Raw genomic sequence first — 57,671 nt, 5'->3', positions numbered from 1 at the left:
AGCGCTACGCCTACGCGGAGACCGGCCGAGCGCTGCGCGAGGGCCAGCTCGACGCGGGCTCCTGGGTGGTCGGCGAGGGGCATGGGTCGCTGCGGGAGCTGGAGGCCACCGACCCGCTCCATCTGATCCCTGTCTGCGAGAGCGAACTGCGTCGGATCACCGAGAAGTACCCCTTCTACACGCCGCACACGATCAAGGGCGGCACCTACTCCACGGTCAAGGACGATCTGCCGACCCTCGCCCTGTGGAATGTCGTCTCGGTGCCCGCCGATATGTCGGAAGAGCGCGGCTATGAACTGGCCCGCGCGCTCTACGAGAACGTGAGCTCCATCAACAAGGTCTACGAAGCGGGCTCCGACTACCTCGTCCTGAAGAACCTGGCGAAGAGCCCGGTCCCGCTGCACCCCGGCGTCATCCGCTACGCGGAGGAGAAGGGCGTGGAGATCCCCGACGAGCTCCGCCCCTGACCCGAGACGTGCTCCGGAACTCCAGAACTCCAAGACTCCGGAAACCGGGACTCCAGAAAGGGGTACGGAGATGAAACAGACCACCACGCTCCCGGAGGACGCGGACGCCGCGTCCCCCGAGCAGGAGCCCGACGGCCGGCCGCTGTGGCGCCAACTGGCCGCCGCCCGATGGGGGAACGGGGGGAACGACCGGGCCGCACGCGTCGTCGGCTACAGCATGCTCGCCATAGCCCTCGGCCTCGGCGGCTTCCAGATCTACACCGCCCTGAACCTGAGCCTGGGCTCGTATCGGCAGCGTGTGCTGCACCTGATGTTCGTCCTGGTGGTGGTCTTCCTGACCCGCCCGGCCGGCAAGGGCGCCTGGGCGAAGCGGGCGCCGATGGCCTTCGTCGATCTGCTGCTCGTGCTCGCCGCGGTGACCGTGAGCGCGTATCCGGTGCTGGACTACGAGGCGATCGTGACCCGCACCGGGGCGCCCGTCACCACCGATCTGGTCATGGGCGCCGTGACGATCCTGCTGCTGCTGGAGGCGTGCCGACGGGTGATCGGTACCTTCATGGCCGTGCTGGTGACCTGTTTCCTGGTCTACGCCTGGATCGGTCCGCTACTGCCCGGCCTGCTGTCGCACCGCGGCTACACCGTCCAGCGCATCATCTACCACAACTACCTTTTCCAGGAGGGCATTTACGGGCTGGCTCTCGGGGTCGCCGCCAGCTTCGTGTTCATGTTCATCTTCTTCGGCGCGGTACTGGAGAAGACCGGCGGCGGCAGCTTCTTCATCAACATCGCCTACGCCCTCACCGGCAAGTACCGCGGCGGTCCTGCCAAGGGCGCGGTGGTGGCCAGTGCCTTCATGGGCTCGGTCTCCGGCAGCGCGATCGCGAACACGGTCACCACCGGGGCCTTCACCATTCCGATGATGAAGAAGGTCGGCTACAAGCCGCACGACGCCGGCGGCGTGGAGGCGGCGGCCTCCACCGGCGGGCAGCTGCTTCCCCCGATCATGGGAGCCGGGGCCTTTGTGATGGCCGAGCTGGTCGGCGTCCCGTATACGGAGATCGTCAAGATCGCGATCATCCCCGCGCTGATGTACTTCGCGGTGATCTTCCTGTTCGTCGACATCCTCGCCAGACGGTACGGAATCATGGGCGTACCCGCCGAGAGCCTGCCCAGGCTGCGCGAGGTGATGGCCGGTGGCTGGCACTTCCTGGTGCCCTTCGTGCTGCTGATCTTCATGCTCATGCAGTACGCCGAGCCGCTCCTCGCGGGCCTGTACGCCACCGTCCTGCTGGCCGTGGTGGCCATGTTCCGCGCCAGCAGCCGGCTGAGCCTCAAGGACGTCGCGGAGGCCTTCGTGCTCGCGGCCCGCAACACGCTCTCCGTCTCGGTGGCCACCGCGGCCGCGGGCATCGTCGTCGGCATGGTGAGCCTGACCGGCCTCGGCCTGAAGTTCTCCAGCATGATGCTGAGTTGGGGCGGCGGCTACCTGCTGCCCACGATGCTGCTGATCGCCCTGGCCTCGCTGGTGCTCGGCATGGGCCTGCCGGTGACCGCTTCGTACATCGTGCTGATCGTGCTCGCAGGACCGGCACTCCTCGACCTCGGAGTACCGCTGGTCGTGGCACACATGATCGTCTACTGGTACAGCCAGGACTCCAACGTGACGCCGCCGGTGGCGCTTTCGGGCTTCGCGGCGGCCGGTATCGCCGGCTCCGACCCGATGCGGACCAGCGTGTCGGCCTGGAAGTTCTCCAAGGGGCTCTATCTGATCCCGTTGTTGATGGCCTACTCGCCGCTGCTGCTCAACGGATCGGTGACCGAGGTGATCCTCGCGGTGGTGACCGGGCTCATCGGCCTGCTGGCCTTCGCGGTGGCCATCGAAGGCTTCTGGCTGCGCAAGACCACGCTGGTCGAGCGGCTGGCGGCGTTCTCGGGTACGGCCCTGCTGCTCAGCCCGTACGCGGTGGGCGACGCGGTCGGCACGGTGCTGGTACTGGCGGTGGTGGTGGCCCAGCTGCGCGGCCACCGGCCACCCGCACCGGTGAGCGTCACATCGCTGAGTGGGCGAGCCGGATAAGACCGGTACGCATCCGCTGTTCGCCGAGTTCCGGCAGGAGCGCGGCGACGTGGTCGGCGGCCAGGGCGGCGAGCAGGGCGTGGGCGGTCTGGTCCGGGTCGGGTGCGCCGCTGAGCAGGATCGCCAGATGGCGGTGCCAGAACCGGTAGGCCCCGATCCGGTATCGGGCGCCGGGGGTGGCGGTCTCCGACATCCGTACCAGGGCCAGATGCTCCAGCAGGTAGTCGAAGTAGGCGTCGAGGAACGCGGTCAGGCGCTCGTCGGCCGGGGCGCCGGGGCCGAGTGGCGGCGGCCCGTGCAGGACCGCCTCCTGCAGTACGTGCTCGCGGGCGTCGAGGAGCGCGGCGGCCAGCCCGGACTTGTCGCCGAAGCGGCGGAACAGGGTGCCCTTGCCGACGCCGGCGGCCGCGGCTACCTGGTCCATGGACACCGCTTCCACGCCGTGCTCGGCGAACAGGCGGGCGGCCGCCTCCAGCACCGCGGCGCGGTTGCGGGCCGCGTCGGCGCGTTCCTTGGGCGGCGGCGTGCGGAGGAGTTCCAAGGGCGTTGCGGAACCGGACTGCAGTCCGTTACTGTCGTGAGTCACAACAGGACTGTAGTCCGATTCTCTTGGAGGTAGTGGCGTGACCGCACTCATCGCCCGCGACGAACTCAAGAAGGCCATCGACGCGGGCACCGTGACCGTCCTCGACGCGCTCGGCGGGGAGTACTACGCCCAGCAGCACCTGCCCGGCGCCATCGAGTTGGTACGGGCCGACGTCGACGCCAAGGCGCCGACGCTGCTCCCCGACCGCGACGCCGCGATCGTCACCTACTGCTCTAACCCGGCGTGCCCCAACAGCGGCCAGGTCGCCGACCGGCTCACCGCCCTCGGCTACACCGACGTCCGCAAGTACCGCGAGGGCATCCAGGACTGGGTCGAGGCCGGTCTCGCCGTCGAAACCGCCTGACCTCTTTCCGGTGTCGCCCCACCCCTTTGCCCAGGGCCGGGTGCCTCAGCTCGCGGGGTCCTCGGCCTTGGGCTGCCAGGGCGGTGTCTGGCCCCAGTGCCAGCGGGGGACGTCACCGGCGTCCACCGGGGGCGGGTTCTCGCCCGAGTAGATCAGGGCCATCCGCGTGCCCCACTCGATGTAGTAGAGGAAGACGCCACGGAACTCCGGATCGCTGGGCAGGCCGACCTCGTCGGCGGTGTCCAGGAGGAGGTCCACCCAGCGGCGGCGCTGTTCCTCGGTGATGCGGCGGCCCAGGTGCTTGGTGGCCATGTGCTGGTGGCCGCCGTGGTGTTCGGTGTACTGGGTGGGGCCGCCGAAGACCTCGGCGAGCCAGGTCGCCACATGCTGGGAGTGGTGGGCGTCCATGTCGGCGAAGACGGGGGCCAGGACCGGGTCCTTGCGTACATGGCCGTAGAAGGCTTCGGTGAGACGGTTCAGCGCCTCGGCGCCGCCCGCCCACTCGTAGATCGTGGGGGTACCGGGCTTGTCCGTCATCGGTGCTCCTGTCCCGCGGTCTTGGTCGTGTCGGCGTCCGGGCCCTGGGCGCGTACGCGTTGCACCTGGTCGAGCGAGTCTCGCAGGTCGGTCAGCCAGTCGTCGGCGTTTTTCTGGACCAGGCGTACGCACCAGGCGAGCGCGTCGCTGCGGCTGCGGGCGACGCCGCCCGCGATCAGGGTGTCCAGGACCTGGCGCTCGGGCTGGCGCAGCCGGGTCATCACGGGGGCGGCGACATGGGTGAACAGGGTCCGGCTGCCGCCGCACTCCACGCCCCAGGAGACCTTCTTGCCGAAGCGGTGCTCGGCCTCCCGGGCCACGGCGACCCGGTCCTCGCGGGTGCGTTCCCGGAACTCCTGGACGCGGCCCGCCACGGCCGCGTCCCGTTCGGCCGCCGAGACGGACTCGGCGAGCCGGGGTTCGGGGATGCGTCCGATGACGGTGATCTCCTCGCGGTCCGCCGTCACCTCCAGGACGCTCTCGTACAGATCTTCCGGCAGGCGGCCGACGAACCAGCCGCGGAGCTTCTCATGCTGTTCGGCTGTAATCATGTAATCAACATTGCACCCGGACCGGGGTGCAGCGCAAGAGGCGGTGGTCCCGGTCCCTGTCCCGGCCTGAGGTTCACCCCAGGACGAGCGCGGCCGCGATCGCCGGTCCGAAGGCGCCGCCCAGCTGGAAGCAGAGGACGAACATGCCGATCGCGGCCGGGCGTTGGGCGGCCGGTGCGGTGCCACCGGCGTAGACGGCGAGTACCGCGTTGCTGCCGGTGGCGGCGAAGACCGCGGCCGTGGCGGTCAGCAGCAGCACCGGTGCCGAGCTCGCGAAGGCGGCGACGGCGGGGGCCAGGGCGCCCACCGTGAGCAGGGTCGCGAAGACCGTACGCCGCCCCAGCCGACCCGCGCCCGCCGCGAACAGCAGGGACAGCGCCGACCCGGTGAGCAGGGCGATCAGCTGGCCGGTGCCAATGGCCGAAGTGGCCCAGCCCGTACGGTCGGTGATCAGACGCGGTACGGCGAACAGCAGGGTGAAGTACGAGGTCGCCAGGGTGAGGCCGGTCAGCGCCGAGACCACGAAGAGCGGGGAGCGCAGTACGGCGGCGGGGACGAAGCCCTCGGGGCGCAGCCTGAGGTGGCGGCCGAGCAGGGCGGCCGCGACCAGGGCGGCGCCCAGGGCCGCCAGCGGCGTGTGCGGGATCAGGATCAGCGCCGACGCGAGGGCTACCAGGAGTCCCGCGCCTCGGGTGTCGAAGGTCGGGGCGAGCGGCGGGGCGGCCTGCGCATACCGGGCCACCACCGGCACCGCGACCAGCGACACCGCGGAGACGGTGAGCGCCGCGTGCCAGGACACCGCGCCGCCGATCAGCGAACCGAGCAGCGGCCCGGCCGCGCCCAGGACGCCGAACCCGGAGGTGATCACGCCCATGCGGCGGGTCGACCCGGCCAGGTTCATCGCCACCGCCACCAGACCCGCGCCGCCGAGCGCCTGCCCGGCCCGTCCGGCGAGCGCCAGCGGCAGCCACGGCGCGCTGGCCACCAGCGCGGTACCCGCCACCACCAGAGCCGAGCTGACCCGCAGCGTCGACCGCACCCCGCGCTGCCTGAGCAGCCCGGCCAGCAGCGGCGTACCCACCGCCATCGCCCAGGCGAACGCGGTGACCAGCCAGGTCACGGCCGCCGTGGAGACGCCGAGCGAGCGCGCCATGTCCGGCAGGATCAGGACCGGCGCATTGGCCCCGGCGGCGAGCGGCGTGGCCAGCAACGCCAGCCAGAGCACGGGGACTTGGCGGGGCGGGGTGGTGGCGTCGGCGACGCGCTGAGGCGTGGACGTGGACGTGTACGTGGACGTGGACGCGGGCGTGGGCGTGGACGTGGGTGTGGTCATGGAAGGCGCCCCCATTGCTTCAGGATTAACAATCTCAACGTTGAGATAAAAGCAGTGGGAGTCGTTCAGCGTCAAGTGTCTTAATGTTGAGAGGTCTGGTGTTGAGAGGTCTGTGGTGAGCGGGAGAGCGCGATGAGCGATGCGGTGGACCAGATCGTCGGCCAGTGGGCCAGGGAGCGGCCGGACCTGGTCGACGCCCTGTGGCCGGTGGAGATGCTGGGCCGGATTCAGCGGGCGGCGCTGATCATCTCGAAGGAGGTCAAGGACTTCACAGCCGAACACGGACTGGAGATGGGCGAGTTCGACGTCATCACCACGCTGCGGCGGTGTGGCGCTCCGTACACGATGACCGCGGGAGCCCTGGTCAAGGCGTCCTTCGTCACCTCCGGGGCGATCACCAACCGGATCGACCGGATGGAGGCCAAGGGCCTTGTCGAGCGCGTACGGGACGGCGCCGACCGGCGCTCGGTGCGGATCCGGCTCACCGAGCACGGCCACCAGGTGATCGAGGTCCTGATGGGCGAGCATCTGCGCAACTACGCGCGGCTGGCCGAAATGCTGGACCGCGAGGAGGTCGACCAGGTCGCCGGGGTGCTGCGCAAGCTGCTTGAGGCGCACGGGGACACTTCGCTGAGCTGAGCGCCTGCTTTTGAACCCCGGCCGCTGTGCGCCTGGCGCCACCGCGGCGGGGTGTACCTGGCGCCACCCCGGTTCGGTGTCTGCACCCATGGGCGCTGACCTGGTCAAACCGTAGCTTCGATGGTGACGGCGCATCCGGCGCCACCAGGGAGCTGATGACGATGTACGGGACGGCCAAGCGTGAGCAGCAGCAGCGGCGGCGGGTCGCGGCGAACCGCAAGCAGCACCGCATCGACGCGATGCGGACCCCCGAGGCCCCCGCACTCGCCGCGCCGCGCAGGACCACCAGCGAGGCCCTCCGGCTCGTCTCCGTACGCAAGGTGCACGGCGCGGGTGCCGACCAGGTCACCGCGCTCGACGGTGTCACTCTGGGCCTTCAGCGCGGCAGCTTCACCGCGGTGATGGGCCCCTCCGGGTCCGGCAAGTCCACGCTGCTGCGCTGCGCCGCGGGGCTCAGCCGCCCCACCTCCGGCCTGGTCCAGCTGGACGGCGCTGAGCTCGGCGGCGCTGCCGAGCAGGAGTTGGCGCTCCTGCGCCGCGACCGTATCGGCTTCGTCTTCCAGACCCACAACCTGCTGCCGACGCTGACCGTCCTGCAGAACGTCACCCTGCCGCAGCGCCTCGCGGGCAGGAAGCCGGACCGCGCGCGGGCCGTCGAGATCCTGGAGCGGGTCGGCCTCGGCGAGCACCTGAACCGGATGCCCGCGCAACTCTCCGGCGGCCAGCAGCAGCGCGTCGCCATCGCCCGCGCCCTGATCACCCGCCCCAGCGTGATCCTCGCCGACGAGCCCACCGGCGCCCTCGACAGCGCGAGCGCCCGCGAGGTGCTGACCCTGCTCCGTACCGCGGTACGCGACCACGGCCAGACGGTCGTGATGGTCACCCACGACCCGGCCGCGGCCGCGTGTGCCGACTCTGTGGTCTTCCTGGCCGACGGCCGGGTCGTCGGCGAACTGCGCGACCCGAGCGCCGACGCCGTGGCCGAGCGGCTGGCCCACATCGGCGACGGCGACCGCGACGGTGACCGCGACAGCGGCCGCGACGGTGCCGCTACCGCTACCGCTACCGCTGCCGGTTCAGCCGACCCTGTCGGCCGGACCGACCTCCAGGAAAGTGGCCCGTTCGGCCGCCCCGCCCTTGGCGCGGCTTGACGACTCCAGGAGCTTGCCGGTGTCCGGGTCGATCACGAGCCGGGTCGTGGTGCGCTCGCCGGTGAACTCCGAGGGCGCCGGGGTGAATTCCACCGCAGTGCCCGTGCGGCCCTGGCTGTCCTTGACGGTGCCGATGAGCTCGACGCCCGCCCCGTCGGCCAGATCTGGAAGAGCGCCCCCGCACGTCCGGGCTCACCGGTGCGCCCGGGTGCCCGGCGCGCGAAGTAGCCGTGCAGGGCCGCCGAGTGCCGGAGCACCAGCGGCTCGAAGCCGGCAGGGTCGTGTGCGGCACTGGCCAGCAGCGTGGCGTCCTCGTCCACGTCCGTCGTGTCCGTGGTCACGGAACCTCCCTCGTGACTGCCGGTCGGCAGTCTCACCCCCTACTTGTCGCGAGGGGCGCGCCGCGTTCGCGACAAGTACTCCGGGACCTAATCCGCCGCCTCCGCGAGCCCCGTCTTCGCCCCCGCCCCGCACAGCGGCACCACCGCACTCCGTGAGCCCAGCGCGCCCCTGCGCACCGCAGCCCAGCAGGCCACCCCCGTCGACTCGACATAGAGTCCACGGGACGCCAGGTCCCGTTGGGCCGCGGCGATCGCGGGCTCCGGCACCGTCAGGAACCCGCCGCCGAACGCCCGTACCGCGGCCAGGATCTGGCGGGCCCGCGGCGGCCGGGCGATGGCGATCCCCTCGGCGTACGTCGGCCGTACGGGCGCCGGCGCGAGCAGATCGGATGCGCCCGCCTCCCACGCGGCCGCCAACGGAGCGACCGCCGCGGCCTGCACCGCGTACAGCGCGGGCACCCGGTCGATCAGACCCGCCGAGTGCAACTCCCGCAGCGCGAGCGCGGCCCCGAGCAGCAGGGTGCCGTTGCCGACGGGGACGACGAGCACCTCGGGCAGCCGCCCGCCCAGGTCCTCCCACAGTTCGTGGACGTACGTCTTGGTGCCGTGCAGGAAGTACGGGTTGTAGACGTGCGAGGCGTAGAACGTGCCCGGCGCGTCGGCCGCGGACCGGGCGGCGGCCGCGGCGGCCTCGCGGTCGCCCGCCACCACCTCGAGCCGCGCCCCGTGCGCCCGGATCTGCTCCAGCTTCTTCGGCGACGTACCGCTCGGCACGTACACCGTGCAGTCGAGGCCCGCGCGTGCGCAGTACGCGGCGATCGCCGTCCCCGCGTTGCCGCTGCTGTCCGCGATCACCCGCTCGGGGCCGAGCCGCAGCGCCAGTTCCGCGAGGAGCACCGCGCCGCGGTCCTTGAAGGAGAGCGTCGGCAGCAGGAAGTCCAGTTTGGCCGAGATGTGGTCGTTCAGTGTGACCAGTGGTGTACGTCCCTCGCCCAGGCTGGCCGTCGGGTGTCCCAGGGGCAGTGACTCGGCGTACCGCCAGAGCGAGTTGACGCGCCCCGTCAGGGACTTGAGTGGGGTCGGCGTGGGATGGAAGTCCAGGTCGAGCGGCCCGCGGCAGACCGGGCAGCACCAGGCGAGCGACCGGGTGGCGACCCGTGTGCCGTCGACCGGGCAGACGTAGTCGGGCAACGACGGCACCGAGGACAACGAAGAAGACGAGGGCGACGAAGAGGACGACGAAGACGAAGAAGACGAAGAAGACGAGGGCGGCGAGGGCTGTGACGTCATGGGCGCAGAGTAGCCAGCGCGTGTACGGGACTTTTGCCGCATGTGCTGACGAAGCGTCATGTCGCTCTTGTGGCCACCGTGTTACATCCGCGCATGACTCTTGTGGGATTCCTATGGATGGGTCAATCTTTCGCTGACGGCCGGGTCATGGACATGTTCAGTTGTCATGCCCCTGTCGTTGCACCGTCGTTGCGGCACTGCGCGATCCGAAACCCGCGCGCAGACATCGCAACCCCCCACCAGTGCACCATCAACGAGGAGGACCCCTCAGATGGCAGTCAAGCGTCCCGCTGGACGAAGATTCGCCCGCCTCGGTGCGACCGCTGTGGCGGCGCTCGCGATCGGAGCCGTCACCGCACTGCCCGCAGGCGCCGCGGGTCAGGACGCGGAAGGTGTGATCGCCAACGCCGGAGCCCCGAACCGGATAGCCGGCAGCTACATCGTCACCCTGGACGAGGACGCGGTCGACGCGTCGTCCAAGCAGGGCAAGGCGCTCGCCAAGAAGTACGGTGCCGAGATCGACGAGGTCTACGAGGCCGCACTGAACGGCTACGCCGTGGAGCTCACCGAGAAAGAGGCGAAGAAGTTCGCCGCGGACGGCGCGGTCGACTCGGTCGTACAGAACCAGCGGGTCTCGATCGACGCCACTCAGCCCAACCCGCCCTCCTGGGGCCTGGACCGGATCGACCAGGCGGACCTGCCGCTCGACAACAGCTACACCTACCCGGACTCGGCGGGTGAGGGCGTCACCGCCTACATCATCGACACCGGCATCCGGCACAGCCACAACGACTTCGGCGGTCGCGCCAGCTTCGGCTACGACTACTGGAACGAGGGCGGCAACGACGGCAACGGCCACGGCACCCACGTCGCCGGTACGGTCGCGGGCAGCGCTCACGGCGTCGCCAAGAAGGCCGACCTGGTCTCGGTGCGGGTCCTCGACAGCAACGGCTCGGGCAGCATCGCCAGCGTCGTCGGCGGTATCGACTGGGTGACCCAGAACGCCAAGAAGCCCGCGGTGGCCAACATGAGCCTCGGCGGCGGCGCCAACTCCACGCTGGACGACGCGGTCCGCAACTCCATCGCCTCCGGCGTCACCTACGCCGTGGCCGCGGGCAACTCCAACGCCAACGCCTCGGGCTATTCCCCGGCCCGCGTCGCCGAGGCGCTCACCGTCGGCTCCACCACCAGCAGCGACGCCCGCTCCTCGTTCTCCAACTACGGCTCCGTCGTGGACATCTTCGCGCCGGGCTCGTCCATCACCTCGGCGTGGAACACCGGCGACTCGGCGACCAACACCATCTCCGGTACGTCGATGGCCTCCCCGCACGTCGCGGGTGCCGCCGCGCTGGTGCTCGGCGAGAACCCCGGCTCGTCTCCCGCGCAGGTCGGCTCGGCGCTGGACTCCGCGGCCGCCACCGGCAAGGTCGGCAACCCCGGCTCCGGCTCGCCGAACAAGCTGCTCCAGGTCGGCGAGGGCGACCCAGGTGACCCGGGCGACCCGGGCGACGGCCGGTTCGAGAACACCACCGACTACGCGATCAGCGACAACCAGACCACCGAGTCCTCGGTCACCGTCAGCGGTGTCTCGGGCAACGCCCCGTCGGACCTGAAGGTCGAGGTCGACATCAAGCACACCTACATCGGTGACCTGCGCGTCGAGCTGGTCGCGCCGGACGGTGGCACCTTCCTGCTGAAGAACTACGGCACCGGCGGCAGCAGCAACGACATCAACACCACCTACACGGTCGACGCCTCGTCGAAGGCCGCCAACGGTGTGTGGAAGCTGCGGGTCCGTGACAACGCGTGGTGGGACACCGGCAAGATCGACGCCTGGGCGCTGCAGTTCTAGCCGCGGCTCCAGCACTCGGGTAGCACCGCACATCACCACCCCTCGTCCCCGCTGACGGCTCCGGCCGCCACGGGGACGAGGCCTCTCGGCGTACGATTCGCGCAGCCGTTCGCAAGATCCCGCCGAGGAGTACGGAACCCATGGCCACACCGCCGCCGCCCGAGGGGACACCGCCCCTGCCGCCATACGGGCAGCAGCCGTACGGCCAGCCCGCGCAGGGTCCGCAGCCGTACCCCCAGTCTCCGCAGCCGTACCCCCAGACTCCGCAGGGCCCTCAGCCGTACCCCCAGTCCCCGTACGGTCAGCCGCCGTACGGGCAGTCCCCGTACGGCGGCGGCTGGCCCGCGCCCTACCCGGGCCAGCAGCAGCACCACCACCAGCAGCCGCCGATGAACGGCCTGGCCATCACCTCGCTGGTGTTCGGTCTCCTGTGCTGCCTGCCGGTCATCGGCCTGGTCTTCGGCATCGTCGCGCTGTCGCAGATCAAGAAGAAGGGGGAGCGCGGCAAGGGCATGGCGATCGCGGGCATCACGCTCTCCTCGATCGGCACGCTGCTGTTCACGCTCACCCTCGTCACCGGTGGCGTGGACTCGTTCGTGGACGGGTTCCGGGAGGCCGGCAAGTACAGCGACACCGAGCTCGACAAGGGCGACTGTTTCAACACCCGTGACGGCCGCCTGGAGGGCGAGACGTACGGGGTCCAGGTCGTCCCGTGCGACACCCCGCACCACGGCGAGGTGTTCGGGACCGTCACGCTGACCGGCAGCAGCTATCCGGGCGAGGACCGGGCCCTGGACTTCGCCGAGACCCGGTGCCAGACGCTTCTGGACGACTACTACGGCGGCGGCGTCGACGCGCTGCCGGCGCGCGTCGACCTCTACTTCTACGCTCCGACCGCGCGCAGCTGGCGCGAGGGCGACCGCGATGTCTCCTGTCTCCTCGCCAACGTGGACGGCAGCAAGTCGAGCGGGTCGTTGCGGGGCACGGCGGACGAGGACTCGGGCGGCGGCTCCAGGGACGGCGACGACGACCCGGGCAGCGGCGTCGGCGCCGAGGTCTGACGATCCCGCTTTAAACGTAAATCATCACATCGGGTGATTCCTTGGCCTAAGGTTGCGGCCAACAACCGTCGGTTGCCAGGCTGTTGCTGTCTGTCAACCTGATGGGAGTGGCTTGTGACTTTCGGTGAGCAGCCTGCGTATCTGCGCGTCGCGGACGATCTCCGGAAGAAGATCGTCAGCGGTTCGCTGCCGCCGCACACCCGGCTCCCCTCGCAGGCCCGCATCCGCGCGGACTACGGCGTCTCGGACACCGTCGCCCTTGAGGCGCGGAAGGTCCTGATGGCCGAGGGTCTGGTCGAGGGCCGCTCCGGCTCCGGTACGTATGTCCGCGAGCGCCCCGTGCCGCGTCGGCTCGCCCGCTCCGGCTACCGCCCCACGGGCGTCTCCACTCCCTTTCGGCAGGAGCAGGCCGAGAGCGGCGCCCGCGGCACCTGGGAGTCGCGCAGCGAGCAGGTCGACGCCGGCGAAGAGGTCGCCGAGCGGCTCTCCGTCAAGCCGGGCGACCGCGTGATGTGCACCCGGTACGTCTTCAGGGACGCGGGCGAGTCCATGATGCTCTCGACCTCCTGGGAACCCCTGGCCATCACGGGGCGTACGCCGGTGATGCTCCCCGAGGAAGGACCGCTGGGCGGCTGCGGGGTCGCCGACCGGATGGCCGCGATCGACGTGATCGTGGACAACGTCGCGGAGGAGGTCGGCGCCCGCCCCGGCCTTGCGGAAGAGCTGCTCGCGCTCGGCGGCGTACCGGGCCATGTGGTGCTGGTCATCTCGCGCACGTACTACGCCTCCGGGCGGCCCGTCGAGACGGCCGACATCGTGGTCCCCGCGGACCGCTACCGCATCGCGTACCACCTGCCGGTGAAGTAGCCCGTGGCGTAACGGCGCCCCAGCGCCCCCCGTCGCACGCTCCCCCCTGCCCGCATCCGCCTCAAGTCCCTTCTCCCGGGGGCGCGTTCATCAGTGTGCGCCCCCTCGTTGGCCGGATGCGTACCTCTTCGTGCAAACACGTATCCGCTGAGTGAAGGTCGGGCGTAGGCTCGGGCATATGCGTAGTGCGGTTTCCTTATCGGGTGGGGAAGAGTGCGGGCGGCCGGCAGCGGGAGGGGTGCGATGAACGACGGCGGGGTCACGCTCCCATGGCAGGTCATCAGGCAGGACGACAGCGGAAACCGCTATCGCGTCGGCAGGTACGCCACCAGGGACGAGGCGCAGCGCATCGCCGACAGCTTCGAGGACCGACGCCACAAGCAGCTCTACTGGGTCGAGCGCATCGGCCAGCGAACCGGCTGAGCGCGGCGGTCCCCGAGTCGTAGGCCGTAGGCTCCGGCGCATGACCGAACGGATCGTGGTGGTCGGCGCCGCCCTGTACGACGCGGGGCGCATGCTGGCCGCCCGGCGCAGCGCCCCCGTGGAACTGGCCGGACGCTGGGAGCTCCCCGGCGGCAAGGTCGAGCCGGGCGAACGGCCCGAGCAGGCGCTGGTACGCGAACTGCGCGAAGAGCTCGGGGTCGAGGCGGAGCCCCTGGAGCCGATTCCCGGCGAGTGGCCGCTGGGGCGACCCGGATACGTCCTGCGGGTCTGGACCGCCAAGCTGGTGTCCGGCGAGGCGCGCCCGCTTGAGGACCACGACGCGCTGCGCTGGCTGACCCCGGACCAGATCTGGGACGTGGACTGGCTGGACCAGGACCGCCCCGCCGTGGCCGAGGCCGCCCGCAGGCTCGGGCAGGGCTAAGGGCCTGTCTTTGAACCCCCGTCTGCGCCCCGACGCCCGGCACGCGCGCACCGCCCGCCCCGTGAGTGCGGGGCCCGGCGCGAGCGGCCGACTGCTGCACTCCTCGTACGCCTTTCGTGCCACAGTGCGCCCGCGCGTGAGGTAGACGCCTCGCGATATCGGGTATGTGCTGATTAACCCCATGAAACCGGACAGGTTCCTGCTGATCTTGGGAAGTGATCGGCGTGCTCGACACCGATGGCGACTGCGCCGAGTGGACCTTCCCTGCCGACCCGGGGGCCGTGCGCACCGCTCGCCACCGGGTCCGCGGACAACTCCTCGCCTGGCGGCTCGACGAGCTCACCGATGTGACCGTTCTGCTGGTGAGCGAGCTGGTCACCAACTCCTTGCGGCACGCTTCGGGTCCCATCGGCGTACGCCTTCAGCGGCCGTCGGACCCCACCGGCTCGCTGCTGGTGGAGGTCTCCGACCCACTCCCCGACCCGCCCCTGGAACGCACCGCCGCACTTGAGGACGAGGGGGGCCGCGGACTCCAGTTGGTGGCCTGCTCCGCGGGCCGCTGGGGGACCCGGCGCGGCAAGACGGGCAAGGCGGTGTGGTTCGAGCTGCCGCTCCCTGGTGAGTAATGGGGAGAGAGAGTCTTGACCGGTCATCGGCCACCCGGCTCAAAATAGAGGGAAGTGACGGGTGGTGTGAACGCGGTGTTGTATGCGGCCGTAGTGCTGGATACTGCGGGCAAGCCGCCGGTGGTTGCTGGTCCGTGGCGGTGCTGTGTTTTCCCGGGGGGTGACCCCCGGACCCCAGCCTGAGTGAAGCGGAAGGCGGGCGCGTGAGCGAGATACCGGCCGGGTCGTCGGCACCCGGGGAGTCGCCGGGCGACATCATGTGGCAGAGCAGCCCGCCCGGCTCGATCTACGACTACATCAAGGTCGCCTCCTTCTCACTCAGTGCCGACGGGCTGATAGACCAGTGGTCGCTGCGCGCGGAGCAGCTGTTCGGGGTGCGTGCGCAGGATGCCGTGGGCAAGGATCCGATCGAGGCGTTCGTCCCGGCTGAGCTGCGCGATCTCGGACACCGCAAGGTCGCCGAGATACTCGACGGCAAGGAGTGGACCGGCGTCGTCCCCTTCCGGCTGGCCGCCGACGGCAGCCTGGACGGGGTCGCCGAGGTCTATGTGATGCCGACCGAGACCGAGCGCGGCGAGCGGGCGGCCGTGTGCATCGTCGTCGACGTCCGGGCTCTGCGTCGCATCGAGACCGACCTTGCCGCTTCGCAGGCGATTTTTGGTCAATCTCCGTTCGGATTTCTTCTTTTTGGTACGGACCTCAAGGTGCAGCGCGCCAACCGGCGCTTCGCCGCCGTCTTCGGCGGCGTGGCCGACGACCACCGCGGCCGTACCGTCCACGACTACCTGCCGCGCCAGGAGGCCGACCGGATGGCCGCGGCCCTGCAACGGGTCCTCGCCACCGGCGAGGCCGTCACCGAGATGCAGATCGTCGGCCCGGCCCCCGGCTCCACCGAACGCCGCCACTGGTCGATCAACCTCTACCGCGTCCACAGCGGCAGCGGCCACCCGGTCGGCGTCGCCGGACTCGGCATCGACGTCACCCGGCGCCAGGCCGCCGCCCGCGAGGCCGCCCACGCCCGCCGCAACCTGGCCCTGCTCAACGAGGCCGGCTCCCGGATCGGCAACTCCCTCGACCTGGAGACCACCGCCCGCCAACTCCTCGACGTGGCCGTCCCGGTCTTCTGCGACCTGGCATCGGTCGACCTCTACCAGGGCCTCCTCGACGGCGACGAGGCCCCGCCGGGACTGGTCGACGGCAGCGCCGAACTCCGCAGAGTCGCCTTCTCCAGCGCCGTCTCCGACGCACCGCTGGACGAGGAAGACCCGGTCGCCGTCGGCGCCGTACACCGCTACGCCTTCAACTCCCCCTGCGCCAGGGCGCTGCGCACCGCCCGTCCGGTCACCATCCCCGGCGACGAAGGCAGCCTGGTCCGCTCGACCCTCGCGGTGCCGATGGTCGCCCACGACACCGTCGTCGGCCTGGTCCGCTTCTCCCGCGCCAAGGGCAGCGAGCCCTTCGGCGAACGCGACCGCTCACTCGCCGTCGAGCTCGCCGCCCGCGCCGCCGTCTGCATCGACAACGCCCGCCTCTACCGCCGCGAGCACGAGCGGGCCCTCATCCTGCAGCGCTCCCTGCTGCCACCGGGCGACCCGGAGGCCGCGGGCCTGGACATCGCCTGCCGCTATCTGCCGGGCAACGCCGCCACCGAGGTCGGCGGCGACTGGTTCGACGTCATCGAGCTGCCAGGACACCGGACGGCCCTGGTGGTCGGCGACGTCATGGGCCGCGGGCTGCGGGCCGCCGTCGCCATGGGCGAACTCCGCACCGCCGTACGCACCTTGGCGCTGCTCGACCTGGAACCCGCCGAGGTGCTGTCCGCCCTGGACGAGGTCGCGCGCGGCCTCGGCACACCCTGGGGCACCGGGGCCCAGCGCGGCGACGCGGGCGGCGCGTCGGGCGGCACCCAGCAGGCGACCCGCGCCGCCCGCCAGCCCCGCGACGCCGACCCCTCCGAGGTGTACCTCGCGACCTGCGTGTACGCGGTCTACGACCCGGTCACCCGGCGCTGCACCTTCGCCAACGCCGGCCACCTGCCGCCCGTCCTGGTCGAGCCGGACGAGTCCGCGCTGCTGCTCGACGTACCGCCGGGCATGCCGCTCGGCGTGGGCGGCGAACCCTTCGAAGAGGTCGAGGTGGAACTCCCCGAAGAGGCGCTCCTCGCGCTCTACACCGACGGCCTGGTCGAGTCCCGCGACCACCCGCTCGACGAGGGCCTGGACGCCTTCCGCGCCGCCCTCACCCTCCCCGCGCGTCCCCTGGAGGACGTCTGCGACCACGTACTGGGCACCCTCGACACCCGGCATGGCGAGGACGACATCGCCCTGCTCATGGCCCGCGTACGAGGACTGCCCGCCGACGCCGTCGGCGACTGGACACTGCCGCGCGAGCCGCGCTCGGTGGGCCGGGCCCGCGAGTACACCCGCACCCAGCTGACCTCCTGGGACCTCGACCCCCTGGTCGACACCACCGAGCTGCTGGTCAGCGAGCTGGTCACCAACGCACTGCGCTACGGCGAGGGCGACATCCGACTCCGGCTGCTGCTCGACCGCACCCTGGTGTGCGAGGTCTGGGACGCGGGCCTGGTCCAGCCCCGCCGCCGCCGCGCCCGCGACACCGACGAGGGCGGCCGCGGGCTGCAACTCGTCGGCCTGCTCAGCGCGGCCTGGGGCTCGCGGCGCACCCCGCGCGGCAAGACGGTCTGGTTCGAACTACCTCTGCCGGACGGCGGCAGCACGGCGGAACCCTCGGTGGACGCGCTGCTCAGCATGTTCTGAGAGCCTGTTCGGAAACAGGCTCTCGAGAGGGAAGCCGGGTCAGGACCTGCCGTCGCCGCCCCTGCGGGCGCGGGTCTCCCGGCCGCCGAAGCTGCCGGGCGCGCCGCCGCCCTCGCCGCCGAGGAGGATGCCGCCGAGCACCGCGCTGGCGCCGTCCCCGTCGCCCGATGAGCGGCTCTCGTACGAGTCCACATCGCCCGCCGCCAGCTGCTGCGCCTGCCGGGCCAGGGCGCCCGCCTGCTGTGCCTCGGCCAGTGCGCCCGAGGTGTCGGACGCGGCCAGTGCGGCGGCCCGGTCGAGGTGCCGCAGGGCCTCGGCGAGCCGGGTCCTGGCCCGGCCGCCGACCGCGCCGCGGTGCGTGGTCACATAGTCCGCCGCCGCGCCGACACCGCTGCGCGAGGTGAGTATCGCCTGGTCGAGGAGGGCCAGTGCGCGCCGGTCCGCGTCCGCCTTCTCACGCGTCCCGGCGAGCGCCTCTTCGAGCGCCGCGTCGGCCTCCTCGATCCGCCGCAGCGCGTCGATCGGGTCGTGCCGCCCCGTGGCCAGCGTCTCGCGTACCTCGCCGACGACCGTCTCGGCGCGGGCGATCCGCCCCCGTAGATCGGAGGTGGAGGTACCCGCGACCGGGCCCTCAAGCATCCCGCGGGCGTCACCGAGGTCCGCCTCGGTCTCGGTCAGCGCGCCGGGCAGCCGGCCGGTCGCCGCCGCCAGCTCCTGGGCCAGCCGGTCCACCGAGTCGACCAGCGTGCCCGCCTGGTCCACGGCGCCTTCTACGGCGCGCAGCCGCACGGTGGCCGTGCCGCTGTCACCCGCGTCCAGCGCCTGCCGGGCCTCGCCCAGCCGTGCCAGGGTGAACAGCAGCCGCTCCTTGGCCTCCTCGACCCTCCCGGCCACGGGCGCGACCGCGGAGTCCGCGTACCGGGCGGCCAGCGCGGCGAACGTGGCCTCCGCCGTGCCCGTACGCCCTTCCACCTCGCGGAACACGCGCTCGGCGTGGTCCAGCGCGTCCGGTGCGTTCTGCTCCAGGGCCCGCAGCCGGTCGAAGTCCGCGGACTCGGCGTCCAGGCGGGCGCCCGCCTGGGCGCAGCGCGCGACGATCTCCTTGAGTATCCGCCGCTGCGTGGCCTCGCCCGTTGGGACGGACTCATCCAGCTGCTGCCGCACCCGGAAGGCCACGGCCAGCTCCGTCCTGGCGTACTCCAGCGCGTGGGTGAACGGCTTGACGGCCTCGTCCCCGAACTGCGCCACGGCGAACCCGAGTTCCTCGGTGCTGGTGCGGACCGCGTCGTCGGTCTCCACCAGCAGCCGCGAGGCCTCCGCGTCGAGCTCATCCAGCGGGGCCGGAGGCGGCGGGCTCTGTCTCCCGCCGCCGGGTGTGGTGCGCGTGGCGGCCCGCCTCTTCCGCTTGGCGTACGCGTACGCCGCTAGGGCGGCCGCGCAGCCCACCGCGATGACGGGGAGCACGACGTCGCCGCCGAGCTCCTCGTCCTGCGCCTGGGCGGCGATGATCGCCCAGGTGGCTATGGTTGGCGTCACATTCGTGAGCGTATGACCGGATGTGTGCGGTCGCGACCGGGGAAGAACCCCCTACGCCCCCCGCCGCCGGATCTTGTTCCCCAGCCACACCAACGGGTCGTACTTCCGGTCGACCGCCCGCTCCTTCAACGGGATCAGCGCGTTGTCGGTGATCCGAATGCCCTCGGGGCACACCTCGGTGCAGCACTTGGTGATGTTGCAGTACCCGAGGCCGTGCACATCCTGCGCCGTGGACTTCCGGTCCAGACCCGCCTCCTCCGCCGCATCCAGCGGATGCATGTCCAGCTCCGCCACCCGCATCAGGAAGCGAGGCCCCGCGAACGCCGCCTTGTTCTCCTCGTGGTCGCGCACCACGTGACACGTGTCCTGGCACAGGAAGCACTCGATGCACTTGCGGAACTCCTGCGACCGGTCCACATCCTCCTGCTGCATCCGGTACTCACCAGGCCCGACCCCTTCGGGCGGCACGAACGACGGCACCTCCCGCGCCTTGGCGTAGTTGAAGGACACGTCCGTCACCAGGTCCCGTACGACCGGGAACGCCCGCAGCGGAGTCACCGTGATCGTCTCGTCCCGCGAGAAGACCGACATCCGGGTCATACACAGCAGCCGCGGCCGCCCGTTGATCTCGGCGCTGCACGACCCGCACTTGCCCGCCTTGCAGTTCCAGCGGACCGCGAGATCGGGGGCCTGGGTCGCCTGCAGCCGGTGGATGATGTCGAGCACCACCTCGCCCTCGTGGACCTCGACCTTGAAGTCCTCGAGCCCACCGCCCTGGGTGTCGCCGCGCCAGACCTTGAACGCCGCCTCGTACGAGGTCGACGAGGCCGACGGGGTCGACGAGCTCGACGGGTTCGATTCGGCCGTGGTCATTCGTAAAGCTCCTCTTCGGCGAGGTACTTGACCAGCTCCTCCTTCTCGAAGAGGGCGAGCAGGTCGGGACGGATGGGCTCGGTCTGCTCCCGGGTGAGCCTGATCTGGCCGCGTACCGGATCGGCCGCCGCCAGATCACCGCCGGGGTCGGCCAGGTGGCACAGCAGATTGGCCCGGCGCCAGCCGCGGTCCATCGCCGGGAAGTCGTCGCGGGTATGGCCGCCGCGGCTCTCGGTCCGCTCCAGGGCCGCCCGCGCCACGCACTCGCTGACCAGCAGCATGTTCCGCAGGTCGAGGGCGAGGTGCCAGCCGGGGTTGAACTGGCGGTGCCCCTCGACCCCGGCCCGCCGCGCCCGCGCCCTGAGGTCGCCGAGCTTCTGCAGCGCCTGCGTCATCTCGGACTCGTGGCGGATGATGCCGACCAGGTCGTTCATGGTCTGCTGGAGCTCCTGATGCAGGGTGTACGGGTTCTCCGGCGGCCTGCCCTCGGCGCCCCCGGGCGTGGGCCCCTCGGCGGAGAACGGCCGCAGCGCCTCGGCCGCCGCCGCGTCGACCTGCGCCTCGTCCACCGGAGTCCGGGTCTCGTGCCCGGCCGCGTACTCGGCCGCGTGCAGCCCCGCGCGCCGCCCGAAGACCAGCAGGTCGGACAGGGAGTTGCCGCCGAGCCGGTTAGAGCCGTGCATCCCGCCCGCCACCTCGCCCGCCGCGTAGAGTCCTGGCACGCCGACGGTGGCCGCGGTGTCGGAGTCGACCGCGACGCCGCCCATCACGTAGTGGCAGGTCGGCCCGACCTCCATCGCCTCGGCCGTGATGTCCACATCCGCCAGCTCCTTGAACTGGTGGTACATCGAGGGGAGTCGGCGCCGGATGACGTCGGCGGGCATCCGGGTCGACACATCGAGGAACACCCCGCCGTGCGGGGAGCCACGGCCCGCCTTGACCTCGGAGTTGATGGCGCGGGCCACCTCGTCGCGGGGGAGCAGCTCGGGGGGACGCCGGTTGCGGTCCGGGTCCTCGTACCAGCGGTCGCCCTCCTCCTCGGACTGGGCGTACTTCTCCTTGAAGACGTCCGGTACGTAGTCGAACATGAACCGCTTGCCCTCGGAGTTGCGCAGCACCCCGCCGTCGCCGCGTACCGACTCGGTGACCAGCAGCCCCTTCACGGACGGGGGCCAGATCATGCCGGTCGGGTGGAACTGCACGAACTCCATGTTCAGCAGCGGGGCACCGGCGAGCAGCGCCAGCGCGTGCCCGTCGCCGGTGTACTCCCAGGAGTTGGACGTCACCTTGAACGACTTGCCGATGCCGCCGGTGGCGATGACCACCGAGGGTGCCTCAAGGACGAAGAACCGCCCCGACTCCCGGTCGTAGCAGAAGACGCCGCCGACGGAGCCGTCCTCGTGCTTCAGGATGCGGGTGACCGTGCACTCCTGGAAGATCTTCAACCGGGCTTCGTGGTCCCCGAACCGCTTCTCGTCCTCCTGCTGCAGTGACACGGTCTTCTGCTGGAGCGTACGGATCAGCTCCAGGCCCGTACGGTCCCCGACATGCGCCAGGCGCGGGTACTCGTGTCCGCCGAAGTTGCGCTGCGAGATCTTCCCGGAGCTGGTCCGGTCGAAGAGCGCGCCCCAGGTCTCCAGCTCCCACACCCGGTCCGGGGCCTCCCGCGCGTGCAGTTCGGCCATCCGCCACTGGTTGAGGAACTTGCCGCCGCGCATCGTGTCGCGGAAGTGCACCTGCCAGCTGTCGCCCTCGTTGACATTGCCCATGGCCGCCGCGATACCGCCCTCGGCCATCACCGTATGGGCCTTGCCGAACAGCGACTTGCAGATCACCGCGGTACGCGCGCCCCGCTCCCGCGCCTCGATCGCGGCCCGCAGCCCGGCGCCGCCCGCGCCCACCACGACCACGTCCCACTGCTGACGCTCCACTTGAGACATCTACGGCGCACCATCCATCTAGAAGAGTGTCGGATCGGAGAAGGCGCCGCTGGCGAGGAGATAGACGTAGAAGTCGGCGAGCGCGACGCTGATGAGCGAGGACCAGGCCAGCAGCATGTGACGGTCGTTCAGCTTGCCGACCCAGCCCCACAACCGGTACCGCACGGGGTGCTTGGAGAAGTGCTTCAGCCGGCCGCCCATGATGTGCCGGCAGGAGTGGCAGGACAGGGTGTAGAGCCAGATCAGCACGATGTTGACCAGGAAGACGAGGGTGCCGAGGCCCATATGGCCCCACTCGTAGTCCTTGTCGCGGAAGCCGAGCACGGTGTCGTACGTGAGAATCGCGGCCACCGGGAGGGCCGCGTAGAAGAAGTACCGGTGGATGTTCTGCAGCACCAGCGGGAAGCGGGTCTCACCGGAGTACTTCCGGTGCGGCTCGGCGACCGCACAGGCCGGGGGAGAGGCCCAGAACCCGCGGTAGTAGGCCTTGCGGTAGTAGTAGCAGGTCAGCCGGAAACCGAGCGGGAAGACCAGGATGAGCAGCGCCGGGGACAGGCCCCACCAGCTGCCGAACAGCGCCCAGTTGGGGCCGCCCCGCATGGGCTCGCAGTTCTCCGCCAGGCACGGCGAGTAGAACGGCGAGACGTAGGGCGCCGCGTAGTAGTCGGCGTTCGCGAAGGCCCGCCAGGTCGAGTAGACGACGAAGGCGAGCAGTCCGGCGGCGGTCGCAGCGGGCGCCAGCCACCAGCGGTCGGTACGCAGATGAGGGGCGGCGATGGCGGCGCGCGCGGCGCCGCGTACCCCGCCCTGGCGATGGCCGGTATCGGCCTGGGGATCGGTACTGGTAGCCAACGCATTCTCCCGTGGGGAACCTGGTTCTCCAGTCGGTCAGAGGTGCCGGTCCGAGGTGTCGGGTAGAGGGGTCTGAGGGGTCGGTCAGGGGGCGTGGTGATCGCGGGCGCCCAGGCCCTCGTCGTCGAGATCGTCGAGTCCTGCCCACATGGCACGGTCGTACGGTTCGTCGGAGATCGTGACCATTTCCTGGGGCTTCGGCGGCTCTGACGCCTTGGCACCCTGGGTGGCGGAGGTGGCCGCGCGCAGCAGCGCCACACTCTCGCGCAGATGGTCGGTGTCGGTGCGGACTCGGCGGATGTCCAGGCCCGCGCCGACCTGCTTCTCCAGCCTCGCGACGGAGCGCACCAGGTCGTCCAGGCTGCGCTGAACCGCCGTCAAATCATCCTGCAGGGACATGATTTGCCCTACCTTCCGCAGTTGCGGTGGCGATGACATGCGCCTGCGAGTGTTGCGCGTCACATCCACCGTTGTGAAGGGATCTGCGCGGATTACCGCCTCCGGAGCTACATGCGCGCTCTTGTGTACGGGTCGGGACTGTGATTGGGCCGCATGGGTGGGGTTCTTTGCTTCTGCCGACGTGTCGCCGCCCCGCGTGGGTCCCGGTCACCTTCAGTGGAGCGATAGGTGTGATCAACCCCTTATACCGTCACAGATACCACGATAACGCACCAACCCGGCCCGTACCGGTAGTGGGCGGCCGGGCCAGCCCCGGAGGTACCACCCATGTCCCACGACGGCGTCAGACTCCGCCCCGCGCTCAGGGCGGCCGCGTTCCTCACGACGGGCGCGCTCGCCCTGCCCGCCCTCACCGGCTGCAGCTCGGGCGACGAGTCCGACGCCACCCTCGTGGCCCAGGACATCGCGCCGGCCGCGCGGGACCAGGTGGCCGACGGCGGCAAGCTGGCCTGGGCGGTCGACGCGATGCCCGAGACCCTCAACGCCTTCCAAGCGGACGCCGATTCGGCTACCGCGCACATCGCGGGCGCCGTACTGCCCTCCATGTACACGATCGACGCCAACGGCCAGGCCCAGCGCAACGCCGACTACCTGGAGAAGGCCGAGGTCGTCGAGCGCGAGCCCAAGCAGGTCGTGCTCTACCAGCTCAACCAGCAGGCGGTCTGGAGCGACGGCAGGGAGATCGGCGCCGCCGACTTCGCCGCCCAGTGGCGCGCCCTGTCCGGCAAGGACAGCGCGTACTGGACCGCGCGTAACGCTGGATACGACCGGATCGAGAAGATCGAGCGCGGCGCCAACGACCTGGAGGTCCGGGTCACCTTCCGCAAGCCGTACGCGGACTGGCGCGCGCTGTTCACGCCGCTGTACCCCAAGGACGTGATGGGGAAGCCGGACGCCTTCAACGACGGGGCCCGCCGCAAGCTGAAGAACACCGCGGGCCCCTTCCAGATCGAGAAGCTGGACCGCAAGAAGGGTGAGACCACCCTCGTCCGCAACCCGCGCTGGTGGGGCAGCCCCGCCAAGCTGGAGAAGCTGGTCTTCACCGCCGTACCGCCCGAGAAGCGGGCCGCCGCGCTCGCCTCTGGCAAGGTCGACCTGGCCGACATCGGCACCGGCGTGGCCGAGCGGATCGCCCTGGCGGTACGGGACGCGGGCCGCAAGGGCCCCCTCGCCCACGGCCCCGGCTCCGACATCACCCCGGCCCAGGCCCTGCGCTCCTGGGCCATCGCCAACGGCGCGGGCTCCGAGGACGACGACGAGGCCGACGAGAAGGCCGAGGCCGAGCGCGAGGCCCGGAAGAAGAACCAGGCCGCGATCAAGCGGTACGCCGACGAGCAGCGCGCCCTGGGCGGCTTCAAGGTCCGCAAGTCCCTGGAACCGGCCTATACGCAACTGGCGCTGAACGGCGCCGACGGACCACTCGCCGACGAGCGGGTGCGCCGCGCGGTGGCCCGCGCCATCGACCGCACCGAGCTCGCCGAGACCGTACTAGGGCCGCTCGGTCTGCCCGCGGAGCCGGTCGGCAGCCATCTCGCACTGGCGGGCCAGCAGGCGTACGCCGACAACAGCGGGGCGCTCGGCGAACAGGACACCGCGGAGGCCAGGGCGCTGCTGGCCGACGCGGGCTGGTCGCAGGGCGGCACGGCCAAGGACGGCACGGCGGGCAGCAAGAAGGGCGCCGAGGACGAGGGCCAGAAGAAGGGGGAGAAGGGGGAGAAGGGGGAGGTCGAGAAGGACGCCGAGAAGAAGGCCGATAAGGACGCCGAGAAGAAGACCGATAAGGACGCCGAGAAGGACAAGGACGACGACGGCCGGTACATCGTCGGCCAGGAGGACGGCAAGCCCAGAAGCGAGGAGCCCGAGGGCGCCAAGGAGAAGCAGCAGGCGCAGCTGGGCGGCGCCCCCGGCGCGTACGCCCCCAAGGGCACCGCGGCCCCGAGCGCGGCCGGCGGCCCGCTCGCCAAGGACGGCAAGCCGCTGACCCTGCGCTTCGTGCTCCCCTCCGGACCCGGCTCGGAGACGCTGCGTAGCGTCGGCGCGAAGGTGTCGAAGATGCTGGAGCGCATCGGCATCCGCACCGAGACGGCCAAGGTCAAGGACGCCAGCTACTTCAAGGACCACATCGCCTCCGGCGAGTACGACCTGGCCCTGTACTCCTGGCCCGCCTCCGCGTTCCCGGCCACCGACGCCCGCCCGATCTTCGCCAAGCCGCAGCCCGCGGCAGACGGCTCCCTCAACGTCGAGCAGAACTACACGCGGGTCGGCACCGACCACATCGACCAGCTCTTCGAGCAGGCGATCAGCGAACTGGACGAGGGCACGGCCCAGGACCTGGTCAAGCAGGCCGACGCCCGGATCTGGGCGGCGGCAGGATCGATCCCGCTCTACCAGCGCCCCCAGCTGGTCGCGGCCAAGCCCCGCCTGGCCAACGCGGGCGCCTTCGGCTTCGAGTCGCCCCGCTACCAGGACATCGGCTTCCTGAAGCCGCAGGCGGGGCCCGCCAAGGGCGGCGAAGAGGGAGAGAAGTCCGGAAAGAGCTGAGAAGGACTGGGCTGGAAGATCCCTTAGCCCAGAGTTGACCGGTGACTGGCGAAGACGCCCCGGCGTTTACGCCGGGAGGAGTCGACTCCCGTCCCCGTAACGCGGGGTTTCGTCGGCAATCCGCGTTGGACGGGCACGGAGTGCCCCTCGTCGCTACCCGGCGGAGCCGGGCGGTGCGTACGCGTGTTCCCCGGTTCGCTGGTTCGCGTGCGCATGTGCGCAATCCGTGCACCTGTGTGTGATCTGGTCCTATCGTCGGGTCTTGTGAAGCTGGTGGTGCGGGTGAAGTTGCTGCCGTCGCAGGAACAGGCGGCGGACCTCGATGCGACCCTGGACGCCTGCAACCGCGCCGCCGAGCGGGTCGCCGCAGTAGCGTTCGAGACGGGTGTGAAGGACCGTAACGGTCTGCAGAAGCTGGTGTACGCCGACATCAAGACGACGTTCGGCCTGTCGGCGCAGCCCGCGGTGCGGGTGGTGAAGAAGGTCACCGACGCCTACGCCTCGTTGAAGGCGCAGGCCAAGGCCGGATTGCTCGGCAAGTCGTCCTCGCAGCGGTACCGCAGGGCGATGAACAGCGCCGTCTCGTTCCGGGCGGGGGCGGCGCAGCCGTTCGACGACCGGTGTCTGTCCTGGCAGTTCGATGCCCGGACGGTATCGATCTGGACGGTCGCGGGCCGGATGAGGAACCTTCCCTACACCGGGTCCGCCGACCAGCTGAAGACGCTGGAGGCCTACCGCAAGGGCGAGAGCGACCTGGTGCGGCGCAGGGGCGCGTGGTACCTCATCGCGACCTGCGACATCCCCGACCCCGAGACGTACGAGCCAGCGGACTTCCTCGGCGTCGACCGCGGCATCGTCAACCTGGCCACCACTTCCGATGGCACCAATTACCAGGGCCGCCGCCTTGGCCGCTACCGACGGTGGCATGCGCACAAGCGCGCCGAGCTCCAGGCCAAGGGCACCCGCTCGGCCAAGCGGCGCCTGGCCCGCCGTTCGGGAAAGGAACAGGCACATGCCACACATGTGAACCACAAGATCAGTAAGGAGATCGTGTCCGTCGCGCAACGCACCGGTCGCGGCATCGCTGTCGAGGAACTCGACGGCATCCGTGAGCGGGTACGGCTTCGACGCGACCAGCGGAGCACGCTCTCCTCCTGGGCGTTCCATCAGCTCGGACAGCACCTGGAATACAAGGCCCGGCGGGCCGGGGTGCCGTTCCTCGTCGTGGATGCGGCCTACACCTCGCAGCGCTGCCCGCGCTGCGGTCACACCGAGCGGGCCAACCGGCCCACTCGGGATCACTTCTCCTGTCGTCGGTGCGGCCTCGCTGGGCCCGCCGACGTCGTCGCCGGGGTCAACGTGCGCAACCGCGCACGCTCGGCGTGGGCCTTCGTCAACAGGCCCGTCCCCGCCCCGGTCTGAACAAGACCGGGGGAACCCTCGGGGAGATGCGACCCGTGACCGTCCCGCCGTAGGGGACAGTCGGGAGCGCGACGAGGCGTAGACGAAACCGAGCCAACAAGCTCGGTCGTTACGGCCGAGAAGTTGACTCAAGTCTCTTGCCCGCCGGTTTGCCCGGCGGGCAAAGGCATCTCCACACCCATTGACCTGTGCTTTCCCCATCTCACAAGCCCCGCGGAGGCCACCTCCGCGAAGGCGACGTACGATGGGGTACGGCCGTGGCATGTCTGCCCGGCGAGGCCCGCGTACCGGACTGGACGCGCGGCATCCACGATTCCGGGAGAAGCGCCGCAAGTATGCCCACCCGCCACGACATTCGTAACGTCGCCATCGTCGCCCACGTCGACCACGGCAAGACCACCCTCGTCGACGGAATGCTCAAGCAGGCCGGCGCCTTCGCCGCCCACGCCGCTGAGAACCTCGACGACCGGATGATGGACTCGAACGACCTGGAGCGTGAGAAGGGCATCACGATCCTCGCCAAGAACACGGCGGTGAAGTATCACCCCAAGGACGGCGGGGACCCGATCACGATCAACATCATCGACACCCCCGGCCACGCCGACTTCGGTGGCGAGGTCGAGCGCGGTCTGTCGATGGTCGACGCCGTCGTCCTGCTGGTCGACGCGTCCGAGGGCCCGCTGCCGCAGACCCGCTTTGTGCTCCGCAAGGCCCTGCAGGCCAAGCTGCCGGTCATCCTCTGCATCAACAAGACCGACCGCCCGGACTCCCGGATCGCCGAGGTCATCGACGAGACGTACGACCTCTTCCTCGACCTGGACGCCACCGAGGAGCAGATCGAGTTCCCGATCGTCTACGCCTGCGCCCGTGACGGCGTGGCCTCGCTGACCAAGCCCGAGGACGGCACCGTCCCGGCCGACAGCGACAACCTGGAGCCGTTCTTCACCACGCTCCTGGAGACCGTCCCGGCCCCCGAGTACGACGAGGCGGCGCCGCTGCAGGCCCACGTCACCAACCTCGACGCGGACAACTTCCTCGGCCGTATCGCGCTGTGCCGCGTCGAGCAGGGCGAGCTGAAGAAGGGCCAGACCGTCACCTGGATCAAGCGTGACGGTACGCAGACCAACGTCCGCATCACCGAGCTGCTGATGACCGAGGCGCTCACCCGCAAGCCGGCCGAGAAGGCGGGCCCGGGCGACATCTGCGCCATCGCGGGTATCGCGGACATCATGATCGGCGAGACCCTGGCCGACCCCGAGAACCCGATCGCGCTGCCGCTGATCACGGTCGACGAGCCCGCGATCTCCATGACCATCGGTACCAACACCTCGCCGCTGGTCGGCAAGGGCGGCAAGGGCCACAAGGTCACCGCCCGCCAGGTGAAGGACCGCCTGGACAAGGAGCTCATCGGCAACGTCTCGCTCCGCGTCCTGAACACCGAGCGTCCCGACGCCTGGGAGGTCCAGGGCCGTGGCGAGCTGGCGCTGGCCATCCTGGTCGAGCAGATGCGCCGCGAGGGCTTCGAGCTGACCGTCGGCAAGCCGGAGGTCGTCACCAAGCAGGTCGACGGCAAGACGCACGAGCCGATCGAGCGCATGACGATCGACTCGCCCGAGGAGCACCTCGGCGCCATCACCCAGCTGATGGCGACCCGCAAGGGCCGTATGGAGACCATGACCAACCACGGCTCGGGCTGGATCCGCATGGAGTGGATCGTCCCGTCCCGTGGCCTGATCGGCTTCCGTACGGAGTTCCTGACCCAGACCCGCGGCACCGGCATCGCGCACTCCATCTTCGAGGGCCACGAGCCGTGGTTCGGCGACCTGCGCACCCGCCACAACGGCTCGCTGGTCGCGGACCGCTCGGGCTCGGTGACGCCGTTCGCGATGGTCAACCTCCAGGAGCGCGGTGTCATCTTCACCGAGGCCGGCACCGAGGTCTACGAGGGCATGATCGTCGGCGAGAACTCGCGCGCCGACGACATGGACGTGAACATCACCAAGGAGAAGAAGCTCACCAACATGCGTGCGGCCTCCGCGGACACCACCGAGAACGTGGTCCCGGCCCGCAAGCTGTCGCTTGAGCAGTCCCTGGAGTTCTGCCGCGACGACGAGTGCATCGAGGTGACCCCGGAGACGGTCCGCATCCGCAAGGTCGTCCTGGACCAGAAGCAGCGCGGCCGCGCGGCCTCCAAGGCCAAGCACGGCTAGGCCTGGACCTCACCGGGTCCCGTGTGGGTTGAGAGATTTGACCCACAGTTTTGACACAGACATGGCCCGACTCCACGTCATCTCGGCGTAGAGTCGGGCCAGTTTGCGTCCGGGGGGACGCCGCGGGGAGTCATGGGGGATGCCGGGGGTGCCGCCGTCATCGGCGATGAACGATCACTCCCCATGGCTTGATCCGCAACTGGTTTTCCGTCGCGTCGCGTCCGGTAGTCGGTGTTACCTGACCGATAGGTGTGTAACGAGTCCGTTTCGCGGTCATCTATCTCGGATCGGTTTGTCCAGATTTCGGAAGAAGTAACCAGCAGGTGTGATCGAACCGAGACCAAAAGACTGTGGTCGGGCGGAAGTCGATGGCTAATAGTTGAGCGCGTAGAGCTCGGGTCAATGGGTCACGCGCCGTGGGGAGCGCCGACTCGCGAGCACTAGAGGTGCCTGCCTCGACCGTCAGGGGTGTCGGTCGGGCCAACGGCACCTTCTCTCGTAATGAACGAGTGGACTCAAGAGGAGGAAAGCCCATGTTCGGTGCCACAAGCGCTCAGTGGGCCGCGAAGTCCCCGGTGGTACGCGCGGTCGGTCTCATCCAGTGTGTCTCGGCGAACGGCGCTGCCGTACATGGCGGACTGCTCTGACGGTCCCGGCCCATCGGCCGATCTGTGACCTCAGGGCACTTCACCTCTCTCAAGGCAGCGGACCAGAATGCCCTTTCGGGTTTGGTTCCGCTCGTCCGGGTGAGCGGTGTCGTAGCTCTTGATCCTCCAACTGCCAGTCGGCGCGGGGTCGTTGGCAGCTGAACACCTGTGAAATGGACAAATGATGACGAGTCCAGTTGAGGCCGAGGACGCCCAGGCGTCCGCCGCCGTGGACGAAGAGACCGGGACGAAGGCGGACGGCAAGGAGACCAAGGGCCATACGGGCCGCTCTCCCGGCCAGCTGATGTGGGCGCGCTTCAAGCGCGACCGTACGGGCGTGGTCTGCGCCTGGGTGGTGATCGCCTACTTCGCGATCGCGCTGCTGGCACCGGTGATCTCCTGGCTCTACGGCAAGGACCCCTACACGCTCTACGCACTGGAGCCGGACTACCCGTTCCTGCTCGATGACTTCGAGATGCCGGCCGGCAGTTTCGGCGGTATGTCCGGAGAGTTCTGGTTCGGCGTCGAGCCCGTCGTGGGACGCGATGTGTTCACCATGCTGCTGTACGGCATGCGGACCTCGCTCTTCATGGCTCTCGTCATCACGGCCCTAAGCGTGGCCACCGGCGTGCTGATCGGTATGGTCAGCGGCTTCTTCGGCGGCAAGGTCGACTACTGGCTGGGCCGGGCCACCGACTTCTTCCTGGCCTTCCCGAGCCAGCTGTTCTTCATCGCCTTCATGCCCATCGTGGTCTCGCTGTTCGTCGATCCCGCGGAGGAGACTCCGACCTATATCCGGGCCGTCGCGATCGTCCTGGTGATGTGGTTCCTCGGCTGGATGGGTATGGCCCGTCTGGTGCGCAGCTCGGTACTGTCGCTGCGCGAGCGCGAGTTCGTCGAGGCCGCCAAGGTCTCGGGTGCGTCCCGGTGGCGGATCGTCCGCAAGGAGATCCTCCCGAACATCGTCACCCCGATCCTGGTGCAGGGCACCTACATGCTGCCCAGCGCCATCCTGTCCATCGCGTTCCTGTCGTTCGTCGGTGTCGGCTTCGTCGAACCGACACCCGACTGGGGCCGGATGTTCGCCATCGGCGCCAAGAACTACGAGCAGAACCCGACCTACATGTTCTTCCCGGGCATCGCCCTGTTCGTGTTCGTCCTGGCCTTCAACCTTCTCGGTGACTCGGTCCGCGACGCGTTTGACCCCAAGACCGGACGGTGACGTCCTTCTGCGGGTGGTGGCTGCCACCGCTCGCGCCGGGCAACCGGATCAGGCAGCAGTTCTCCTAAACAAATCTGACAGGTAGGTGCACGAGCATCATGAAGCTCACCCGATCGCGCTCCATGCGTGCCATAGTCGTCGCCGTCGCGGCCGGCTCACTGGCGCTCACCGGCTGCTCCAACGACAGTGGCAAGGACAACTCCAAGGACGAGTCCGCGAAGAAGGAAGACGCCGCGAAGCAGTCGAAGCCCGTCGCCTATGGCGACGCCGCTGCCTCCACCGGCCCCGCCAAGGAGGTGTCCGGAGCACAGTCCGGCGGCACCATCGGCGTCTACCTGCAGTCGGACCTGAGCCACATGGACCCGGGTCAGATCTACGTCAGCGACGCGGGTCAGTTCTCCCGGCTGACCCACCGCAAGCTGACCAACTTCCTTGAGGACAAGGACGGCAACCTGACCGTCGTCGGTGACATCGCCACCGACTCCGGCCAGTCCTCCGACGACGGCAAGACCTGGACGTTCACCCTCAAGGACGGCATCAAGGACGACGAGGGCAACGAGATCACCTCGGCCGACGTCCGCCACACCGTTGAGCGGCTGTACGCGGAGTTCATCTTCGACGGCCCGAGCTTCCTCCAGACCTGGCTCTCCGGCAAGGACTACCGCAAGGCGCTGCCGGACGGCCCGTACAAGGGCAAGCACCTGCCGGACGACGTCCTGGAGACCCCGGACGACAAGACGATCATCTTCCACTTCGACCAGCCGCGCCCCGACCTGCCGCAGGCGCTGGCGATGGCCGGATACTCCATCGTTCCCGAGAAGCGGGACACGAAGGAGAAGTACGACAAGGCCCCGGCCGCGCTGGGCCCGTACAAGATCGCTGAGCGCAAGCCCGGCAAGTCCCTGAAGATGGTGAAGAACCCCCACTGGGACCCGAAGACGGACGTGGTCCGCCACCAGTACGTGGACGGTTACGACTTCACCACCACCGTCGAGCAGGCCAGCCAGACCAAGCGTCTGGTCGCCGACCAGGGCGAGGCGAAGAACTTCATCCAGTTCACGACCTCCGTCGACCCGGCGCAGATCAAGGACGTCGTCTCCGACCCCAAGGTCAACAAGCGCACGATCAAGGGCTTCCAGCCCTACGTGTGGCAGATGAACTTCAACCTTGACAAGGACATCGTCAAGGACAAGAAGGTCCGTGACGCGATCACCTACGCCATCCCGAACAAGTCCATGATCGGGGCCGACGGTGGTAAGTACGGCGGTGAGCTGGCCGGTGGTCTGTTCGCCCCGACCCTGCCGGGCTACGACCCGAACTACGACCCGTTCGAGAAGTCGAAGACTCCGATGGGCAACATGAAGAAGGCCAAGGAGCTTCTGAAGGAGGCGGGTGTCAAGGAAGGCACCAAGATCAGCTACGCCTACGCCAACACCCCGCGCGCCCAGAAGCAGCAGCTCATCATCAAGCGCACGCTGGAGAAGCTCGGGTTCGACCCCCAGACCAAGGAGATCGACTCGGCCTCGTACTACGAGCAGATCGGCAAGGTCAAGAACCCGTACGACATCTACATCACCGGCTGGGGCCAGGACTGGCCGTCCCCGGCCACGGTCGTCACCCCGGTCTACGACGGTGAGCTGATCTCCGACGGCGCCTCGAACTACTCCCACATCAACGACCCCAAGGTCAACGAGCTCATCCAGAAGGCCCTCACCGAGGAGCCCGAGGCGGCCGCCAAGACCTGGGAGCAGGCGCACAAGCGGATCGTCGAGGAGGTCAACCCCGCCGCCCCGATCTACTACGCCAAGCAGCTGCAGCTCTTCGGCTCCAACATCGGTGGTACCCGGTACAGCACCGAGTCGAGCTACGTGAACATCAACGACCTGTACCTGAAGAAGCCGTAACGCTTAGCCACGGCTGATCCGTGGGGGTGCGCGCCAGGCGGAGCGCACCCCCACGGACCCACTTCACCCCTCACCACCGCCGCTTCCGAAGAGAGCAGCCGCCCGCCATGCTTCAGTTTCTTATCCGCAGGTTGACCGGCGCCGTCATGATCATGTTCTTGATCGGCGCGTTCACGTTCTTCCTGTTCTATACAATCCCCCAGGACTTCGCCGCCCTCTCCTGTGGCAAGAACTGCTCACCGGAGAATCTCGCGGTCATCCGCGCGAACTTCGGCCTGGACAAACCCATCACCACGCAGTTCTGGGAATTCATGGTCGGCATCGTGGCTGGCCGGGACTTCGCCGCCGGGAGCTGCCCCGCCCCGTGCCTCGGGCAGTCCTTCGCCTCGGGCGAATTCGTCTGGGACTCGATCATGGACCGGTTCCCGCTGACGCTGTCGCTGACCATCGGCGGCCTGGTCATCTTCCTGGTCCTGGGCCTTGCCTCGGGTCTGCTCGCTGCCTGGAAGCGCGGCACCGCGGTCGACAAGGGTGTCAGCGGCGCCTCGATGGTGCTGAGCTCGTTCCAGATCTACTTCCTCGGTCCGATCGTGCTGGGTCTCCTCGTCTACCAAACGGGCTGGATGGAGAACCCCAAGTACCACGAGTTCACCGAGGACCCGCTCGCCTGGGCGGTCGGCCTGCTGATCCCGTGGGCCGTGATGGCCACCATCTTCGTCGCGCAGTACACGCGTATGTCCCGCTCCACGATGATCGAGCAGCTCCAGGAGGAGCACGTCCGCACGGCGCGTGCCAAGGGCATGGGACGCAAGTACGTCTTCTTCCGTTACGCCTGGCGCGGCTCGCTCACCCCGATCGTCACTATCATCGGTATGGACCTGAGCGCGCTCCTTGGCGGCGGTGTGGTCACTGAGTTCACCTTCGACCTGGCGGGCATCGGCCGTCTCGCGGTGGAGTCGTCAGCAGCCAAGGATCTGCCGCTGACCATGGGTGTGATGATGTTCGGGGCGTTCTTCATCCTGATTCTGAACATCATCGTGGACATCTGCTACGCCTACATCGACCCGCGCGTGCGCCTCGCCTAGGAGAACGACCGTGACCACACTGACCAAGACCGAAGACACACCGGCCCCGACCGGGTCGGACGCCTTCCTCTCGGTTCGCGACCTGCGGGTGCGGTTCTCCACCGAGGACGGCATCGTCAAAGCGGTGGACGGGCTCTCCTTTGACGTCGAGCGCGGCAAGACGCTGGGCATCGTGGGCGAGTCGGGCTCCGGCAAGTCCGTCACCAACCTCACCGTCCTCGGCCTGCACAACCCCAAGACCTCCACGGTCGAGGGGGAGATCAACCTGGACGGCCAGGAGCTGACCACCGCGTCCGAGAAGGACATGGAGAAGCTGCGCGGCAACAAGGTCGCGATGATCTTCCAGGACCCGCTGACTGCGTTCTCGCCGTACTACACCATCGGCCGTCAGATCTCCGAGCCGTACATGAAGCACACCGGCGCCTCCAAGAAGGAGGCGAAGGCGCGGACCATCGAGATGCTCGACAAGGTCGGTATCCCGCAGCCCGCGATGCGCTTCAACGACTACCCGCACCAGTACTCCGGCGGTATGCGCCAGCGCGCCATGATCGCCATGGCCCTGATCTGCGACCCGGACCTGCTGATCGCCGACGAGCCGACCACGGCGCTCGACGTGACGGTCCAGGCCCAGATCCTGGACCTGCTCAAGGACCTCCAGCAGGAGTTCGGTTCGGCGATTGTGTTCATCACGCACGACCTGGGCGTCATCTCCCGCATGGCCGACGACCTGCTGGTGATGTACGCGGGCCGGGCTGTGGAGCGCGGCAGCGTCCGCGAGGTCCTGCGGGCTCCCCAGCACCCGTACACCTGGGGTCTGTTGAGCTCGATGCCGCGCCTCGGCGGTGACATCAACGAGGAGCTCATGCCGATCCCCGGCTCCCCGCCCAGCCTGCTCAACCCGCCCACCGGATGCGCCTTCAACCCGCGCTGCACCTACGTCGACACGGTCGGCGGCGGCCGGTGCACCAGCGAGCGGCCGCCGCTCGCCGACGGGCGTGCCGCCGCGTGCCACCTCACGGCGGACCAGCGGCAGGACATCTTCATCGATCAGATCAAGCCCAGGCTTGGTTAGGGAGACGCCAAGACATGAGCGACAACGTCACTCTGCCAAAGCAGGGTCACTCGGACACGCCCGCCACCACCGGTGAGGAACTCCTCACCGTCGAGGGCATGGCCATGCACTTTCCGATCTACGGTGGCTTCCCGTTCAAGCGCAAGGTCGGTGCGGTCAAGGCCGTGGACGGGGTCGACCTGACCGTCTACAAGGGCGAGGCCCTGGGCCTGGTTGGTGAGTCCGGCTGTGGCAAGTCCACCACCGGACGGCTGATCACGCGGCTCCTGGAGCCCACCGGCGGCAAGATCACCTATGCGGGCCAGGACATCACGCACGCCAAGCGCCAGGAACTCGCGCCGATCAGGTCCGAGATCCAGATGATCTTCCAGGACCCGTACTCGTCTCTGAACCCGCGGCAAACCGTCGGCACCATCATCAAGAGCCCGATGGAGGTCAACGGAATCAACCCGCCGGGTGGCCGCGAGCAGAAGGTGCGTGAGCTCCTGGAGACGGTCGGCCTCAGCCCGGAGCACTACAACCGCTTCCCGCACGAGTTCTCCGGCGGTCAGCGCCAGCGCATCGGCGTCGCGCGCGCCCTCGCCCTCGAACCCAAGCTGATCATCGCGGACGAGCCGGTCTCGGCACTCGACGTCTCGATCCAGGCCCAGGTCGTGAACCTTCTCAAGAAGGTCCAGGAAGAGATGGGCATCGCCTTCCTCTTCATCGCCCACGACCTGGCCGTCGTACGCCACTTCTCCCAGCGCGTGGCCGTGATGTACCTCGGCAAGGTGGTGGAGGTCGGCGACCGCGAGTCCATCTACACCCGCCCCCGCCACCCGTACACCCACGCCCTGCTCTCGGCCGTGCCCGAGGTGGAGATCGAGGGCGACGGCCCGCCGCGCGAGCGCATCCGCCTCGCGGGCGACGTCCCGTCCCCGATCAACCCGCCCTCCGGCTGCCACTTCCGCACCCGCTGCTGGAAGGCGCAGGACAAGTGCGCCACGGACGACCCGCCGCTGGTCCAGATCTCCGGCAACACGGAAGGCCACCTGACGGCCTGCCACTTCCCGGAGGACCCGATCGTCGAGGCCCATGGCAAGGACGTCATCCTCGACCCGGCGCTGGCGGCGCTGGAGGACGCGCACGAGTCCGACGAGGACTGAGCACCACCCCTCTCGCAGGACCGACGGCCCGGCACCCGCTCCTAGAGCTCGTCGAACGGTGGGATCACTCGGGTGATGGCGGTGGCCCCGGCGCGGCCCCTCCTTGATCTCGGTGACGTCGACGCCCGCTCACGAGGCTCCTCGACCGTTCTCGATCCCGGCCCCGGCCCCGTCGCAGGCGGCGTCGAGGATGCGGCCGATCTCTGCCGCGATGGCTCGGGCCTCCTCGTGGCTGTCGGTCGTGGCGGCCCGCGCTTTGAGGTCCCACAGCGCTGCCGCCTGCTCTGGGTGGCGCTCCACCGCGACGTACACCGCCCACTGCCCGACGAAGCGGCGCATCGGCGCGGCGCTGACCTGCTCGCGCGCCTGCCGCAGGGCGTCGGCGCGCTCGGCGTCGAACGTCGGCAGCGCGTCTGGTGCGAGTAGCGTGAGCGCACGGCGCAGCTCTTCGGGAGTGCTCGCCGTCATGCCTGATCGCCCTCTGGCTTCGCGGTCACGGTGAACCACACCGCCTTGCCGTGCGGGTAGCTCCGCACGCCCCAGTCGTCCGCGCACGCCTGGACGATGCCGAGCCCGCGCCCGGAGACGGCGTCAGGCGGCGCCTCGGCGGGGGCGGGGGTGCCCGGGCCGTGGTCCCACACGGTGACGCGTACGTCGTTCAGGACGCGGTCGATGCAGACGTATGCCTCGGCTACGGAGTGCCGGTAGGCGTTGGTGGCGAGCTCGGATGCGAGCAGTTCGACCGTGTCGGTGATGCAGGTGAGCCTGGCGGCTCGGAGGATGCCGCGGATGGTCGCGCGGACGACGCCGACGGCGTGGGGCGCGTGGGGGATGGCGAGTCCGTAGGACCAGAGGGGGTCGGGTTGTTCGGGCGTGCGCATATGGCACCCTCCAGGGTGAGTACCTGCTGTGACTAGCGTCATACTCACGGTAGGGATGGTGGGTGCATCACTGCAACCTGCTTGTAGGTATTGCTAGTTCAGGCGGAGACTGGATCGCACTGAGCGAAGGGGGAGGCGTGGGGCTGAGGACGAGTCCGAGCTACCGGCAACGGAGGCTTGGTGTAGAGCTGCGACGGTTGCGGGAGAGCGCGAGTTTGTCGTCGTACGAGCTGGCCGCCCGGCTCGGCATGAAGCAACCGCAGCTGAGTCACATCGAGGCGGGGCGCACCACGATCGGAGCCGACCGACTCCGCACGCTGGCGTCAGAGTGCCGTATCAGTGATGCCACTTTGATAGGTGCCTTGGTCGACATGGAGCAGGACTCCGGCAAGGGCTGGTGGAGCGAGTACCGAGGGCGGCTGCGGCCCTCGCTCCTCGACCTGGCCGAACTGGAGGCCTCAGCCCAGACTTTGACCTGCTACGAGCCGATGTTCGTGCCGGGCCTGTTGCAGACCGAGGCGTACGCGACCGCCATTCACCGGCGCGGGTATGCGCGCGCCACGAATGACGAGCATGACCTGGCCGTCGAGTTCCGGATGCGGCGGCAGCGCGTCCTGACCGGGCAGCGCCCGCCGCACCTGCACGCGATCGTGCACGAGGCGGCGCTCCACCCGTCGTTGGGTGACCAGGACGTCATGCGAGAGCAGTTGCAGCGGCTGATCGAAGCCTCGCGGTCGCCTCAAGTGACCGTGCAGATCCTGCCGTTCGACGGGCCGGTCCCGTTCGGAACATCGTTCACACTCATCGAACCCCCGGTCCGGGAGCTGAGCACGGTGATCGTCGCGCACGTCGAGAAGTCCCTGTACCTGGGGGATGCCGAGGCGGTCGTCAAGTACCGGAGCCTGTTCGCTAGGCTGCGGGAAGCGGCACTTCCTCCGGTTGACGCGGCGGTCCCGCCCGAGGCGCATGCCGCGAAGGACTCGCTGGGGCTGATCCAGCGACTCCTTTACCCGCTGCTCTAGGAAGGCGTGCATGGCTCGGCTCAGGTGGCAGAAGTCCAGCTTCAGCGAAGGGGGCGCCGACACCTGCGTAGAGGTGTCCACAGACCCCACCGGTCGCCCCCACCTCCGCGAGAGCGACACCCCGGCCGCGGTCATCGCCACCACNGAAGGCGTGCATGGCTCGGCTCAGGTGGCAGAAGTCCAGCTTCAGCGAAGGGGGCGCCGACACCTGCGTAGAGGTGTCCACAGACCCCACCGGTCGCCCCCACCTCCGCGAGAGCGACACCCCGGCCGCGGTCATCGCCACCACCCCCACCGCCCTCCGCGCCCTGCTGCACAGCCTCACCGGGGCGGCGCAAGGCGCGGACGCGCCGTAGCGCGGGCGGCGGCCGTACGGTCGATTCGGTCGTCGATTCGATCGCGCACGAAGTCGGCGTGACCGCTGTGTCGGACGTGCTCAACCCCGGGTGCGACGCCAAAACGCCCATTCGCAGCAGCAATTGGCGATAGGTGGTTCCGCATTAAAGGAGTCCGATATTCCGTATTCGGTGACCGACTTCCGAACAGAATTTACGTGATTGGCCTTGACAGGGCTGATCATCTACCCAGAGCATTACTCGCGGTCACCGACTGGTGATCGTCACGACGTAGGAGGTTCTCGAATGTCCGCGATCGTCTCCACCCTGAAGCACACGAAGTACATCGTCGGCTCCATGGCCGGCGTGCTGTTCTCCAACTGCCCCAGCTAGTAGGGGCTCCGGGGTGGGCGGCCGATCGGTCGCCCACCCCGGCACCGCGGGTTTTCGGACTTCGGTATTTCGGGCGGGGAGGGTCATGTTCGACTCGGGTATCCGGCAGTTCCGGCTGGCGTTGGCGATGGTCGTCGGCCGTCCGATCAATGTGCGTTCCGCGGAGAAACTCGTCGCCGACGCGTTAGAGACACTTGCCGAATTCGGTTCTCCCGGTGAGGACGTCGAGCAGCTGCTGCGCGGCGCGTCCGCCGACCCCCAGATGCGAACCGATCTGACGAACAAGGCCCTGCGCCGCACCGCCGAACGACTCACGACCCAATCGGCTTTCTACGCTGAGCACTTCAAGGCCGCCGGAGTCGATCCGGCCGGGCTGACCATGGAAAACGTCGGTGCGGTGCCGGTCACCACCAAGACGGACCTGGTCAAGCGCGCCGAGGATTTCCTGTGCGGCGAGCCCTTTCTCGCCTCCCGGACCACGGGGACGACGGGGCGGCCCGCGGAGATCTGGTATTCCGCCTACGAGGAGCGGCTCTGGCCCGCGCTCGTGGCGCTTTCCCAGATCCTGCGCGGCAGTATGCGCAGCACCGATCTGATGCAGTTCAACGTGAGTTCGCGTGCGACCGGCACCTCGTACGCCGAGATGCAGGTGGCCCGCCTGGTGGGCGCGTCCATCCGGATGGTGGGCCTGGTGCCGCCCGCCGAGACGCTGGACCTCATGGTCGGCACCGGCGCAGGATCACCGACGCTGATGGTCACCTACCCCAGCTACCTCGGCCAGTTGATCACCCTGGCCCGCGAACGAGGGCTGGGCCCGGAGGACTTCAGGCTGCGTGCCATCAACGTCGGCAGCGAGGTGCTCTCCTCCGCCCTCGCGGAAGCCGCCGCCGACACCTTCGGCGCCCGCGTCCACGACGGCTATGGCATGACCGAGCTGACCCCCATGGCCGGGGCGATCTGCCGGCAGCGCCATCTGCATATCGACGCCAGCATCGGCCTCGTCGAGGTGTGTGACCTGGAGACGGGCGAACCGGCCGAGCCCGGCGCGCTCGGCACGATCGTGGCGACGCCCTTCTACCCGTACCGGGAGTGCATGCCGCTCTTCCGCTACGACACCCGCGACCTCGTACGACGGCTGCCCGACGGGTCGCTCGACTGCGAGATGGCGAACGTGCCGGCGACCTCGCACATCCTCGGCAAGGCCGACCATGTGCTGCGTACGGCCGAAGGCGTGGTGACGCCGCGCGATGTCATCGAGGTGCTCGACGCCCTGCCGGGGGTCCGCTGGCCGGTGCGGCACCGGGCCTCCGTCGTCGAGGGCCGGCTGCGGATCGAGCTGCCGACGTCGCAGTCGGCGGACTGGGACCGCTCGGACGTGATCGCCCGCTTCGCATCCGCCGGTATCGACACCGACCTCGACATCGTGGACGTGGACGGCCGTGAACTACGCCGATACCGCTCCGACCTGACGGAGAGCAGCTTCACCGGGAGGGCCGCGTGAGCACCGCACAGCACGCCTTCTTCATTCTGGTCACGCTGGGTATCTCGGTGGGCGTCGCGCTCGCGGGCGTCGCCTTCTTCCGGCGGTTCACCCTCCCCAGGCCGGCCGTCGGCGCCTTCAACGGCAACGACATGGTCATCATGATGGCCTTCGTCGTCGCGCTTCCGTTTCTCTATCTCGCCCTGCCCGGCTGGCTGTTGCCGCTGGTGCTCGGCCTGACCCTGATCGGCGGTCTCGCCGTCACCTGGGGCTCGGTGATCCGGCCCGGCTGGCTGCGCTGGCTGCTCATCCTCGGCCTGGTGGCGGCCGACTGGATCACCGCCCGAGCGGCGGAGAACGACCCCACGGACGCCACGCCCTACTGGCTGGTCAACAGCACCATGATCGTGATGATGGCGGTCGGCGCGGCCAACCTCAACGCCCAGGGCGGGCTCCGGCTGCGCCATGTGTCCCGGTTCGCGCTGGCGCTGGCCGTGTACGACATCTTCTTCGCCACCGTCGTACCGATCACCCAGCGGCTGTTCAACGCGGTGCAGGGGTACGCCTTCGCCCCGTCGGCAGGCATCCGCATCGGGGACCTCGGGGCCGTCGTGGGGATGGGCGATCTGCTGGTGTACGCGCTGTACAGCACCGTCGCGTACAAGTCGTACGGGCGGCGGGGGCTGTACGTCGCGCTCGGGCTTGTCACCGTCTTCGGCGGACTCCTCCCGCCGATGACCCCGATGCTGGTCGAGGCGGTCACCGGAGATCTGCCGACCCTGATTCCCGCGCAGATCTTCTTCGGGCCCGCGGCCTTCGTCGGCTATCTCGTCCTGCGCCGCAGCGGCCCGGAGCGCAGGATGGTCGAGGTCCGGCCACCCGCCGCGCGCCCACTCGGGCATCCGGGGGATTCTGCGTCGCAGAACGCACAGACAGCGGTACTCAGCAGTACTACAGGTGGGCTAGGCAGTTGAAGGGCCCTGTCCCCGTTCCCGCTGACCACGGCGGGGCGGGGGCTTTCTCTTAATTCGTGACTGGTATCTGACTCAACGCTTGTCGTTCCCCGGCCCCGGCTTCCCGTAGCGGCGGAAGTCGGCGGTCTCCACCGTCCACGGGCCGAACGGCACCGCGTCGCCGAAGATATACGGGTCCTTTCGCGCGTAGCGGTCCCGGCAGGGCTCGGAGTGCACCTCGATGGTGCCGGTGCGCGGGTCGACGATCAGGTAGTGGCCGATACCCATGGCCGGGTACTCGGACAGCTTCTCGCCGTAGTCGTTGTTCGGGTTCGACGGGGAGACGATCTCGATGACGGCCAGGACCTGCGTGGCGTCGACGGTGAGGCCCTCCTCGTCGAGTACGGCCTCGGGGATCACGACGGCGTCCGGCCGCCGCATACGCCCGATCGAGGGATGCTCTATCTCGGGGCCGTTCTCGCAGATGTAGCCGGGGTGGGTGGCGGAGAGTTGATCGTTCAGTTGGTTGCGGATGCGGCGGACTGTGCCCTCGTGGCGTTTCGAGGGGCACATCATGGCGAGGAACGGACCCGAAGGGCCGATCTCGACGCTCCAGGACCCCTCAAGGCGCTCGGCGTAAGCCGAGAGATCCTCAGCGATCGCGCGCATCTTCGCGTAGTCCATACCTTGAGGGTAGCGAGAACGGCCCCCGCTCGGCGCCCCCGGCCGCCCACTCGGGCATCCGGGGGATTCTGCGTCGCAGAACGCACAGACAGCGGTACTAAAGGTGCGCTAGGCAACAGCGTGGGGTGTATTTGGGCCTAAGTCAGACTTAGGCACCCAAGGAGGCACCCCATGCGTGGAGCCACGCACGCCAAGTGGGCCGCATGCGCGGTCGCCGTCGCCCTGGCGGCGACGGCCTGCGGCGACGACAGCGGCAGCGGCGGCGGTGACGGTTCCGGCATCGTGCGGTCCTCGTGGGGTGATCCGCAGAATCCGCTGGAGCCGGCGAACACGAACGAGGTGCAGGGCGGCAAGGTCCTGGACATGATCTTCCGGGGGCTGAAGCGGTACGACCCGGAGACCGGCGAGGCCAAGGACATGGTCGCCGAGGGTATCGAGACCGAGGACTCGCAGAACTTCACCGTCACGCTCAAGGACGGGTGGAAGTTCAGCAACGGCGAGGACGTCACCGCGAAGTCGTTCGTCGACGCCTGGAACTACGCCGCGCATATCGACAACAAGCAGAACAACGCGCCGTTCTTCTCGTCCATCGTCGGATACGACGAGGTCCACCCGGAGTCCGGTGACGCCAAGGCCGAAGAGATGTCCGGGCTGAAGGTCACGGGGGACAACACCTTCACGGTCGAATTGAAGGAGAAGTTCTCGACCTGGCCCGAGACCCTCGGCTATCAGGCCTTCTCGCCGCTGCCCGAAGCGTTCTTCAGCGACCACGAGGCCTGGTTGAACAAGCCCATCGGCAACGGCCCGTACACGGTGGACTCGTACTCCAAGGGCTCCAGCATGAAGCTCCGGGCGTGGGACGAGTACAGCGGCGAGGACAAGGCCGAGAACGGTGGCGTGGATCTCGTTGTCTACACCGACAACAACACCGCGTACACGGACCTGATGGCGGGGAACCTAGATCTCGTCGACGACGTCCCGGCGCAGCAACTCAAGAACGTCGAGAGCGATCTCGGGGACCGGTATATCAACCAGCCCGCCCTCATCATCCAGACGATCACCTTCCCGCTCTACCAGGACGACTGGTCGAAGGAGGGGACGGAGAAGGTCCGGCGCGGGCTGTCCATGGCGATCAACCGCGAGGAGATCACCAAGCAGATCTTCCAGGAGACCCGCACCCCGGCCAAGGACTGGACCTCCCCGGCACTCGGCGATAAGGGCGGGTACGACGACGAAGTCTGCGGTGACGCCTGCGAGTTCGATGCGGACGAGGCGAAGAAGCTGATCGAGGAGGGCGGCGGGCTGCCCGGCGGGAAGGTCACCCTCACCTCCAACGTCGACACCGGGTCGCACCGCCAGTGGATGGACGCCGTCTGCAACAGCATCAACAACGCGCTAGGCGAGGGCACGGTCTGCACGGTCAACCCGGTCGGTACCTTCGCCGACTACCGCAGTCAGGTGACCACCGACAAGATGACCGGTCCGTTCCGGGCCGGCTGGCAGGCGGACTACCCGCTCATCCAGAACTTCCTGCAGCCGCTCTACTACACCGGCGCCTCGTCCAACGACGGGAAGTTCAGCAACAAGGAGTTCGACGCGCTCGTCGACAAGGCCAACCAGGAGTCCGACGAAGAAGCCGCCATCGAGGCGTTCCAGGAGGCCGAGGAGATCCTCGCCGAAGAGATGCCCGCCATCCCGCTCTGGTACCAGAACGGCAGCGCCGGCTACTCGGACAAGGTCTCGGATGTCGCCCTGAACCAGTTCAGCGTTCCGGTCTACGACCAGATCAAGGTCAACTGACCCTCCACTGAAGGCCGTTCCTGGAAAGCACCCTCCGGGCAACGGCCTTCAGTCCTACCTCCGGAGCCCCCATGGGACGCTATGTGATCCGGCGGCTGCTCCAGATGATCCCGGTGTTCATCGGCAGCACGTTCCTGATCTTCTTCATGGTGTACGCGCTCGGTGACCCGGTCGCGGCCCTCTTCGGCGACAAGGCGCCCGACCCGGCGACCGCCGCCCGTATCCGCCACGACCTCCACCTCGATGAGCCCCTGTGGAAGCAGTACCTCCTCTACATGGGCCAGATCTTCCAGGGCGACTTCGGTACCGCCTTCAACGGCCAGAAGGTCACCGAACTGATGGCCAGCGCCTACCCGGTGACCCTGCGGCTGACCCTGGTGGCCATCCTGATCGAACTGGTCGTCGGCATCAGCCTCGGCGTGGCCAGCGGCCTCAAGCGCGGCCGGTTCGTGGACAACTCCGTCCTGCTGATGACCCTCCTGGTGATCTCGATCCCCACCTTCGTCAGCGGCTATGTGCTGCAGTTCCTGCTGGGCGTGAAATGGGGGATCATCCGCCCGAGCGTGTCGTCGGAGGCGCCGTTCAGCGAGCTGCTCCTGCCCGGCGTCGTCCTCGCCCTGGTCTCCCTCGCCTACGTCACCCGGCTCACCCGTACCTCCATCGCCGAGAACGTCCGCGCCGACTACGTACGTACCGCCATCGCCAAGGGACTGCCCAGGCACCGGGTCATCAGCCGCCACCTGCTGCGGAACTCGCTGATCCCGGTGGTCACCTTCATCGGCGCCGACATCGGTTTCCTGATGGGCGGCGCCATCGTCACCGAGAAGATCTTCAACATCCACGGCGTCGGCTTCCAGATCTACCAGGGCATCCTCCGCAACAACGCCCCCACCGTCGTCGGCTTCGTGACGATCCTGGTGATCGTCTTCCTGGTGGCGAACCTGCTCGTCGACCTGCTCTACGCGGTCCTGGACCCGAGGATTCGCTATGCCTGAGCCGTACGACCCGCAAGACATCAACAGGCAGGCCATCGCACCCACCGGAGCGGGAGGCTCCATGGACCTCGCGATGGACGAGGCCGAGACCCTGGAGAAGACCCCCGGTGGCCCCGAAGGCACCGGACCGACGGGCAAGCCGCGCAGCCTCTGGTCCGACGCCTGGCACCAGCTGCGCCGCAGCCCCATCTTCATCGTCTCCGCTCTGCTGATCCTCTTCCTCGTCACCATCGCGATCTGGCCGCAGCTGATCGCCAGCGGCGACCCGCAGTTCTGCGAGCTGTCCAAGTCCCAGCAGGGCGCGTCGCCAGGGCATCCCTTCGGTTACAACACCCAGGGCTGCGACGTCTACACCCGCACGGTGTACGGCGCCCGCGCCTCCATCACGGTCGGCATCTGCGCGACGCTCGGCGCGGCGCTGCTCGGCTCGCTGCTCGGGGGGCTCGCCGGGTTCTTCGGCGGTTGGGGAGACGCGCTGCTGTCGCGTGTCGCGGATGTCTTCTTCGGTATCCCGGTGGTCCTTGGCGGCCTGGTCTTCCTGTCCGTGGTGACCAGCTCCACGGTCTGGCCGGTGGTCGGCTTCATCGTGCTGCTCGGCTGGCCGCAGATCGCGCGTATCGCCCGTGGTTCGGTGATCACCGCCAAGCAGAACGACTACGTCCAGGCGGCCCGTGCGCTCGGCGCGGGCAGCGGGCGGATGCTGCTGCGGCATATCGCGCCCAACGCCGTCGCCCCGGTCATCGTCGTGGCGACCATCGCTCTCGGTACGTACATCTCCCTTGAGGCGACCCTGTCGTTCCTCGGCGTGGGCCTCAGGCCCCCCACGGTCTCCTGGGGCATCGACATCTCCAACGCCGCCCCGCAGATCCGAAACGCCCCGCACATGCTCCTGTATCCCGCGGGCGCGCTGAGCATCACGGTGCTCGCGTTCATCATGCTCGGCGACGCGGTGCGCGACGCCCTCGACCCCAAGCTGCGCTGAGTCGCCGAGGAGGCACCGGACGATGTTGCTCGACGTACGCGACCTACAGGTGGAATTCCGTACGAGGGACGGGGTCGCCAAGGCGGTCAACGGTGTCAGCTACTCGGTGGACGCGGGCGAGACCCTGGCCGTGCTCGGCGAGTCGGGGTCCGGCAAGTCGGTGACCGCGCAGGCGATCATGGGCATTCTGGATATGCCGCCCGGGAAGATCACCGGCGGGGAGGTCGTCTTCCAGGGACGGGACCTGCTGACCCTCAAGGAGGAGGAGCGGCGGAAGGTCCGGGGCGCCGAGATGGCCATGATTTTCCAGGACGCGCTGTCCTCGCTGAACCCGGTGCTCTCGGTGGGCGACCAGCTCGGCGAGATGTTCATCGTCCACCGCGGGATGTCCAAGAAGGACGCGCGGAACAAGGCGATCGAGCTGATGGAGCGGGTGCGCATCCCGGCCGCCAGGGAACGGGTCGGGCAGTACCCGCACCAGTTCTCCGGCGGTATGCGCCAGCGCATCATGATCGCCATGGCGATGGCTCTGGAACCCTCGCTGATCATCGCCGACGAGCCGACCACCGCGCTGGACGTCACCGTGCAGGCCCAGGTGATGGACCTGCTCGCGGAGTTGCAGCGCGAGCTGAACATGGGGCTGATCCTCATCACCCACGACCTGGGTGTGGTCGCGGACGTCGCGGACAAGATCGCGGTGATGTACGCGGGCAAGATCGTGGAGACCGCCCCCGTGCACGAGATCTACAAGGCCCCCGCGCACCCGTACACCCGAGGCCTCCTCGACTCCATCCCGCGCCTGGACCAGAAGGGCCAGGAGCTGTACGCGATCAAGGGCCTGCCGCCCAACCTGACGGCGATCCCGCCCGGCTGCCCCTTCAACCCGCGCTGCCCCAGGGCCCAGGACGTGTGCCGCACCGATGTGCCGCCGCTGTCCGAGGTCTCGAAGGACCGGCAGAGCGCCTGCCACTTCTGGAAGGAGACGCTGCGCGATGCCTGAGCTCACCAAGGAGGCCGAGGAGTCCGCCCCGGTCGGCGAGGGCGAGCCGATCCTCGAAGTACGCGGCCTGGTCAAGTACTTCCCGCTCACCCGCGGCATCCTCTTCAAGAAGCAGATCGGCGCGGTCAAGGCCGTCGACGGCGTCGACTTCGTCCTCCACCAGGGCGAGACACTCGGCATCGTCGGCGAGTCCGGCTGCGGCAAGTCGACGGTCGCCAAGCTGCTGGTGAACCTGGAGCGGCCGACCGCGGGCGAGATCCTCTACAAGGGCGAGGACGTGACCCGGCTGTCGGGGCGGGCACTCAAGGCCGTACGGCGCAACATCCAGATGGTGTTCCAGGACCCGTACACCTCGCTGAACCCGAGGATGACGGTCGGCGACATCATCGGAGAGCNGGCGACCTCGGGGTGGATCTCGTACGGCTCTCCGATGATGTCGCCGACCGTCATCCTCGGGTTCAGCGAGGTGTACGGGTCCTGGAACACCATCTGGATGTTGCGCCGTACGGCCTTGAGCGCCCGCCCCGACAGCCGCGTGATGTCCTCGCCCTTGAAGAAGACCTCACCCGAGGTCGCCGTCTCCAGTGTCATCAGCAGCCGGGCCACGGTCGACTTGCCGCAGCCGGACTCCCCGACGATGCCCAGCGTCTCGCCCTGGTGGAGGTCGAACGAGATCCCGTCCACCGCCTTGACCGCGCCGACGTGCCGCCTGAAGACGATGCCCACGGTGAGCGGGAAGTGCTTGACCAGCTCGCGTACTTGGAGGATCGGCTCGTCGGGCCGCCGCCCACCGGCCTTGGTGAGCTCAGCCATGGATCGTCTCCTTCCAGAAGTGGCACGCACTGCCCCGCCCGACCAGCTCGCTGCCGTCCCGCTCGCGGACCGGGTGCAGCGGCGGCACCTCCGTACGGCAGATGTCCTGGGCCATCGGGCAGCGTGGGTGGAAGGCGCAACCCGTGGGCACCTGGGCCATGTTGGGCGGCAGGCCCTCGATCGCGTACAGCTCCTGGCCCTTCTGGTCCAGGCGCGGGATGGAGTCGAGCAGGCCGCGCGTGTACGGATGCGCGGGGCGTTTGTACAGCTCGTGCACCGGGGCGGTCTCCACGATCCGGCCCGCGTACATCACCGCGATCTTGTCCGCGACGTCGGCGACCACGCCCAGGTCATGGGTGATCAGGATCAGGCCCATGTGGAACTCGCGCTGCAACTCCGCGAGCAGACTCATGACCTGGGCCTGCACGGTGACGTCCAGGGCCGTGGTCGGCTCGTCGGCGATGATCAGGTCGGGCTCAAGGGCCAGCGCCATGGCGATCATGATGCGCTGGCGCATGCCGCCGGAGAACTGGTGCGGGTAGTCGTTCACCCGCTGCCGGGCGGCCGGGATGCGGACGCGTTCCATCAGCTCGACAGACCGGCTCTTGGCCTCCTTACGGGACAGGCCCTGGTGGACGCGGAACATCTCACCGAGCTGGTAGCCCACGGAGAGCACCGGGTTGAGGGACGACAGCGCGTCCTGGAAGATCATCGCGATCTTGCGGCCGCGGATGCTCCGGCGTTCCTCGCCCGACATGGTGAGCATGTCCTCGCCGCGGAAGGTGATCCGGCCCTTGGGGATCCTGCCGGGCGGCATGTCGAGGATGCCCATGATCGCCTGCGCGGTCACGGACTTGCCGGACCCGGACTCGCCGAGCACGGCCAGCGTCTCGCCCGCGCTGACGGAGTAGTTCACGCCGTTGACGGCCTTGATCACCGCGTCCCTCGTGCGGAACTCGACGTGCAGGTCCCTGACTTCGAGCAACGGACCGTCGGCAGTGGGCACATGCGCCTCAGTCGTCACGTAGGCCTCCCTCAGCGCAGCTTGGGGTCGAGGGCTTCACGGACGGCGTCGCCGAGCATGATGAACGCCAGGATCGTGAAGCTGAGAATGACGCCGGGCCACAGCAGCACATGTGGGGCGGTACGGATCTGGTCCTTGCCCGCGCTGATGTCGACGCCCCAGGACACGGTCGGCGGCTGCAGACCGATCCCCAGGTACGTAAGCGTCGCCTCGGCCGCGATATAGCCGCCGAGCGCGATGGTCGCCACGACGATCACCGGGGCGACGGCGTTGGGCAGGATGTGCCGTAGCAGGATCCGAGGGGTGCCCGCCCCCAGCGCCCTGGCGGCCTGGACGTAGTCCGCCTGCTTCACGCTGATCACCGAACCGCGCATCACCCGCGCCACCAGGGTCCAGCCGAAGATCACCAGGGCTGTGACCACGACGTAGACCGTACGGGTCTCCAGCGCGACCAGGACGACCATGGCGCCCAGCAGGAACGGGATGCCGAGGAAGACGTCGATGAACCGGGAGATCAGGGCGTCCACCCAGCCGCCGAAGTACCCGGCCAGCATGCCGGTCACCCCGCCGAGCAGGGTGACGATCAGGGTGGTCAGGACGCCGACCGTGATGGAGGCCCGGGTGCCGTAGATCATGCGGGTGTAGATGCTGTAGCCCTGGCCGTCGTAGCCGAGCCACTCCGGCTGGAACACGGCGCCGAAGTCCGGCTCCTGGAGGAACTTGTCCAGGTCGGCGCCGCGCGGGTCCCCGCTGGTGAACAGCGAGGGGAAGAACGCCATGAGCAGCAGCAGGAGGATCATCGCCGCGGATATCAGGAAGACGGGACTGCGGCGCAGGTCGTGCCAGGCGTCCGACCACAGGCTGTGCGGCTTGCCGGGCGCGGGTTCGGCGGCGGCCGGCGCGGCGGGTGCGACCGGAGCGTCCCGCGGCTCCTTCCCGTCCTTCCCGTCCGTCCCGCTCTTGGTCAGGTCAGGCATAGCGAATCCTCGGGTCCAGGACCGCGTAGAGCAGGTCGACGACCAGGCTGACAACGAGGTAGATGATGACGATCAGCGTCACGATGCCGACCACCGTGGAACCCTCGCGACGGAACAGCGCGTCGAACATCTCGCTGCCGATTCCGTTGATGTTGAAGATGCCCTCGGTGACCACCGCGCCCGCGAGCAGCCCGCCGATGTCCACGCCGAGGAAGGTGACCACCGGGATCATCGAGTTCCGCAGCAGGTGCATACGGAGGATGCGGAACCGGGGCAGGCCCTTGGCGACCGCGGTGCGCATGTAGTCCGCGCGCAGGTTCTCGGCGATCGAGGTCCGGGTCAGCCGGGCGACGTACGCCAGTGACAGCGAGCCGAGCACCAGGGCGGGCAGCACCAACTGGCCCCAGTCCTCGGAGTCGTTGACGACCGGGGTGACCCAGCCGAGCCGGTGCCCGAAGAAGTACTGGGCGATATAGCCGAGCACGAAGATCGGTACCGAGATGAACAGCAGGGTGAGGAACAGGACGAGGGTGTCCACCGCCGTCCCGGCCCGCAGCCCGGCGAGCGTGCCGAGCGCGACACCGAGCACCACGGTGAAGGTGAACGCGAGGAACGCCAGGCGCGCGGTGGTCGGCAGGGCGTCCGCGATGATCTCCGATACGGGTATCTGGTTGGCGATCGACTCGCCGAAGTCGCCCTGTGGAAGACCGGCCAGATAGTCGAGGTACTGCTTCCACAGCGGCTGGTCGAGCCCCAGGTCGTGGCGCATCGCCTCGATCTGGGCCGGGTCGAAGGACTGGTCTCCCCACAGGGCCCGCACCGGATCGCCGGGCAGGGCGTACATCATGAGGAAGACCAGCAGGGTGACCCCGATGAACACCGGGATCATCTGGAGCAGACGTCGTGCGACATAGCGCCCCATCCGTCCTCCTTACTCCGCTACTACTCCGCCAGTACTCCGCCCGGTTCTCCGCCAGTACTTCGCCGGCGGACCGGACCAGGGGGAGCCGAGGGACGCCCCGTCGGGCGGAGCGGCCCTCGGCTCGCCGACGGCTACTTCAGAACCTCGACGTTCTGCACGATCGCGAAGTTCGCCAGGTCGAACTCCACGCCCCGCACCTTGGCGCCGTGGGCCGCGTTCGTCTGGTAGTAGAAGAGTGGGATCGCCGGCAGCGTGCCCTCCTCGAACATCGCCTTCTCGGCGTCCTGGTAGGCCTTGACGGTCTCCTCCAGGGACGCTGCCTGGTCGCCCGCCTTGAACAGGTCGTCGACCTTCTTGTTGTTGAACTTGCCGTAGTTGGCGCTGGCCTTGGAGTGGAACAGCTCCTTGAGGAAGTTCACGTTGATCGGGTAGTCGAGCACCCAGCCGCCGCGGTAGAAGGTCTTGACGTCCCCGGCCTCACGCACGTCCAGGTCGGTCTGGAAGTCCGGCTTGGAGTCGCCCTTGCACTCGACGTCGATGGCCTGGCGGATGCTGTTGCAGACCGCCTCGACCCACTCCTTGTGCCCGCCGTCCGCGTTGTACTGGATGAAGATCTCGTTGTTCGGGACGCCGCCGCCGTCCGCGATGAGCTTCTTGGCCGCCGCCGGGTCGTACTTGGTGTAGTCGCCGGCCACGCCCTCCACATAGCCCTTGACGTTCGGGCCCACCAGGCTGCTGGCCGGGACCCGGGAGCCGCGCAGCACGGTCTTGGAGATCTGCTCGCGGTTGATCGCCTGGGAGATGCCCTGGAGGATCTTCGGGTCGACGTCCTCCCAGCCCTTGGCCTGGAAGTTCAGCTGCAGGCTCATGATCCCGGCCATCGGGGCGTCGACGGCGGTGACGCCCTTGTCGTCGTGGTACTTCGGCAGGTCGCGCGGCGGGACCGTGGTGAGGATGTCCGCGTTACCGGACTTCACCGCGTCATATTCCGCTTCGAGGGTCTGGTAGTTGACGTATTCGACGCCGCCGTTCTTGGCCTTGTCAGGACCCGCGTAGTCGTCGAATCGTTTCACCACGATCTTTTTCTTGCGGTCCCAGCTGACGAATTGATAGGGGCCGTTGCCGACGGGCTTCGTGCCGTACGCCTTGGGGTCGTCGAAGAAGGCGCTGGGCAGTGGCGAGAACGCGTTGTACGCCAGCTTGTAGGGGTAGTAACTGACGCGGTTGTTGAGTTCGATGGTGAAGGTGTGGTCGTCGACGACCTTCAGCCCCGCCATCTTGTCGGTCTTCGGCTTGCCCTTCTCCGGGTGGACGTCGTCGTAGCCCTTGATGTCGGCGAACCAGAAGCTGTTCTTCTGGTCGTTCTCGATGTTGGCGCTCCAGTTCCAGGCGTCGATGTACGACTGAGCGGTGACATCGCTGCCGTCGTGGAACTTCCAGCCCTTCTTGAGCTTCACGGTCCAGGTCGTGGCGTCGTCGGACTCGACCGACTCCGCGTTGACCATGACCAGCTCGCTCTTGTCGTCGTAGTCGACGAGCGACGAGAACAGACCCTTGATGACCTGGCCGCCCGCGGTGTCCTGGGAGTTGGCCGGGTGCAGCGTGGCCTGCGGCTCACTGTTGGCGAGCCGGACGATGCCGTCCGGGTCGACCGTGCCGCCCTTTCCTGGCTTGCCGCCATTGCCGTCGTCGCCGTTGTCGCTGGTGCAGGCAGCGGTCGCGGCGAGGGCGACGACAATCGCGCTCGCTACCCACCTGGCGCTCTTGGTACCGCGCATGGATTCCTCCTCGTGAGAGTCCATCCGTACATCCGGTATATTCCTGGAGATCCAATTCCGGAGTGAGTTGACCGGACTCTGACGCCGCCCGATGACGCAGTCAAGAGGAATGAGAGGGCGTAGCGAAAATCGCTCAGTTCTTGAGCAAAGGGAATCCCGATTGACACGGCGGCGTGATTGACGACGGCCGGTCACGGGTGGCGTATGGGGATGAATGACCGTCAACCGCGTTAACACGCAGGCAACTTGATCGATGCGCATCCGATATGAGGACGCGACACTCTGAAGAACGTACGGCCGTGCGGGTGCCGTAGACCGGCCGGAGCGCGCCATGTCGCTCCGGCCGGTCGCCCCGTGCCCGTGCCCACGGTCCCGGTGCGCTCAGGGAGCCAGTCCCAACGACCGCTTCAGGAAGTCCACCTGAAGCAGCAGCAGATTCTCCGCGACCTGCTCCTGTGGCGTCATATGGGTCACGCCCGACAGCGGCAGCACCTCGTGCGGGCGCCCCGCGGCCAGCAGCGCCGACGACAGCCGCAGACTGTGCGCCATCACCACGTTGTCGTCGGCGAGGCCGTGCACGATCATCAGCGGGCGGGCCGGTTCCACCGCGCCCGACAGACCGTCGTCGGTGACCAGCGAGTTGGCGGCGTACACCTCCGGTTGCTCGCGCGGGTCGCCCAGATAGCGCTCCGTGTAGTGGGTGTCGTACAGCCGCTGGTCGGTGACCGGGGCGCCCACGATGCCCGCGTGGAACACATCGGGTCGGCGCAGCACCGCGAGTCCCGCCAGATAGCCGCCGAACGACCAGCCGCGGATCGCGACCCGCGACAGGTCGAAGGGGAACGCGCCGGCGAGTGAGTGGAGCGCCTCGACCTGGTCGTCGAGCACCACCGCGGCCAGGTCGTTCTGTACCGCCTTCTCCCAGGCGGGGGTGCGGCCCGGCGTGCCGCGGCCGTCCGCGACGAGCACCGCGAAGCCCTGGTCGGCGAACCACTGTGAGGTCAGATACGGATTGTGCGCGGCGACCACGCGCGCGTGGTGCGGACCGCCGTACGGATCGAGCAGTACGGGCAGCGGGCCGTCCGTGTCGCGATAGCCGGCAGGGAGCAGCACGGCGCACGGGATACGCCGCTCACCCGCCTCGGTCAGCGTCACGCGCGGCGTGATGCCCGGACGCTCCGCATGCGACGCGACGAGCGCCGTCTGCTTGCCCCCGGACAGCACCCGCACCCGTGCGCCGGGGTACTCAGGGCGTGCGGAGACCAGCACCGTCACCTTGCCCGACCGCACCGCCGAGTGCACTCCCGGCTCCTGTGAGACCCGCTCCACGCCCAGCTCGTTGACCCGGTAGACATGGATCTCGCCGATCTCACCACGGGGCGCGGCGCCGCCGGCGGACGCGGCGATCAGCACATCGTCATCCGCGACATCCAGGACCGCGCGCACCTGCAACTGCGGGCCTGTCAGCGGCCGTTCGCCGACCGTGAGCACCCGCGCGCCGCCCTCGTCCGCGATCCGCACCAGCTGCCCGGACGGCGTCCAGGCCGGAACACCGGGCAGCAGCTCCAGCCAGTCCCTGTCCTCGGATGCCGTGTCGGCGTGCACCATCCGGGTCGCCCCGGTGTCCGGGTCCACGGCCAGATACACCTGCCCGCGCTGGTCCCTGGACTGCACCAGGATCAGCGGGGCGCCCGCGGCCGACCAGTGTGTACGGGTCAGATACGGATAGCGCGCCCGGTCCCACACCACCTCCTGGCGCGAGCCGTCCAGACCGAGCACGAACAGCCGCACCTCGGCGTTGGGCGTCCCGGCCGCCGGATAGGCGATCGGTGTGGGCTCGCGGTCCGGGTGCGCGGGATCGGCGATCCACCAGCGTTGTACGGGGGTGTCGTCGACCCGGGCGACCAGCAGCCGGTCCGAGTCCGGCGACCACCAGAAGCCCCGCGAACGGCCCATCTCCTCGGCGGCGATGAACTCCGCGAGGCCGTAGGTGACACGCCCGGAATCCGATCGCCGCTCGGGCTCGGCGAGCGCGCGGTCCGCCTCGCCCTCCGCGCCGATCACCCGCAGCGCGCCCCCGGCGACGTACGCCACATGACGCCCGTCAGGCGAGGGGCGCGGATCGATCACCGGTCCCGGTACGGACAGTTCCCGCGCGGTGCCCGCCCGCAACTCCGCCGTGAACAGCCGCCCGGAGAGCGCGAACGCCGCCAACTCCACGGCCGCGTCCGTGGCATACCCGACAATTCCGGCGCCACCCTCGCGGCTGCGCTCCCGGCGCGCCAGCTCCTCGGCGGACAGCTCCTCGGCCCGGCCGCCAAGCAGCGCCCGCGGATCGGCCGCGACCCGTTCCCTACCGCCGTCGGAGTCCGGGGCGTCAACGTCCAGTACCCACAGTTGATGAGACCGATCGGTGCCGGACCCGGAACGGAGGAAGGCCACACGGGCGCCGTCGGGCGACACCGTGAACGCGTGCGGTGCGCCCAGCCTGAAGCGCTGGGTGCGTGCGTGCCGACGCGGGAAGGAGTGCTGTCCGGTGGTCATTCCCCGAGGCTACTGATCCGGAGACGGTCATGCGCCCCCTCATGCTGCGATGCACCGATCCATGCGTACACACGGAAAGTTATGATCCATAGCGGTCGGTGGGTATACCTCTGCCGGCACTTGTGTTGACGTACGACCCTTTGCTGCTCGGGCCCTTGTCGTTACCGGATGTTCTGGCTGTCTTGGAGGTGGACTGCCGTGGCGCTCTCGATCTCGGCGGTGGTGCTGTTCCTGGTCCTCGTCGTCGTGCTGATCAGAAAGTCCGGCCTGAAGGCGGGGCACGCGATCGTCTGCGTACTCCTCGGCTTCTATCTGGCCAGTTCCTCGGTTGCCCCCACCATCAACGAACTGACGACCAACGTCGCGGGCATGCTCGGAGACATCAAGTTCTGACCAGGTTCCGCCCCGGTGGGCTCGTAGGCTGGGGGCATGACCGAACTGCCCGAGCGGCGTCTGCTCCTGGTGCACGCCCACCCCGACGACGAGTCGATCAACAACGGCGCCACCATGGCCGCGTATGCCGCGGACGGCGCCCAGGTCACCTTGGTGACCTGCACACTCGGCGAGGAGGGCGAGATCATTCCGCCCTCGCTCGCACATCTCGCGGCCGACCGGGACGACGCCCTCGGCCCGCACCGCGTCACGGAGCTCACCGCCGCGATGAAGGAGCTGGGCGTCACCGACCACCGCTTCCTCGGCGGCCCCGGACGGTACCGCGACTCCGGGATGATGGGCACCGAGCAGAACCACCGCGAGGGCGCGTTCTGGGCCGCCGACGTGGACGACGCGGCCGCGCCGCTCGTCGAGATCATCCGCGAGGTACGCCCCCAGGTCCTGGTCACCTACGACCCCGACGGCGGCTACGGCCACCCCGACCACATCAAGGCCCACCGGGTGGCGACGCGCGCCGCCGAACTCGCCGCCGAACCGGCCTTCCGGCGCGATCTGGGAGACCCGCACACCATCGCCAAGATCTACTGGAACCGCGCGCCGCGCTCGGAGGTCGAGGCGGCCTTCGCGCGGCTGCCCGAGCAGCTGGCGGCCTCGCCGTTCACGCGGGCCGCGAGCGTCGGTGACGTACCGGGCGTGGTGGACGACGCGCGCGTGACCACCGAGATCGACGGGCGCGGGTTCGCGGCGGCGGCCAAGGCGGCGGCGATGGGCACGCACGCCACCCAGATCGAGGTGGCCCAGCCGCTGTTCGCGCTCTCGAACGAACTGGCCCAGCCGCTGTTCGGCGTCGAGTACTACGAACTGGCGCGGGGCGAGCGGGGATCGGCGCCCGGCGAACGGGAGACGGACCTGTTCGCGGGGCTGGGGCTAGGGCCAGGACTAGGGCTCGGGCTCGGGCTCGGTTCGGGAGAGGCGGCGTCGTCGTGAGTACGCCTGGTGGATTTCTGACCCAGCCGCTCAGAGCGGGACGCATCGCGGCATATGTGCTGTTGGCGGTACTTGGGGTGTTGGTCGGTGCCGCGGGGTCCCTGGTGCAGGCCGCCTGGTTCCCCGGCGGGCTGCTGCTCGCGCTGCTTGGCGCGGCCGGTGTCTTCCTGGGCGGGGCACGGGCCCTTGGCGGCCAAGGCGGGGTGTTCGCGCCCGCGGTGGGCTGGCTGCTGGCCGTGGTCGTGCTGACGGTCAGCAGGCCCGAGGGCGACTTCGTGTTCGCCGCCGGACTGAGTACGTACCTCTATCTGCTGGGCGGGATCGGGGTCGCTGTGATGTGCGCCACGGTCTGGCTGCCACGGCAACCAGCCGGACCCGTCGCCCGACTTGGGAAGTGACATACCACTTCGAACCCCCCGTGGTACGGGTTTGACGGCGGTCACGGGATGACGACCGAGCGCGGCCAGTATGGTGGTGCGCGCCGCCGAGCTGCCCGCGCAGGGTGCTGTGACCTTGAGATAAAGAATTGGCGGGCGGCGGAGCCGATCGGGAGAACCTGCCTTGAGTCGTGAAACTGACAGTTCGTCCTCCGGGCCGCAGAGGCGCGGGGGTGCCGCATACCCCTCCGGGACACCGCCGTACGGATCGCCCGCGGGCGCCCGCGACACGGGGGTGGACGCGGAGCAGCAGGCTGCCGAGACGCAGTCCGATGAGTCGTCGGAGACGCAGACGACGCTGACCACGCGTGTCCGGATCAACATTCCCGGCTCGCGACCCATCCCGCCTGTGGTGATGCGAACGCCGATGAACGAGGGCGACAAGCCGGGGTCCGGGGCCGCGTCTGGGACCGGATCCCGGGACGCGGACTCGGGGGGCGCGGACGCGCCCCGTGGGTCCGGCTCGGCGGGTCCCTCTGGAGGTGCCCAGGGGAGTGCCCCTGGAGGCTCCGCACGGAGCGGCGAGACGTCGGGTGGCGGCGCGGGTGGCGCCGGGGCCTCGGCGGCCGACGAACCGGCCGAGGAGAAGACGAGCGACTGGTTCGCGCCGCGCAAGTCGCCCGCGGCCCCACGGGGCGCTGGTAGCGCCCCGGGCGGCCCCGGCGGCGCCCCGGACGCTTCCGGTACGCGGGGCGGCGCGGGCGCCGGAGGCTTCGGCGCCGGCGCCGCGGCCCAGGGCAACGGCTCCGGTCCGTACGGCTCCGGGGCGGGCCCGCGGGGCGCTGGCGGGCCTGGCGGCCCTGGCGCTGGCGCTGGTGCGCCAGGGAATGGCGCACCAGGCGTGGGTGGCCCCGTGGCCGGTGGTCCGGGTAGCGGCGGTCCGGGCAGTGGTGGCCTTGGCGTTGGTGGTCCGGGTGCTGCTGGTCCCGGTGCCGGTGGTCCTGGCACGGGCGGTCCGGGTGGTCCCGGTATTGGTGGA

50 protein-coding genes and 3 pseudogenes (1 of these 53 cut by a window edge) are annotated in these 57,671 nt (G+C 69.0%); 33 read left to right on the top strand and 20 right to left on the bottom strand.

Translation table 11 applies throughout. The features are described from left to right. A protein-coding gene (locus U9R90_RS11855) for a TAXI family TRAP transporter solute-binding subunit (RefSeq protein WP_411056390.1) crosses the window boundary here: on the top strand, positions 1-467 show its 3' portion. The gene continues 556 nt to the left of window position 1, outside the view; 467 of the gene's 1,023 nt are visible here — the last part of the coding sequence; its start codon lies beyond the left edge, outside the window; its stop codon occupies positions 465-467. A gap of 70 nt (positions 468-537) precedes the next feature. Next, positions 538-2,544 (top strand): TRAP transporter permease, encoded by a 2,007-nt coding sequence (locus U9R90_RS11850; RefSeq protein WP_411056389.1) that lies wholly within the window; start codon positions 538-540, stop codon positions 2,542-2,544. On the opposite strand, the gene U9R90_RS11845 is transcribed toward U9R90_RS11850, so the two are convergent. Beyond that, positions 2,516-3,130 carry a TetR/AcrR family transcriptional regulator gene (locus U9R90_RS11845; RefSeq protein WP_411056388.1) on the bottom strand — a complete coding sequence of 205 codons (615 nt, stop codon included), beginning with the start codon at positions 3,128-3,130 and terminating at the stop codon, positions 2,516-2,518. The two genes, U9R90_RS11850 and U9R90_RS11845, sit on opposite strands and share 29 nt — an antisense overlap. 37 nt (positions 3,131-3,167) lie before the next feature. Here U9R90_RS11845 and U9R90_RS11840 point away from each other — a divergent pair, with 37 nt between their 5' ends. Next, entirely contained in the window at positions 3,168-3,494 is a 327-nt protein-coding gene (locus U9R90_RS11840) for a rhodanese-like domain-containing protein (RefSeq protein WP_411056387.1), read from the top strand. Between the two features lie 45 nt (positions 3,495-3,539). Here U9R90_RS11840 and U9R90_RS11835 read toward each other — a convergent pair whose 3' ends face one another. The 3 genes from U9R90_RS11835 to U9R90_RS11825 form a co-directional block, all read right to left on the bottom strand. After that, a complete protein-coding gene (locus U9R90_RS11835) occupies positions 3,540-4,031 on the bottom strand; it encodes a group II truncated hemoglobin (RefSeq protein WP_411056386.1) in 492 nt (163 codons plus the stop codon). Then, positions 4,028-4,582, bottom strand: a complete 555-nt coding sequence (locus U9R90_RS11830; RefSeq protein ID WP_411056385.1) for a hypothetical protein — start codon at positions 4,580-4,582, stop codon at positions 4,028-4,030. The genes U9R90_RS11835 and U9R90_RS11830 overlap by 4 nt, the downstream gene beginning before the upstream one ends. 73 nt (positions 4,583-4,655) lie before the next feature. Further along, complete coding sequence (locus U9R90_RS11825; RefSeq protein WP_411056384.1) at positions 4,656-5,915, bottom strand: MFS transporter; 1,260 nt, start codon at positions 5,913-5,915, stop codon at positions 4,656-4,658. 132 nt (positions 5,916-6,047) lie between these two features. Here U9R90_RS11825 and U9R90_RS11820 point away from each other — a divergent pair, with 132 nt between their 5' ends. Together U9R90_RS11820 and U9R90_RS11815 are read left to right on the top strand one after the other, a co-directional pair. Further along, a complete protein-coding gene (locus U9R90_RS11820) occupies positions 6,048-6,554 on the top strand; it encodes a MarR family winged helix-turn-helix transcriptional regulator (protein ID WP_411056383.1) in 507 nt (168 codons plus the stop codon). Positions 6,555-6,793: 239 nt separating this feature from the next. Then, positions 6,794-7,705 (top strand): ABC transporter ATP-binding protein, encoded by a 912-nt coding sequence (locus U9R90_RS11815; protein ID WP_411057716.1) that lies wholly within the window; start codon positions 6,794-6,796, stop codon positions 7,703-7,705. Between the two features lie 32 nt (positions 7,706-7,737). Here the strand turns inward: U9R90_RS11815 and U9R90_RS11810 are convergent, their stop codons facing one another. Together U9R90_RS11810 and U9R90_RS11805 are read right to left on the bottom strand one after the other, a co-directional pair. Next, positions 7,738-8,046 (bottom strand): hypothetical protein, encoded by a 309-nt coding sequence (locus tag U9R90_RS11810; RefSeq protein ID WP_411056382.1) that lies wholly within the window; start codon positions 8,044-8,046, stop codon positions 7,738-7,740. Positions 8,047-8,133: 87 nt separating this feature from the next. Next, positions 8,134-9,246, bottom strand: coding sequence for a pyridoxal-phosphate dependent enzyme (locus U9R90_RS11805; RefSeq protein WP_411056381.1), 1,113 nt, complete (start codon positions 9,244-9,246; stop codon positions 8,134-8,136). A gap of 361 nt (positions 9,247-9,607) precedes the next feature. On the opposite strand from U9R90_RS11805, the gene U9R90_RS11800 reads away from it, so the two are divergent. From U9R90_RS11800 to U9R90_RS11770, 7 genes are all read left to right on the top strand, one after another. Continuing rightward, positions 9,608-11,188, top strand: coding sequence for a S8 family peptidase (locus tag U9R90_RS11800; protein ID WP_411056380.1), 1,581 nt, complete (start codon positions 9,608-9,610; stop codon positions 11,186-11,188). Between the two features lie 140 nt (positions 11,189-11,328). After that, positions 11,329-12,249 carry a DUF4190 domain-containing protein gene (locus tag U9R90_RS11795; RefSeq protein WP_411056379.1) on the top strand — a complete coding sequence of 307 codons (921 nt, stop codon included), beginning with the start codon at positions 11,329-11,331 and terminating at the stop codon, positions 12,247-12,249. Positions 12,250-12,363: 114 nt separating this feature from the next. Beyond that, the gene (locus U9R90_RS11790) at positions 12,364-13,116 is read left to right on the top strand and encodes a GntR family transcriptional regulator (RefSeq protein WP_411056378.1); all 753 of its coding nucleotides are present in this window, start codon (positions 12,364-12,366) and stop codon (positions 13,114-13,116) included. A 243-nt stretch (positions 13,117-13,359) separates the two neighbouring features. Next, positions 13,360-13,539 (top strand): SPOR domain-containing protein, encoded by a 180-nt coding sequence (locus tag U9R90_RS11785; RefSeq protein WP_411056377.1) that lies wholly within the window; start codon positions 13,360-13,362, stop codon positions 13,537-13,539. Between the two features lie 40 nt (positions 13,540-13,579). Beyond that, positions 13,580-13,981, top strand: coding sequence for a (deoxy)nucleoside triphosphate pyrophosphohydrolase (locus U9R90_RS11780; RefSeq protein ID WP_411056376.1), 402 nt, complete (start codon positions 13,580-13,582; stop codon positions 13,979-13,981). 224 nt (positions 13,982-14,205) lie between these two features. After that, positions 14,206-14,607 carry an ATP-binding protein gene (locus U9R90_RS11775; RefSeq protein ID WP_411056375.1) on the top strand — a complete coding sequence of 134 codons (402 nt, stop codon included), beginning with the start codon at positions 14,206-14,208 and terminating at the stop codon, positions 14,605-14,607. Positions 14,608-14,864: 257 nt separating this feature from the next. Beyond that, a complete protein-coding gene (locus tag U9R90_RS11770) occupies positions 14,865-17,384 on the top strand; it encodes a SpoIIE family protein phosphatase (RefSeq protein WP_411057715.1) in 2,520 nt (839 codons plus the stop codon). Between the two features lie 39 nt (positions 17,385-17,423). Here U9R90_RS11770 and U9R90_RS11765 read toward each other — a convergent pair whose 3' ends face one another. The 5 genes from U9R90_RS11765 to U9R90_RS11745 all read right to left on the bottom strand — a co-directional run bounded on the left by U9R90_RS11765 (position 17,424) and on the right by U9R90_RS11745 (position 22,984). Beyond that, the gene (locus U9R90_RS11765) at positions 17,424-18,920 is read right to left on the bottom strand and encodes a TPM domain-containing protein (protein WP_411056374.1); all 1,497 of its coding nucleotides are present in this window, start codon (positions 18,918-18,920) and stop codon (positions 17,424-17,426) included. A 51-nt stretch (positions 18,921-18,971) separates the two neighbouring features. Further along, positions 18,972-19,793, bottom strand: a complete 822-nt coding sequence (locus tag U9R90_RS11760; RefSeq protein ID WP_411056373.1) for a succinate dehydrogenase/fumarate reductase iron-sulfur subunit — start codon at positions 19,791-19,793, stop codon at positions 18,972-18,974. Further along, complete coding sequence (locus tag U9R90_RS11755) at positions 19,790-21,733, bottom strand: fumarate reductase/succinate dehydrogenase flavoprotein subunit (RefSeq protein ID WP_411056372.1); 1,944 nt, start codon at positions 21,731-21,733, stop codon at positions 19,790-19,792. The genes U9R90_RS11760 and U9R90_RS11755 overlap by 4 nt, the downstream gene beginning before the upstream one ends. Positions 21,734-21,751: 18 nt before the next feature. Continuing rightward, on the bottom strand, positions 21,752-22,585 hold the full coding sequence (locus tag U9R90_RS11750; RefSeq protein WP_411056371.1) for a hypothetical protein: 834 nt from the start codon (positions 22,583-22,585) through the stop codon (positions 21,752-21,754). Between the two features lie 84 nt (positions 22,586-22,669). Further along, positions 22,670-22,984: a hypothetical protein gene (locus U9R90_RS11745; RefSeq protein WP_411056370.1), complete on the bottom strand. Its 315-nt coding sequence runs from the start codon at positions 22,982-22,984 to the stop codon at positions 22,670-22,672. 327 nt (positions 22,985-23,311) lie between these two features. Between U9R90_RS11745 and U9R90_RS11740 the strand changes: the two genes are divergently transcribed. The 8 genes from U9R90_RS11740 to U9R90_RS11705 all read left to right on the top strand — a co-directional run bounded on the left by U9R90_RS11740 (position 23,312) and on the right by U9R90_RS11705 (position 36,292). Continuing rightward, positions 23,312-25,585 (top strand): ABC transporter family substrate-binding protein, encoded by a 2,274-nt coding sequence (locus U9R90_RS11740; RefSeq protein ID WP_411056369.1) that lies wholly within the window; start codon positions 23,312-23,314, stop codon positions 25,583-25,585. A gap of 264 nt (positions 25,586-25,849) precedes the next feature. Beyond that, positions 25,850-27,007 carry an RNA-guided endonuclease InsQ/TnpB family protein gene (locus tag U9R90_RS11735; RefSeq protein ID WP_411056368.1) on the top strand — a complete coding sequence of 386 codons (1,158 nt, stop codon included), beginning with the start codon at positions 25,850-25,852 and terminating at the stop codon, positions 27,005-27,007. 335 nt (positions 27,008-27,342) lie between these two features. Continuing rightward, on the top strand, positions 27,343-29,217 hold the full coding sequence (gene typA, locus U9R90_RS11730; protein ID WP_411056367.1) for a translational GTPase TypA: 1,875 nt from the start codon (positions 27,343-27,345) through the stop codon (positions 29,215-29,217). An 831-nt stretch (positions 29,218-30,048) separates the two neighbouring features. Continuing rightward, positions 30,049-31,086, top strand: coding sequence for an ABC transporter permease (locus U9R90_RS11725; RefSeq protein ID WP_411056366.1), 1,038 nt, complete (start codon positions 30,049-30,051; stop codon positions 31,084-31,086). A 98-nt stretch (positions 31,087-31,184) separates the two neighbouring features. After that, positions 31,185-32,990, top strand: coding sequence for an ABC transporter substrate-binding protein (locus U9R90_RS11720; protein WP_411056365.1), 1,806 nt, complete (start codon positions 31,185-31,187; stop codon positions 32,988-32,990). 107 nt (positions 32,991-33,097) lie between these two features. Then, positions 33,098-34,075, top strand: a complete 978-nt coding sequence (locus U9R90_RS11715) for an ABC transporter permease (RefSeq protein WP_411056364.1) — start codon at positions 33,098-33,100, stop codon at positions 34,073-34,075. Positions 34,076-34,085: 10 nt separating this feature from the next. Next, positions 34,086-35,147 carry an ABC transporter ATP-binding protein gene (locus U9R90_RS11710; protein ID WP_411056363.1) on the top strand — a complete coding sequence of 354 codons (1,062 nt, stop codon included), beginning with the start codon at positions 34,086-34,088 and terminating at the stop codon, positions 35,145-35,147. A 14-nt stretch (positions 35,148-35,161) separates the two neighbouring features. Next, positions 35,162-36,292: an ABC transporter ATP-binding protein gene (locus tag U9R90_RS11705; protein WP_411056362.1), complete on the top strand. Its 1,131-nt coding sequence runs from the start codon at positions 35,162-35,164 to the stop codon at positions 36,290-36,292. Between the two features lie 129 nt (positions 36,293-36,421). Here U9R90_RS11705 and U9R90_RS11700 read toward each other — a convergent pair whose 3' ends face one another. Continuing rightward, positions 36,422-36,760: a DUF6247 family protein gene (locus U9R90_RS11700; protein WP_411056361.1), complete on the bottom strand. Its 339-nt coding sequence runs from the start codon at positions 36,758-36,760 to the stop codon at positions 36,422-36,424. Then, positions 36,757-37,173: an ATP-binding protein gene (locus tag U9R90_RS11695; protein ID WP_411056360.1), complete on the bottom strand. Its 417-nt coding sequence runs from the start codon at positions 37,171-37,173 to the stop codon at positions 36,757-36,759. The genes U9R90_RS11700 and U9R90_RS11695 overlap by 4 nt, the downstream gene beginning before the upstream one ends. A 62-nt stretch (positions 37,174-37,235) precedes the next feature. Here U9R90_RS11695 and U9R90_RS11690 point away from each other — a divergent pair, with 62 nt between their 5' ends. The 5 genes and pseudogenes from U9R90_RS11690 to U9R90_RS11670 all read left to right on the top strand — a co-directional run bounded on the left by U9R90_RS11690 (position 37,236) and on the right by U9R90_RS11670 (position 41,377). Next, the gene (locus tag U9R90_RS11690; protein ID WP_411056359.1) at positions 37,236-38,195 is read left to right on the top strand and encodes a helix-turn-helix domain-containing protein; all 960 of its coding nucleotides are present in this window, start codon (positions 37,236-37,238) and stop codon (positions 38,193-38,195) included. A gap of 10 nt (positions 38,196-38,205) precedes the next feature. Then, positions 38,206-38,325: pseudogene (locus tag U9R90_RS11685) on the top strand (DUF397 domain-containing protein); the annotation flags it as partial. A gap of 25 nt (positions 38,326-38,350) precedes the next feature. Continuing rightward, a complete protein-coding gene (locus tag U9R90_RS11680) occupies positions 38,351-38,551 on the top strand; it encodes a DUF397 domain-containing protein (protein WP_411056358.1) in 201 nt (66 codons plus the stop codon). Between the two features lie 457 nt (positions 38,552-39,008). Continuing rightward, positions 39,009-40,424: a phenylacetate--CoA ligase family protein gene (locus U9R90_RS11675; protein ID WP_411056357.1), complete on the top strand. Its 1,416-nt coding sequence runs from the start codon at positions 39,009-39,011 to the stop codon at positions 40,422-40,424. After that, on the top strand, positions 40,421-41,377 hold the full coding sequence (locus U9R90_RS11670; RefSeq protein WP_411056356.1) for a hypothetical protein: 957 nt from the start codon (positions 40,421-40,423) through the stop codon (positions 41,375-41,377). Before U9R90_RS11675 ends, U9R90_RS11670 begins: the two co-directional genes overlap by 4 nt. A 72-nt stretch (positions 41,378-41,449) precedes the next feature. Here the strand turns inward: U9R90_RS11670 and U9R90_RS11665 are convergent, their stop codons facing one another. Next, entirely contained in the window at positions 41,450-42,040 is a 591-nt protein-coding gene (locus U9R90_RS11665) for a Uma2 family endonuclease (protein WP_411056355.1), read from the bottom strand. A gap of 171 nt (positions 42,041-42,211) precedes the next feature. Here U9R90_RS11665 and U9R90_RS11660 point away from each other — a divergent pair, with 171 nt between their 5' ends. The 5 genes and pseudogenes from U9R90_RS11660 to U9R90_RS11640 all read left to right on the top strand — a co-directional run. Further along, a complete protein-coding gene (locus U9R90_RS11660; protein WP_411056354.1) occupies positions 42,212-43,840 on the top strand; it encodes an ABC transporter substrate-binding protein in 1,629 nt (542 codons plus the stop codon). Between the two features lie 71 nt (positions 43,841-43,911). Continuing rightward, positions 43,912-44,835 (top strand): ABC transporter permease, encoded by a 924-nt coding sequence (locus U9R90_RS11655; RefSeq protein WP_411056353.1) that lies wholly within the window; start codon positions 43,912-43,914, stop codon positions 44,833-44,835. Next, positions 44,828-45,817, top strand: a complete 990-nt coding sequence (locus U9R90_RS11650; protein WP_411056352.1) for an ABC transporter permease — start codon at positions 44,828-44,830, stop codon at positions 45,815-45,817. The genes U9R90_RS11655 and U9R90_RS11650 overlap by 8 nt, the downstream gene beginning before the upstream one ends. Before the next feature lie 22 nt (positions 45,818-45,839). Next, the gene (locus U9R90_RS11645; protein WP_411056351.1) at positions 45,840-46,817 is read left to right on the top strand and encodes an ABC transporter ATP-binding protein; all 978 of its coding nucleotides are present in this window, start codon (positions 45,840-45,842) and stop codon (positions 46,815-46,817) included. Next, positions 46,810-47,211: pseudogene (locus U9R90_RS11640) on the top strand (ATP-binding cassette domain-containing protein); the annotation flags it as partial. The gene U9R90_RS11645 and the pseudogene U9R90_RS11640, both read left to right, overlap by 8 nt. 2 nt (positions 47,212-47,213) lie before the next feature. On the opposite strand, the pseudogene U9R90_RS11635 reads toward U9R90_RS11640, so the two are convergent. The 6 genes and pseudogenes from U9R90_RS11635 to U9R90_RS11610 all read right to left on the bottom strand — a co-directional run. Next, positions 47,214-47,630: pseudogene (locus tag U9R90_RS11635) on the bottom strand (ATP-binding cassette domain-containing protein); the annotation flags it as partial. Beyond that, positions 47,623-48,654 carry an ABC transporter ATP-binding protein gene (locus U9R90_RS11630; protein WP_411056350.1) on the bottom strand — a complete coding sequence of 344 codons (1,032 nt, stop codon included), beginning with the start codon at positions 48,652-48,654 and terminating at the stop codon, positions 47,623-47,625. The gene U9R90_RS11630 and the pseudogene U9R90_RS11635, both read right to left, overlap by 8 nt. 11 nt (positions 48,655-48,665) lie before the next feature. Beyond that, positions 48,666-49,631 carry an ABC transporter permease gene (locus tag U9R90_RS11625; RefSeq protein WP_411056349.1) on the bottom strand — a complete coding sequence of 322 codons (966 nt, stop codon included), beginning with the start codon at positions 49,629-49,631 and terminating at the stop codon, positions 48,666-48,668. Continuing rightward, the gene (locus U9R90_RS11620) at positions 49,624-50,553 is read right to left on the bottom strand and encodes an ABC transporter permease (protein ID WP_411056348.1); all 930 of its coding nucleotides are present in this window, start codon (positions 50,551-50,553) and stop codon (positions 49,624-49,626) included. Before U9R90_RS11620 ends, U9R90_RS11625 begins: the two co-directional genes overlap by 8 nt. A 131-nt stretch (positions 50,554-50,684) precedes the next feature. Beyond that, a complete protein-coding gene (locus U9R90_RS11615; protein WP_411056347.1) occupies positions 50,685-52,331 on the bottom strand; it encodes an ABC transporter substrate-binding protein in 1,647 nt (548 codons plus the stop codon). Between the two features lie 381 nt (positions 52,332-52,712). Beyond that, positions 52,713-54,875 (bottom strand): prolyl oligopeptidase family serine peptidase, encoded by a 2,163-nt coding sequence (locus U9R90_RS11610; RefSeq protein WP_411056346.1) that lies wholly within the window; start codon positions 54,873-54,875, stop codon positions 52,713-52,715. A 198-nt stretch (positions 54,876-55,073) separates the two neighbouring features. Here U9R90_RS11610 and U9R90_RS11605 point away from each other — a divergent pair, with 198 nt between their 5' ends. From U9R90_RS11605 to U9R90_RS11595, 3 genes are read left to right on the top strand one after another with little or no spacing between them, the layout of a single operon-like run. Then, complete coding sequence (locus U9R90_RS11605; RefSeq protein WP_411056345.1) at positions 55,074-55,268, top strand: hypothetical protein; 195 nt, start codon at positions 55,074-55,076, stop codon at positions 55,266-55,268. Between the two features lie 36 nt (positions 55,269-55,304). Then, positions 55,305-56,255, top strand: coding sequence for an N-acetyl-1-D-myo-inositol-2-amino-2-deoxy-alpha-D-glucopyranoside deacetylase (gene mshB / locus U9R90_RS11600; RefSeq protein WP_411056344.1), 951 nt, complete (start codon positions 55,305-55,307; stop codon positions 56,253-56,255). Next, positions 56,252-56,653, top strand: a complete 402-nt coding sequence (locus U9R90_RS11595) for a DUF6113 family protein (protein WP_411056343.1) — start codon at positions 56,252-56,254, stop codon at positions 56,651-56,653. The genes mshB and U9R90_RS11595 overlap by 4 nt, the downstream gene beginning before the upstream one ends. Positions 56,654-57,671 lie beyond the last annotated feature (1,018 nt).

The sequence above is a fragment of the Streptomyces sp. E11-3 genome, assembly GCF_046540415.1.
GTDB lineage: Bacteria > Actinomycetota > Actinomycetes > Streptomycetales > Streptomycetaceae > Streptomyces.
This window is presented reverse-complemented; position numbering and strand designations above follow the sequence as displayed.

Coding starts and splice junctions, on each gene's coding strand:
- U9R90_RS11850 (WP_411056389.1), top strand. CDS start 538: ATGAAACAGACCACCACGCTCCCGGAGGACGCGGACGCCGCGTCCCCC.
- U9R90_RS11835 (WP_411056386.1), bottom strand. CDS start 4,031: ATGACGGACAAGCCCGGTACCCCCACGATCTACGAGTGGGCGGGCGGC.
- U9R90_RS11830 (WP_411056385.1), bottom strand. CDS start 4,582: ATGATTACAGCCGAACAGCATGAGAAGCTCCGCGGCTGGTTCGTCGGC.
- U9R90_RS11825 (WP_411056384.1), bottom strand. CDS start 5,915: ATGACCACACCCACGTCCACGCCCACGCCCGCGTCCACGTCCACGTAC.
- U9R90_RS11820 (WP_411056383.1), top strand. CDS start 6,048: ATGAGCGATGCGGTGGACCAGATCGTCGGCCAGTGGGCCAGGGAGCGG.
- U9R90_RS11815 (WP_411057716.1), top strand. CDS start 6,794: ATGCGGACCCCCGAGGCCCCCGCACTCGCCGCGCCGCGCAGGACCACC.
- U9R90_RS11800 (WP_411056380.1), top strand. CDS start 9,608: ATGGCAGTCAAGCGTCCCGCTGGACGAAGATTCGCCCGCCTCGGTGCG.
- U9R90_RS11795 (WP_411056379.1), top strand. CDS start 11,329: ATGGCCACACCGCCGCCGCCCGAGGGGACACCGCCCCTGCCGCCATAC.
- U9R90_RS11785 (WP_411056377.1), top strand. CDS start 13,360: ATGAACGACGGCGGGGTCACGCTCCCATGGCAGGTCATCAGGCAGGAC.
- U9R90_RS11780 (WP_411056376.1), top strand. CDS start 13,580: ATGACCGAACGGATCGTGGTGGTCGGCGCCGCCCTGTACGACGCGGGG.
- U9R90_RS11770 (WP_411057715.1), top strand. CDS start 14,865: ATGTGGCAGAGCAGCCCGCCCGGCTCGATCTACGACTACATCAAGGTC.
- U9R90_RS11760 (WP_411056373.1), bottom strand. CDS start 19,793: ATGACCACGGCCGAATCGAACCCGTCGAGCTCGTCGACCCCGTCGGCC.
- U9R90_RS11755 (WP_411056372.1), bottom strand. CDS start 21,733: ATGTCTCAAGTGGAGCGTCAGCAGTGGGACGTGGTCGTGGTGGGCGCG.
- U9R90_RS11745 (WP_411056370.1), bottom strand. CDS start 22,984: ATGTCCCTGCAGGATGATTTGACGGCGGTTCAGCGCAGCCTGGACGAC.
- U9R90_RS11740 (WP_411056369.1), top strand. CDS start 23,312: ATGTCCCACGACGGCGTCAGACTCCGCCCCGCGCTCAGGGCGGCCGCG.
- typA (WP_411056367.1), top strand. CDS start 27,343: ATGCCCACCCGCCACGACATTCGTAACGTCGCCATCGTCGCCCACGTC.
- U9R90_RS11725 (WP_411056366.1), top strand. CDS start 30,049: ATGACGAGTCCAGTTGAGGCCGAGGACGCCCAGGCGTCCGCCGCCGTG.
- U9R90_RS11720 (WP_411056365.1), top strand. CDS start 31,185: ATGAAGCTCACCCGATCGCGCTCCATGCGTGCCATAGTCGTCGCCGTC.
- U9R90_RS11715 (WP_411056364.1), top strand. CDS start 33,098: ATGCTTCAGTTTCTTATCCGCAGGTTGACCGGCGCCGTCATGATCATG.
- U9R90_RS11705 (WP_411056362.1), top strand. CDS start 35,162: ATGAGCGACAACGTCACTCTGCCAAAGCAGGGTCACTCGGACACGCCC.
- U9R90_RS11700 (WP_411056361.1), bottom strand. CDS start 36,760: ATGACGGCGAGCACTCCCGAAGAGCTGCGCCGTGCGCTCACGCTACTC.
- U9R90_RS11695 (WP_411056360.1), bottom strand. CDS start 37,173: ATGCGCACGCCCGAACAACCCGACCCCCTCTGGTCCTACGGACTCGCC.
- U9R90_RS11680 (WP_411056358.1), top strand. CDS start 38,351: ATGGCTCGGCTCAGGTGGCAGAAGTCCAGCTTCAGCGAAGGGGGCGCC.
- U9R90_RS11675 (WP_411056357.1), top strand. CDS start 39,009: ATGTTCGACTCGGGTATCCGGCAGTTCCGGCTGGCGTTGGCGATGGTC.
- U9R90_RS11665 (WP_411056355.1), bottom strand. CDS start 42,040: ATGGACTACGCGAAGATGCGCGCGATCGCTGAGGATCTCTCGGCTTAC.
- U9R90_RS11660 (WP_411056354.1), top strand. CDS start 42,212: ATGCGTGGAGCCACGCACGCCAAGTGGGCCGCATGCGCGGTCGCCGTC.
- U9R90_RS11655 (WP_411056353.1), top strand. CDS start 43,912: ATGGGACGCTATGTGATCCGGCGGCTGCTCCAGATGATCCCGGTGTTC.
- U9R90_RS11650 (WP_411056352.1), top strand. CDS start 44,828: ATGCCTGAGCCGTACGACCCGCAAGACATCAACAGGCAGGCCATCGCA.
- U9R90_RS11645 (WP_411056351.1), top strand. CDS start 45,840: ATGTTGCTCGACGTACGCGACCTACAGGTGGAATTCCGTACGAGGGAC.
- U9R90_RS11625 (WP_411056349.1), bottom strand. CDS start 49,631: ATGCCTGACCTGACCAAGAGCGGGACGGACGGGAAGGACGGGAAGGAG.
- U9R90_RS11620 (WP_411056348.1), bottom strand. CDS start 50,553: ATGGGGCGCTATGTCGCACGACGTCTGCTCCAGATGATCCCGGTGTTC.
- U9R90_RS11615 (WP_411056347.1), bottom strand. CDS start 52,331: ATGCGCGGTACCAAGAGCGCCAGGTGGGTAGCGAGCGCGATTGTCGTC.
- U9R90_RS11610 (WP_411056346.1), bottom strand. CDS start 54,875: ATGACCACCGGACAGCACTCCTTCCCGCGTCGGCACGCACGCACCCAG.
- mshB (WP_411056344.1), top strand. CDS start 55,305: ATGACCGAACTGCCCGAGCGGCGTCTGCTCCTGGTGCACGCCCACCCC.